General features: G+C 31.1%; 40 protein-coding genes (1 of these 40 only partly in view). 9 read left to right on the top strand and 31 right to left on the bottom strand.

The annotated features are described in order from the left end of the window. Nucleotides 1-7: 7 nt before the first annotated feature. Nucleotides 8-871, top strand: a complete 864-nt coding sequence (locus SHK09_RS14320) for an RNA polymerase sigma factor RpoD/SigA (RefSeq protein ID WP_319811472.1) — start codon at nucleotides 8-10, stop codon at nucleotides 869-871. A 74-nt stretch (nucleotides 872-945) separates the two neighbouring features. Here the strand turns inward: SHK09_RS14320 and SHK09_RS14315 are convergent, their stop codons facing one another. The 13 genes from SHK09_RS14315 to SHK09_RS14255 form a co-directional block, all read right to left on the bottom strand. Continuing rightward, nucleotides 946-1212, bottom strand: a complete 267-nt coding sequence (locus SHK09_RS14315; RefSeq protein ID WP_319811471.1) for a heavy-metal-associated domain-containing protein — start codon at nucleotides 1210-1212, stop codon at nucleotides 946-948. A gap of 5 nt (nucleotides 1213-1217) precedes the next feature. Further along, nucleotides 1218-1583, bottom strand: coding sequence for a rhodanese-like domain-containing protein (locus SHK09_RS14310; RefSeq protein WP_319811470.1), 366 nt, complete (start codon nucleotides 1581-1583; stop codon nucleotides 1218-1220). A gap of 5 nt (nucleotides 1584-1588) precedes the next feature. Further along, on the bottom strand, nucleotides 1589-2995 hold the full coding sequence (locus SHK09_RS14305) for an MBL fold metallo-hydrolase (protein WP_319811469.1): 1407 nt from the start codon (nucleotides 2993-2995) through the stop codon (nucleotides 1589-1591). 142 nt (nucleotides 2996-3137) lie between these two features. Continuing rightward, nucleotides 3138-4865, bottom strand: coding sequence for a solute carrier family 26 protein (locus SHK09_RS14300; protein ID WP_319811468.1), 1728 nt, complete (start codon nucleotides 4863-4865; stop codon nucleotides 3138-3140). 32 nt (nucleotides 4866-4897) lie between these two features. After that, nucleotides 4898-5920, bottom strand: a complete 1023-nt coding sequence (gene ruvB, locus SHK09_RS14295) for a Holliday junction branch migration DNA helicase RuvB (RefSeq protein ID WP_319811467.1) — start codon at nucleotides 5918-5920, stop codon at nucleotides 4898-4900. Between the two features lie 100 nt (nucleotides 5921-6020). Beyond that, nucleotides 6021-7802 carry a cbb3-type cytochrome c oxidase subunit I gene (locus SHK09_RS14290; protein ID WP_319811466.1) on the bottom strand — a complete coding sequence of 594 codons (1782 nt, stop codon included), beginning with the start codon at nucleotides 7800-7802 and terminating at the stop codon, nucleotides 6021-6023. Nucleotides 7803-7836: 34 nt separating this feature from the next. Continuing rightward, nucleotides 7837-8844, bottom strand: a complete 1008-nt coding sequence (locus SHK09_RS14285; protein ID WP_319811465.1) for a cytochrome c oxidase subunit II — start codon at nucleotides 8842-8844, stop codon at nucleotides 7837-7839. Between the two features lie 37 nt (nucleotides 8845-8881). Then, nucleotides 8882-10330, bottom strand: a complete 1449-nt coding sequence (locus tag SHK09_RS14280; RefSeq protein ID WP_319811464.1) for a quinol:cytochrome C oxidoreductase — start codon at nucleotides 10328-10330, stop codon at nucleotides 8882-8884. A 27-nt stretch (nucleotides 10331-10357) separates the two neighbouring features. Then, a complete protein-coding gene (locus SHK09_RS14275; protein WP_319811463.1) occupies nucleotides 10358-10906 on the bottom strand; it encodes a cytochrome c in 549 nt (182 codons plus the stop codon). An 11-nt stretch (nucleotides 10907-10917) separates the two neighbouring features. Beyond that, nucleotides 10918-11445 (bottom strand): DUF3341 domain-containing protein, encoded by a 528-nt coding sequence (locus tag SHK09_RS14270; RefSeq protein ID WP_319811462.1) that lies wholly within the window; start codon nucleotides 11443-11445, stop codon nucleotides 10918-10920. Nucleotides 11446-11447: 2 nt separating this feature from the next. After that, nucleotides 11448-12911 (bottom strand): NrfD/PsrC family molybdoenzyme membrane anchor subunit, encoded by a 1464-nt coding sequence (nrfD, locus tag SHK09_RS14265; protein WP_319811461.1) that lies wholly within the window; start codon nucleotides 12909-12911, stop codon nucleotides 11448-11450. A 22-nt stretch (nucleotides 12912-12933) separates the two neighbouring features. Then, nucleotides 12934-15996: a TAT-variant-translocated molybdopterin oxidoreductase gene (locus SHK09_RS14260; protein WP_319811460.1), complete on the bottom strand. Its 3063-nt coding sequence runs from the start codon at nucleotides 15994-15996 to the stop codon at nucleotides 12934-12936. A 90-nt stretch (nucleotides 15997-16086) separates the two neighbouring features. After that, nucleotides 16087-17388, bottom strand: coding sequence for a cytochrome c3 family protein (locus SHK09_RS14255; protein ID WP_319811459.1), 1302 nt, complete (start codon nucleotides 17386-17388; stop codon nucleotides 16087-16089). Between the two features lie 199 nt (nucleotides 17389-17587). Between SHK09_RS14255 and SHK09_RS14250 the strand changes: the two genes are divergently transcribed. Then, entirely contained in the window at nucleotides 17588-17956 is a 369-nt protein-coding gene (locus SHK09_RS14250) for an SPOR domain-containing protein (RefSeq protein ID WP_319811458.1), read from the top strand. Between the two features lie 100 nt (nucleotides 17957-18056). On the opposite strand, the gene infB is transcribed toward SHK09_RS14250, so the two are convergent. The 3 genes from infB to rimP all read right to left on the bottom strand — a co-directional run bounded on the left by infB (nucleotide 18057) and on the right by rimP (nucleotide 22703). Beyond that, nucleotides 18057-20909, bottom strand: a complete 2853-nt coding sequence (infB, locus tag SHK09_RS14245) for a translation initiation factor IF-2 (RefSeq protein ID WP_319811457.1) — start codon at nucleotides 20907-20909, stop codon at nucleotides 18057-18059. Nucleotides 20910-20972: 63 nt separating this feature from the next. Continuing rightward, on the bottom strand, nucleotides 20973-22229 hold the full coding sequence (gene nusA, locus SHK09_RS14240; RefSeq protein ID WP_319811456.1) for a transcription termination factor NusA: 1257 nt from the start codon (nucleotides 22227-22229) through the stop codon (nucleotides 20973-20975). Nucleotides 22230-22241: 12 nt separating this feature from the next. Further along, nucleotides 22242-22703: a ribosome assembly cofactor RimP gene (gene rimP, locus SHK09_RS14235; protein WP_319811455.1), complete on the bottom strand. Its 462-nt coding sequence runs from the start codon at nucleotides 22701-22703 to the stop codon at nucleotides 22242-22244. A gap of 176 nt (nucleotides 22704-22879) precedes the next feature. Here rimP and SHK09_RS14230 point away from each other — a divergent pair, with 176 nt between their 5' ends. Beyond that, nucleotides 22880-23707 (top strand): universal stress protein, encoded by an 828-nt coding sequence (locus SHK09_RS14230; protein ID WP_319811454.1) that lies wholly within the window; start codon nucleotides 22880-22882, stop codon nucleotides 23705-23707. Between the two features lie 75 nt (nucleotides 23708-23782). Here the strand turns inward: SHK09_RS14230 and SHK09_RS14225 are convergent, their stop codons facing one another. The 8 genes from SHK09_RS14225 to SHK09_RS14190 form a co-directional block, all read right to left on the bottom strand. After that, complete coding sequence (locus SHK09_RS14225) at nucleotides 23783-25378, bottom strand: NADP-dependent glyceraldehyde-3-phosphate dehydrogenase (protein ID WP_319811453.1); 1596 nt, start codon at nucleotides 25376-25378, stop codon at nucleotides 23783-23785. Between the two features lie 154 nt (nucleotides 25379-25532). Then, nucleotides 25533-26795: a threonine ammonia-lyase IlvA gene (gene ilvA / locus SHK09_RS14220; protein ID WP_319811452.1), complete on the bottom strand. Its 1263-nt coding sequence runs from the start codon at nucleotides 26793-26795 to the stop codon at nucleotides 25533-25535. A 75-nt stretch (nucleotides 26796-26870) separates the two neighbouring features. Next, nucleotides 26871-28346, bottom strand: coding sequence for a ketol-acid reductoisomerase (ilvC, locus tag SHK09_RS14215; protein ID WP_319811451.1), 1476 nt, complete (start codon nucleotides 28344-28346; stop codon nucleotides 26871-26873). 106 nt (nucleotides 28347-28452) lie between these two features. Next, nucleotides 28453-28983: an acetolactate synthase small subunit gene (ilvN, locus tag SHK09_RS14210; protein ID WP_319811450.1), complete on the bottom strand. Its 531-nt coding sequence runs from the start codon at nucleotides 28981-28983 to the stop codon at nucleotides 28453-28455. 1 nt (nucleotide 28984) lies between these two features. Then, nucleotides 28985-30718, bottom strand: coding sequence for a biosynthetic-type acetolactate synthase large subunit (ilvB, locus tag SHK09_RS14205; RefSeq protein WP_319811449.1), 1734 nt, complete (start codon nucleotides 30716-30718; stop codon nucleotides 28985-28987). A gap of 93 nt (nucleotides 30719-30811) precedes the next feature. After that, entirely contained in the window at nucleotides 30812-32488 is a 1677-nt protein-coding gene (gene ilvD / locus SHK09_RS14200; protein ID WP_319811448.1) for a dihydroxy-acid dehydratase, read from the bottom strand. 461 nt (nucleotides 32489-32949) lie between these two features. Then, the gene (leuB, locus tag SHK09_RS14195) at nucleotides 32950-34068 is read right to left on the bottom strand and encodes a 3-isopropylmalate dehydrogenase (protein WP_319811447.1); all 1119 of its coding nucleotides are present in this window, start codon (nucleotides 34066-34068) and stop codon (nucleotides 32950-32952) included. A 92-nt stretch (nucleotides 34069-34160) separates the two neighbouring features. Then, nucleotides 34161-35336 (bottom strand): 2-isopropylmalate synthase, encoded by a 1176-nt coding sequence (locus tag SHK09_RS14190; protein WP_319811446.1) that lies wholly within the window; start codon nucleotides 35334-35336, stop codon nucleotides 34161-34163. A gap of 132 nt (nucleotides 35337-35468) precedes the next feature. Between SHK09_RS14190 and SHK09_RS14185 the strand changes: the two genes are divergently transcribed. The 6 genes from SHK09_RS14185 (at nucleotide 35469) to SHK09_RS14160 (ending at nucleotide 44585) form a co-directional block, all read left to right on the top strand. Then, on the top strand, nucleotides 35469-37028 hold the full coding sequence (locus SHK09_RS14185; protein WP_319811445.1) for a hypothetical protein: 1560 nt from the start codon (nucleotides 35469-35471) through the stop codon (nucleotides 37026-37028). A 318-nt stretch (nucleotides 37029-37346) separates the two neighbouring features. Next, nucleotides 37347-39785 (top strand): bifunctional aspartate kinase/homoserine dehydrogenase I, encoded by a 2439-nt coding sequence (gene thrA / locus SHK09_RS14180; RefSeq protein WP_319811444.1) that lies wholly within the window; start codon nucleotides 37347-37349, stop codon nucleotides 39783-39785. A gap of 18 nt (nucleotides 39786-39803) precedes the next feature. Further along, nucleotides 39804-40727, top strand: coding sequence for a homoserine kinase (locus SHK09_RS14175; RefSeq protein ID WP_319811443.1), 924 nt, complete (start codon nucleotides 39804-39806; stop codon nucleotides 40725-40727). A 78-nt stretch (nucleotides 40728-40805) separates the two neighbouring features. Next, complete coding sequence (gene thrC, locus SHK09_RS14170) at nucleotides 40806-42089, top strand: threonine synthase (RefSeq protein ID WP_319811442.1); 1284 nt, start codon at nucleotides 40806-40808, stop codon at nucleotides 42087-42089. 133 nt (nucleotides 42090-42222) lie between these two features. After that, nucleotides 42223-43527 (top strand): sugar MFS transporter, encoded by a 1305-nt coding sequence (locus SHK09_RS14165; protein WP_319811441.1) that lies wholly within the window; start codon nucleotides 42223-42225, stop codon nucleotides 43525-43527. Nucleotides 43528-43769: 242 nt separating this feature from the next. Continuing rightward, complete coding sequence (locus SHK09_RS14160; protein WP_319811440.1) at nucleotides 43770-44585, top strand: T9SS type A sorting domain-containing protein; 816 nt, start codon at nucleotides 43770-43772, stop codon at nucleotides 44583-44585. Between the two features lie 117 nt (nucleotides 44586-44702). Here SHK09_RS14160 and SHK09_RS14155 read toward each other — a convergent pair whose 3' ends face one another. The 7 genes from SHK09_RS14155 to SHK09_RS14125 all read right to left on the bottom strand — a co-directional run. After that, the gene (locus tag SHK09_RS14155) at nucleotides 44703-46163 is read right to left on the bottom strand and encodes an NAD-dependent succinate-semialdehyde dehydrogenase (protein ID WP_319811439.1); all 1461 of its coding nucleotides are present in this window, start codon (nucleotides 46161-46163) and stop codon (nucleotides 44703-44705) included. Between the two features lie 7 nt (nucleotides 46164-46170). Further along, nucleotides 46171-47340 carry a mandelate racemase/muconate lactonizing enzyme family protein gene (locus SHK09_RS14150; protein WP_319811438.1) on the bottom strand — a complete coding sequence of 390 codons (1170 nt, stop codon included), beginning with the start codon at nucleotides 47338-47340 and terminating at the stop codon, nucleotides 46171-46173. 250 nt (nucleotides 47341-47590) lie between these two features. Continuing rightward, complete coding sequence (locus SHK09_RS14145; RefSeq protein WP_319811437.1) at nucleotides 47591-49318, bottom strand: SwmB domain-containing protein; 1728 nt, start codon at nucleotides 49316-49318, stop codon at nucleotides 47591-47593. 11 nt (nucleotides 49319-49329) lie between these two features. Continuing rightward, nucleotides 49330-51147 carry a RagB/SusD family nutrient uptake outer membrane protein gene (locus tag SHK09_RS14140; protein WP_319811436.1) on the bottom strand — a complete coding sequence of 606 codons (1818 nt, stop codon included), beginning with the start codon at nucleotides 51145-51147 and terminating at the stop codon, nucleotides 49330-49332. A gap of 4 nt (nucleotides 51148-51151) precedes the next feature. Beyond that, nucleotides 51152-54277 (bottom strand): TonB-dependent receptor, encoded by a 3126-nt coding sequence (locus tag SHK09_RS14135; RefSeq protein WP_319811435.1) that lies wholly within the window; start codon nucleotides 54275-54277, stop codon nucleotides 51152-51154. Between the two features lie 184 nt (nucleotides 54278-54461). Next, the gene (locus tag SHK09_RS14130; RefSeq protein WP_319811434.1) at nucleotides 54462-55919 is read right to left on the bottom strand and encodes a hypothetical protein; all 1458 of its coding nucleotides are present in this window, start codon (nucleotides 55917-55919) and stop codon (nucleotides 54462-54464) included. Between the two features lie 79 nt (nucleotides 55920-55998). Continuing rightward, nucleotides 55999-57671: the 3' portion of a CRTAC1 family protein gene (locus SHK09_RS14125; protein ID WP_319811433.1), read on the bottom strand. It continues 235 nt past the right edge of the window; the window shows 1673 of its 1908 coding nt (coding positions 236-1908); the start codon falls outside the window, past its right edge; the stop codon is at nucleotides 55999-56001.

Genomic DNA, 57671 nt, shown 5'->3' with positions numbered 1-57671 from the left:
TACACATATGAGACAACTTAAAATTGTAAAACAAGTAACCAATCGTGATGCAAAATCTTTAGAAAAATATTTTCAAGAAATTAGTAAAATTGGGCTTATTACTGCAGATGAAGAAGTAGAATTAGCTTTGAAAATAAAAAAAGGAGATACTAGGGCATTAGATGCACTTGTAAGCGCAAATTTAAGGTTTGTTGTATCTGTTGCAAAACAATACCAAGGACAAGGATTAAAGCTATCAGATTTAATTAATGAAGGGAACTTAGGTTTAGTAAAAGCTGCAAAACGTTTTGATGAAACTAGAGGTTTTAAGTTTATTTCTTACGCGGTTTGGTGGATTCGCCAATCTATAATGTCTGCACTTGCAGAACAGTCTAGAATTGTACGTTTGCCTTTAAATAAAATAGGAAGTATTAATAAAATTAGAAAAATATACGCTCGTTTAGAACAAGATGAGCAACGTATGCCTACAAATAAAGAAATTGCTAAGCAATTAGACATGTCTGAGACTGAAGTAGAACAGTCTTTAAAAAACTCTGGAAGACACGTTTCTATGGATGCTCCTTTGATAGAAGGAGAAAACTCTAGCATGTATCATGTTTTACAAGGAAACGATTCGCCAAAGCCTGATAATGAATTAATGAAGCAATCTTTAAAGTTTGAAATTGATAGAGCCTTAAATACGCTTACTGTTAAAGAGGCAAAGGTTATAAAAATGTTTTATGGTATTGGAGATGAACCAGAATCTAGCTTAACAGAGATTGGAGAAAAATTCGATTTAACACGAGAACGTGTTAGACAAGTAAAACAAAGAGCTATTCTACGTTTACAGTCTAAATCTAAAACACAAATGCTAAGAACTTACTTAGGATAGAGAAATATAATTTATTTATAAAGTTAAAAAAAAATCATAAATAAAAAAGCGAGCTTAAAGCTCGCTTTTTTTATTTATGAATCTATTCTACCAACAGCGCAACTAACAAAAGATTTTGCTTTGTGAACTATTGTATTTTTATCTCCTACTTCTGGATAGCCTAATTTAGATAGTTTTTCTTTTACTAATAATAAGTTATCTACTTCAGATGTTATAGAAACAATAGATTTATCTACATTAACATCAACTTCTTTTATAGAATCTAAGCTTAACAATCCTTTTTTTATTGTTGCAGCACAACCACCACATTTTAAGTTTTCTATTTCAATTTCTATTTTCATAATATTTAATTTTCGTTTTGCCATTGGTTATATCCTCCTATGACATTTACAACATTAAAACCTTTCTCTTTTAAAATTATTGAAGCTTTGCTACTTCTGTTTCCTGTTCTACAGTATAAATAAACAGGTTTTGTTTTATCTAATTGCTTAGATGCTTTGCTATAAAAATCCGCATCAAAATAATTAGCAAAAAAGGCTGTTTTTATTGATCCTTCATTCACTTCTGTAGGACTTCTAACGTCTAATAATTGAATGCTATCTTTTTCTAATAAGACTTTTAAATCTTTTGTAGTTATTGTTCTTATTTCATCTTTTGAACTACAATTTATAAAAAAGAAGCTCATCAATACAAAACATAAAATATTTTTCATAGTTCTTATTTTAATGTTGATGGGCAAACTACTGCTGTTCTTTCTATAGTTGTATTTCTAATTGCAGCATAACCACCAGCTACATCTACTACATTATGAAAACCTCTCGCTTTTAATATAGAAGCTGCTATTACAGATCGGTATCCACCAGCACAATGAACATAAAATTTTCCTTTCTTTGGAAATTCTGAAATATGATTGTTTAAAAAATCTAAAGGAGTACTTTCTGCAACATTAATGTGTTCACTAGAGAATTCACCAGGTTTTCTAACATCAAAAACAGGCATTTTATCTTTTATTTTTTCTTCTAAAACATCAGCAGAAATAGACTCTAAAGTATCAATTTCTTTGCCTGCTTCTTGCCAAGAAGAAAAACTTCCTTTTAAATAACCTAAAACATTATCGAAACCAACTCTAGACAAACGTATAATTGTTGCTTCTTCTTCTCCTTCTGGTGTTACTAATAAAATTGGTTGTTTAATGTCTTTAATTAATGCGCCAACCCAAGGCGCAAAAGTACCTCCTAAGCCTATAAATATAGATTGTGGTATAAAACCTTTTATAAATTCTGATTGATGACGAACATCTAGTATTAATGCATTTGTTTCATTTGCATGAATTTCAAATGCTTCTACAGATAAAGGTTTTGCACTATTTTCTAAAACTTCGTCTATAGATTTATAACCTTCTTTATTTAGCTTTACATTTAAAGGAAAATATGCAGGTGGCGGCAACAGACCGTCTGTTACTTCTTTTACAAATTCTTCTTTTGTCATGTCTGCTCTTAGTGCATAATTGGTCTCTTTTTGATTACCAATTGTACCAATAGTTTCTTTACTTAAATTTTTTCCACAAGCAGAACCTGCACCATGAGCAGGATAAACAATTACGTCGTCTGCAAGTGGCATTACTTTATTTCTTAAGCTATCAAATAAAAAACCTGCTAAATCCTTTTCTGTAACATCGCTTTTTTGTGCTAAATCGGGTCTACCAACATCACCTAAGAAAAGTGTATCTCCACTAAAAAGAGCGTGATTTTTACCGTTTTCATCTTTCAACAAATAACAAGAACTTTCCATTGTATGACCAGGAGTGTGTAAAACAGTTATTGTAATATCACCCACTTTAAAAACCTCATTATCTTTTGCTATAATAGCGTCGAAATCTGTTTTAGCAGTTGGACCATAAATAATTTCTGCTCCGGTTTTTTCTGCTAAAGTTACATGACCACTAACAAAATCTGCATGAAAATGGGTTTCGAAAATATATTTAATTTTCGCATTATTATTAGCAGCTCTATCTATATAATCTTGTACTTCTCTTAATGGATCTATAATAGCAACTTCACCATTACTTTCAATATAATAAGCTCCTTGCGCTAAACAACCAGTATAAATTTGTTCTATTATCATAATCTGTTCTTCATTTTATAAACTTCAAAATAACAAAATACTCCTATTTAAGTAAATGATATTTGTCAGTTTTTTTTAATCTTAAATATTATTAAAAAGTTTAATTAAACTTCTATTAACAAAAAATAAGATTTACTTTTAATTATTGATATGCTTGATGAATATATTTCGCATATTTTTCTTGGTGAGTTTTATCACCTGTTTTATAGAATTTAACAGCTTGATTAGGTCGCATGAAAAAATGATGTAAACCTATAATATCTAAAACACCACTTCTAAATAAATCGTCTCTAACAGGGCCTTTTACTCCTGCAAAATAAAAAAGTATCCCTTTCTTTTGATAATATTTAATACGTTCTTTTAGCATTTCTACACCTGTACTATCAACTCTATTTATACTTTCGGCATCTAACACAATTAGCTTTAAGGCACTTCCTTTTTTACAAACCAAGTAATCTAACTTATCTCTAAAGTAGCTTGAATTTGCATAAAACAACTGTGCATCAAATCTAAAAACTAATACATCTTCATTAATTATAACTTCTTCGAATCTATCTTTATTTCTGTAAAAATTAGAGTTTGGTACTTTACCCAATTCTGCTACATAAGGTCTAGAAGTTCTAAAAATCAATATAATTAAAGACAAACCAACACCTACAATTATTCCATATTCTATTCCTAACAATAATGTTGCTAAAAAAGTAGCAAGCATTAGCCAGAAATCTAACTTATTTGCTTTCCATAGAAAATTAGCTTCTTTAAAATTTACCAAACCAAAAACGGCAACTATAATAATTGCTGCTAATACTGTTTTAGGCAAATGATAAAATAATGGTGTTAAAAATAGTAATGTAATAACAACCATAACAACAGATATTAAAGCTGCCATACCTGTTTTTGCTCCGCTTTCTTGGTTAATTGCAGAACGAGAGAAACTAGAAGTTGTAGGATAAGCTTTAAAAAAAGAACCTACCATGTTACTTAAACCTAATGCAATTAATTCTTGATTAGGTCTTATTCTATATTCATCTTGTTTTGCTTCTAATGATTTACCAATAGAAATAGTTTCTAAATAACCAACCATTACTAATGTTAATGCAATTGGTAACAACTCTTTAATTTGATCTAAATCAAAACTCGGTATTCCAAATTTGGGTAAACCAGAAGGAATGTCTCTAACAATAGAAACGTCTCCAAAGCTACTTCCAAAGTATTTCATAACAAGAATACCTAAAACTACTACAAATAATGCATTAGGAATCTTCTTATTTATCTTTCTAAAAATAATAATTACTATTACAGAAATTAAACCGATAATAGAAGTATGATAATTAAAACCACCTATTTGATGCAAAATATCTAGAATAATAAATTGAATTTGATCGCTTTGAATAAAATCTACTCCTAATAAATTTCTAAATTGATTAACACCAATAATTAAAGCGATTGCAGATGTAAAACCAGTAATAACAGGTTTCGAAAGAAAATTAACTATAAAACCTAAGCTAAAAACTCCCATTATAAATTGGATGGCACCAACCATTAATGCTAATAAAATAGCAATGGAAATATAACTTTCTGAACCCGCTAACGCTAAAGTAGAAACACCTGTAGCAACAATTAAAGAATCCATGGCAACAGGACCAATTGCTACTTGCCTAGAAGAACCAAAAACAGCGTACATAACTTGTGGTACCAATGCACAATATAAGCCATAAATTGGCGGTAGACCCGCAATTAATGCATATGCAATTCCTTGAGGAATTAAAATAATACCAACAGTTAAACCAGCAATTAAATCACCTTTAAAAAGTGATGAATTGTAGTTAGGTAACCATTCTAAAATAGGTATTATCTTTTTAATATTCATTTATTATACACTCAAAATTTAGAGAATAGTGTTTAAAATAATTCCCCTTGATTTTTACCCTTTGTTCTTCCTAGATGTTTATATGCTAATTCTGTTACTTCTCTTCCTCTAGGTGTTCTCATAATAAAACCTTGCTGAATTAAGAAAGGTTCATATACTTCTTCAATTGTTTCGGTATTTTCACTAACAGCAGTTGCAATTGTAGAGATACCAACAGGTCCTCCTTTAAATTTATCTATAATGGTAATAAGTATTTTATTATCCATTTCATCTAAACCATGAGCATCAACATTTAAAGCCTTTAAAGCATACTTAGCAATTTCTATAGTAATAGTTCCATCACCTTTAATTTGTGCAAAGTCTCTTACCCTACGAAGTAAAGCATTGGCTATTCTAGGCGTTCCTCTACTTCTACCTGCAATCTCAATTGCAGATTCCATAGAAATAGGTACTCCTAAGATTTGAGCACTTCTTTGTATAATTGTAGTTAATAAATCTGTTTTATAATAATGCAGTCTACTGCTAATTCCGAATCTAGCTCTCATAGGAGCTGTTAATAATCCTGAACGTGTTGTAGCACCAATTAAAGTAAATGGTTCTAAGTTGATTTGAACTGTTCTGGCATTAGGACCAGATTCAATCATAATATCAATCTTATAATCTTCCATTGCAGAATACAAATATTCTTCTACAATAGGACTTAAACGGTGAATTTCATCTATAAACAAGACGTCACGTTCATCTAAGTTTGTTAATAAACCTGCTAAATCACCAGGTTTATCTAATACAGGACCAGAAGTAACCTTTATACCTACCTGTAATTCATTTGCAAGAATATGGGCAAGTGTTGTTTTTCCTAAACCAGGAGGCCCATGAAATAAGGTATGATCTAATGCTTCATCTCGTTGATTCGCTGCTTCTACAAAAACCTTTAAGTTATCAATTGCTTGATCTTGACCCGTAAAATCATCAAAAGATAATGGACGTAATTTTTTTTCTACGTCTAATTCTTCATTAGATAAATTATCATTTTCAGGATTTAAGTTTTCATTCATAATACAAAGATAAATGAATTTAGATTACCTATTTGTAAGTTTTGTTACATAACAAAAAACCTTTCCAAATTGGAAAGGTTTTTATAAAATATCTTAATCTTTATGATGGTTCTTCACCGTCTAATAAAGGAGTTGTCTGTAGTACGAAATCTTTACCGTGAAGATAATCACTATCATCATCATTAGCATCTACACGTTTACTATAATCGTAAGCCCATCTATGAACTTCTGGTAATTTACCAGGCCAATTACCATGAACATGCTCTACAGGAGTTGTCCATTCTAATGTATTAGATTTCCAAGGATTTTGTGTTGCTTTTTCACCTCTGTACATAGAGATGAAGAAGTTTGCTATAAAGAATATTTGAGCAAAACCACCAACCAAAGCAAATATTGTAATAACAATATTTATGTCTGTTAAATCGTCAAACATAGGAAAGTTTGTGTTCGTATAATATCTACGTGGTAAACCTGCTAAACCTATAAAATGCATTGGCCAGAAAACACCGTAAGCACAAATAATACTTAACCAAAAGTGCCAATAACCTAATGTTTTATTCATCATTCTACCATACATTTTTGGAAACCAGTGATACACACCAGCAAACATACCAAAGATTGCAGATACACCCATAACTAAGTGAAAGTGAGCAACTACAAAATAAGTATCATGAATATTAATATCTAAAGCAGAATCTCCTAAAACCAATCCTGTTAAACCTCCAGTTACAAATGTAGAAACCAAACCAATGGAAAATAACATTGCAGGGTTTAACTGTAAATTACCTTTCCATAGGGTAGTAATATAGTTAAATGCTTTTACTGCAGAAGGAATTGCAATTAGTAAAGTTGTAAATGTAAATACAGATCCTAAGAAAGGATTCATACCTGAAATAAACATATGGTGACCCCAAACAATTGTAGATAGGAATGCAATTGCTATAATAGAACCAATCATTGCTCTATAACCAAAAATTGGTTTTCTAGCATTTGTTGATATAATTTCTGATGTAATACCTAGTGCAGGTAATAATACAATATAAACCTCTGGGTGACCTAAGAACCAAAATAAGTGTTCAAATAAAACAGGTGAACCACCTTGATAATGTAAAACTTCTCCAGATATAAATATATCTGATAAGTAAAATGATGTTCCAAAACTTCTATCAAAAATTAATAATAGAGCTGCAGATAATAATACAGGAAAAGAAACTACACCAATAATTGCTGTAATAAAGAATGCCCAAATTGTTAATGGCAATCTTGTCATTTTCATCCCTTTTGTACGTAAATTTAAAACTGTTACGATATAGTTTAATGCACCTATTAGAGATGACGCAATAAATATTGCCATAGAAACTAACCACAAAGTCATCCCCATACCAGAACCTGGTATCGCTTGTGGTAATGCACTTAAAGGTGGATAAATAGTCCAACCAGCAGATGCTGGTCCCGCTTCTACAAATAAAGAGATAACCATAACAACACTAGATAAAAAGAATAACCAATAAGAAACCATATTAAGGAATCCTGAAGCCATATCTCTTGCCCCAATTTGCAATGGAATTAATAAATTTGAAAAAGTACCACTTAAACCAGCTGTTAATACAAAGAATACCATAATAGTACCGTGTATTGTAACCAATGCTAAGTAGATATCTGGATCCATTATTCCATCAGTTTGATGAGAACCTAAAAAGGCTTCAACAATTGAAAATGATGTATCTGGCCACGCAAGTTGTAAACGGAATAACATTGACATTAAAACGGCAATAATTCCCATAAACATACCAGTTACTAAGAACTGCTTCGAGATCATTTTATGATCTTGACTAAAAATATATTTAGTTACAAAAGTTTCTTTATGATGATGATCTGACATAATCTTACTTATTTGTAGTATTTTTTATAATAATTTATTTAATAACTTCAGCTAATGTTGGTTGTTCTGATAACCATTTATCGTATTCATCTTGCTCTACAACAGTAATTTTCATTTGCATGTTATAGTGAGATGCACCACAAATTTTGTTACATAACAATAAATAATCAAATATATAAGGATCCTCTCCTTTAGATTTTCTTATTTTGTTAATTCCTATAGCCTTTTCAATTACTTCTGGTTGATCTCTCATTTCTAAAGTAGTATACTTAGGAGTAAAACCAAATTCTGTAACCATACCAGGAACACAATTCATTTGTGCTCTAAAGTGAGGCATATAAGCAGAGTGTAATACGTCTTGCGAACGAAATTTAAAGTGAATTTTTCTACCCTTAGGTAAGTAAAGCTCTGTTACTTGTTTGTCATCAACAGCATTCTTATCAGACATATCTACACCCATTGTGTTGATACCTTTAATAAAGTTTACATTACCTAAACCTAATGCATTATCTGCCCCAGCGTAACGTGCTTTCCAGTTAAATTGTTGTGCATAAACTTCGATAACAATCGCTTCATCTTCATCAGATAAATCCATAACATTATTCCATTGCCATAAACCATAACCAATTAGAACAACTAGTACTATTGCTGGTGTTACCGTCCAAATGAACTCTAACTTATGACTATCTGCATAAAATTTTGCTTTTCTATCTTTATTTCCTCTGTACTTAAAAGTGAAATAAAAGATTAAGAATTGCATTATGAATTGTACAATACCTATTAACCAAAATGTAATATCGAATAAGTTATCATCATGTTCTCCTTCAATAGAAGCAGATTCTGGTAACATTACCACATTCATGAAGATTAAACAATAAATCATCATTGCATATAGAAAAGCCATAAAACCAATAGCAAATTTCCCTTGTGCAGCGTTATCTTTATCGTTAGCAATAGAACTTCTAAAATCCATGATTCTAGTAATCTGCCAAACACTTACACCGATTGCAACACCTATAAAAATATAAAATAGAGCTAGCATATTTATCTTGTCTTAATTATTTTAATTGAATTATTTATTAATGATCAGATGATCCTTCTCCTGTATGTTCTATATTGTAATAATGGAAATGTTCACTCTCTTCTAAGAAAGGATTTCCTTTTGGTGTAGGATTCGCTTTAGAAAAGGCATTTAGAGTTGTGTAGATTAATAATCCTACAAAGAAACATAATGCACTAATTTCAGGAATTCCAAAGAACCAATTTCCACCTACTGTAGATGGCATAACCATGATGAAAACATCTATATAATGACCCGCTAAAATTACAAATCCTCCAATAAATACAAACCAAGGCTTACTTTTAAAATCACTATTTATTAATAGTAAAATTGGAAAAGCAAAGTTCATTACTACCATTCCGAGGAAAGGTAATTTGTATTCTGTAAATCTAGCAACAAAATAAGTCGTTTCTTCAGGAATATCAGCATACCAAATTAGCATAAATTGTGCAAACCATAAATAAGTCCAGAATACTGAGAAACCAAACATAAATTTAGCTAAATCATGAATATGACTATCATTTACACCAGGTAAAGCATTTTTAGAACGTAAAAAGATTGTGAAAAAAGCGATAACAGTTAAAGCACTAACTAATAAAGTAGCTAAAACGTACCATGCAAATAGTGTTGAAAACCAATGTGGATCTAATCCCATAATCCAATCCCAAGACATCATAGATTCAGTAATCATAAACAAGAATAAAAATATAACAGAAGCATTATAATTTTTCTTGTATGTTTTATTACCATCGTTAGCCGTATCTTCTTTAATAGAACTTTTTCTGATAAAGAAACGGTAAGCATTCCAAACTAAAAGATAAAAAATACTTCTTATAACAAAACCAGTAGTATTCATCCACCAAGATTTACCATCTACAATAGGGTCATAATTAGCGCTCTCAGGATCTACAGTACCATCTGCCATCCAAGGAAACATATGATTCCAATGCATAACTGATGCTATAACAACAAATATCATTATGATAGAAACAGGTAGTAAGTTAGCAGTAATAGCTTCCATTACTCTTAATAAAACAACAGACCAACCTACTTGTGCAACTCTTTGTATAGCATAAAAAACTAATACAAGCAATGTAATACCTAAAGAGAAGAACAATGCTACATAAAATGCAGACCATGGTCTATTTTGTAATTGATGTAAAACATGTTCTGCATGAGAATCATCATCATGAGCACCATGCCCACTCATTGTTTTATCTACATTTTCATCACCGTGATGCTCACCAGATACTGTATGATCTGCTTTTGGAGCTTCCGTTGAATGAGCTTCTTTTCCTGATTCACCATGAGAACTTCCATGACCATCATTCGTTGACGCTTCAATTAGATGTTTAGCATCTTCTATAGTCGTTTGAGAACCACTATAAAAACTGAATGCTATTCCTACTACACCAATAATAATTAGTGCTAATGAGAATGTCTTTAATTTACCTGAGAATTGATACATATCTTTCGTATTCTTTCTTTTTGTATTTTATTTTAACAAATCTGCTCTTAAAACTTCAACGTACTGAACAATTTGCCAGCGTTCATTGTATGTTAATTGAGATGAGTGAGAACCCATTAAGTTTTTACCATGCATTAGTACATGATAAATACTTCCTTCTGTAATATCTCTATCTTTATAATTAGGTATTCCTGCAAATTTTTCTGCAACTGATAAGTACCCATTACCATCTCCTTTTTTACCATGACAAGAGATACAATAAATATTATACATCTTCTTACCATTATCTAAATTCTTCTCATTCTTAACTAATGGAGATTTTAGTTCTGATTTAGCAATATCATATCCTTCTATAGTGTCAGGAATATCATAAGCAGGAGTTCCTCCTCTTGGTATAGTACCAGCAACTGGTTTACTATTTACAGGATTACCTCCAAGGCCTTCTGAGCTATCAGCATTATAAGGTAAAGATACATACATGTCTGGCATATATTGTACTTGCCTTGTTTTCTTATCATTACAAGAAACTATACTTGTAATGATTACTAGTGCGATAATTAATTTAAAATTCTTCATCATCTAATATATTAGTGCTTATCTACTACATTAATTTCTACAGCTCCTGTTTTTGCTAATAAAGAAGTTAAAGCTTCTTCATTATTATGAACTGGAATTTCCATTAAAAAATGGTCATCTGTAGTTCTAGGATCTGGGTTTTCTGCATCTTTAAATGGCCAGATTCTACTTCTCATATAGAAAGTAATAACCATTAAATGGGCAGCGAAAAATACCGTTAATTCAAACATAATTGGTACAAATGCTGGCATATTTTCCATCCATGAAAAACTTGGTTTACCACCAATATCTTGTGGCCAATCTTCTATCATAATATAATTTGTCATCCAAATAGCGAAAGCCAAACCAGTAATACCATAAAAGAAAGCTGTAATAGCTAATCTTGTAGGTGCTAATCCCATTGCTTTGTCTAGTCCGTGTACTGGAAAAGGACAAAATATCTCTTCGATGTGATGGTGTTCTGCTTTTACAGCTTTTACTGCGTCTAACAAAACTTCATCATCTGTATAAAACGCATGAATAACTTTTGATGCTTCCATAATTATCCGTTTAAATTGTTATCAGAATTATCCTTGTTACCTACTGCACTTGTAACAACAATTGCTGGTTTAGAAGGTATTCCTTGTTCTCTTCTCTTCTTGTAAAATTCACCTGAAGATTTTAAAATTGTTTTAACTTCCGCTTGTGCAATTACAGGAAAAGTTCTTGCATACAATAAGAATAATACAAAGAAAAAACCTATTGTTCCTATAAAGATACCAACATCTACAAAAGTTGGTTCAAAACGCCACCAAGTAGAAGGTAAATGACCTTTACTTAAAACAATAGCAATAATATCGAAACGTTCAAACCACATACCAATATTAATCGCTATCGATATAATAAAAGTAATAGTAAAACTTCTTCTAAATTTCTTAATCCATAATAACTGAGGTGTAATAATATTGAAAGTTATCAATGACCAAAATGCCCAAGCATAAGGTCCTGTTGCAGCACCTACGGATAAATAAGTATAGTTTTCGTAAGGAGAACCAGTATACCAAGCGATAAAGAATTCTGTTGCATAAGCTACAGCTACAATTCCACCAGTTAAGATAATTACAATATTCATGTATTCAACATGCATACGAGTAATGTAGTCTTCTAGATTCGTAACCTTTCTCATAATTCCTAATAACGTCTGTACCATTGCAAATCCTGAAAATATTGCACCTGCTACGAAATAAGGAGGGAAGATTGTTGAGTGCCAACCTGGATTAATTGATGTTGCAAAATCCATTGATACAATTGTATGTACAGAAAGTACTAATGGTGTTGCTAAACCAGCAAGTACCAAAGATACTTCTTCAAAACGTTGCCAATCTTTTGCTCTACCAGACCAACCAAAAGATAACAAAGCATATATTTTCTTTTGAAAAGGTTTTACAGCTCTATCTCTAATCATTGCAAAATCTGGTAATAAACCTGTCCACCAGAAAACTAATGAAACAGATAAATATGTTGAAATTGCAAATACATCCCATAATAGAGGTGAGTTAAAATTCACCCACAATGATCCGAATTGATTTGGTACAGGTAATACCCAATATGCATTCCATGGACGTCCCATGTGAATAATTGGAAACAATCCTGCTTGAAAAACGGCAAAAATTGTCATTGCTTCTGCAGAACGGTTAATAGCCATTCTCCATTTTTGACGGAATAATAAAAGTACCGCCGAAATTAAAGTTCCTGCGTGACCAATACCTACCCACCATACAAAGTTTGTGATATCCCAAGCCCATCCAATGTTCTTGTTTAATCCCCAAACTCCAATACCAGTTCCTACTGTGTAAAATATACACCCAAATCCCCATAGCATTGCTGCTAAAGAAATATAAAATGCGATGTACCAGTTTTTATTTGCTGCGCCTTCTATAGGTTTTGCAATATCTTCGGTAATATCATGGTAACTTTTATCACCTAATACTAAAGGTTCCCTTATGGGTGCTTCGTAATGAGACATATTTTTATATCTTAAAGTTTAATTACGCTTGGTTTGTATTTCTTACTTTTACTTGATATATCACATTAGGCTTCGTTTGAAGGTAATCTAATACATTGTAAGCTCTTTTATCTTCTGCTAACGCAGCTACTTGATCTTCTTTATTATTAACGTCTCCAAAAACCATAGCTCCTGTAGTACAAGCTGATGAACAAGCTGTTTCGAATTCATCTACATTTACTTTACGGCCTTCTTTCTTCGCTTTAAGAATTGTTGCTTGTGACATTTGAATACACATAGAACATTTCTCCATAACTCCTCTAGAACGAACTACAACATCTGGATTTAACACCATTTTACCGTATTCGTTGTTCATATTAAAATCAAACTCGTTATTATTTGAATAATTAAACCAGTTAAATCTACGAACTCTATAAGGACAGTTGTTTGCACAATATCTTGTACCTACACATCTGTTGTATGCCATTTGATTTTGACCTTGACGACCATGTGATGTTGCAGCAACAGGACAAACAGTCTCACAAGGAGCATGATTACAATGTTGACACATCATTGGTTGAAAAGTAACTTCAGGATTTTCAGCTTCAGTTTCTAAAGCTCTATATAAATCTCCTCCGCTTAAGCCCATTTCTTTAGCCTCTTCACGAGTTTCAACTTCCGAAGAGTAATATCTATCAATACGCAACCAGTGCATATCTCTACCAACTCTAACCTCATTCTTACCAACAACAGGCACGTTGTTCTCTGCGTGACATGCAACTACACATGCTCCACAACCTGTACAAGATGTTAAATCTATAGATAAGTTAAAGTGATGTCCTACTTCTCTATTATGCTCATCCCATAAATCAATTGTTTTTGCTTCAACTTCTTTATGATCATAAGACACATATGCAGGCTTATTCCAACCATGATGATGGTCTTTAGGCGCTACAGTGTTATATTCTTTTAAAGTAGCAACTTTTAAAATATCATGACGACCAGCAATTGTTTTTTGTACTTGTGTACAAGCAAACTTATGCGTACCAGATACTTTTTCTATAACTACATTATATTGGATATTATTACCTCCTTTATACAAAGGATAAGCATTAACACCAACTTGCATTTCTTCTTTTAAACCGAACGTTTTACCAAAACCTAATGATAAACCTACAGAACCTTTAGCTTGACCAGGTTGAACCATCACTGGAACAACTACATCAACACCATTTATAGTTACTTTAGCATAATCACCATTAATTGCTCCATTATCTTTTACAGGATTAGAAAAACCTAAGTCTCTAGCATCTGCCATAGACATAGTTAAATAGTTATCCCAAGAAGCTCTTGTAATTGGATCTGGAAATTCTTGTAACCAAGGATTGTTCGCTTGTTTACCATCTCCTAAACCTGTTTTAGTATATAAATTCAACTCCATTGCTGAAGCAGTTGTACTTTTCTTTAATTTAGTTGCAACATCTGTAATTGAAACTTCTTTTAAACCCTCTATGATGTTAGTGGTAGAAATAGTTCTAGTATAAAAACCATTATGCAAAGCTTTATTCCATGAAGCACCATCTAAAACATCTGTAGACCAGAAAGATTTTAAGAAATCGTAATAAGAAGTTGAACTTCCAGACCATTTTAATAACGTATCTTGAATTTGACGCGTTTTAAATAATGGTTGAATTGTTGGTTGAACTAATCCAAAATTTCCTTCTGAAAACTCAGTATCACCCCAAGACTCTAAAAAATGAGGTGCTGGTAATGCATATTCCATTGCGTTAACAGTTTCATTATTTTCAACAGATAAAGCAACCTTTAAATCAACATTTTTTAAAGCTTCTGTAAATTCAGTAGCATTAGGTAATGAATATGAAGGATCTACATTTATAGTTAAAATACCACCAACTTGTCCAGATTTCATATCTGAAACTAAACTTTGAACTTCTTCAAAGTTTCCTTGACGGATGTTTAATGAATTATTACTATCTAAAATAGTACTATTTAAAGCTTTGTTTATAGCTAAAGAAATTAACTGAGCGTTAACATCATTAACACCTGTCATTACAACTCCATTAGAACCAGCTTTTTTAAGCGCTTTTGCAAGCTTCTTAATTTCAGAATCTATAGGTGTTGCATTAGAAGTTACTGAAACACCAGTAATTTCCTTATATAAGTTTAATAAAGCAAAAACAACATCAGATGGTTTTGCAACCAAACGTCTATCTGCATTTGCTCCAGAAAGAGACATATTACTTTCTATCTGAACATGGTAAGACATTTTACCTGTTTCAGGTTTTCTACCATTAATATAAGCCTTTTCGAAACCTCCATGAAAATCTCCTAAGAAATCTGCCCCAAAAGAAACAATTGTTTCTGCGTTTTCTAACTTATAATTAGGTAAAGCTCTTCTACCAAACATAGTTTCAAATGCATCTGCTGCTGCTGCTTCAGAAATTGCGTCATAAATAACGTGTTTTGCATTTGGGTATGTCGCTAAGAATTCACCAACAATTTTATCTGTTGATGGGCTTGCCATTGTACCTGTTAATAAAACAACCTTCTTATCAGCTATTTTAAAATCATTTAATTTTTGTCCTATTTCCTTGTCAGCATCGCTCCAAGAAATAGCATCACCATTTTTAGTTGGTTCCTTTAAACGTAATTTCTCATCATACAAAGAAAGAACAGCTGCTTGAACTCTAGCACTTGTTGTTCCGTTTGCTTCTTTATTAGGCATTATTTGAATAGGACGTCCTTCGCGTGTTTTAACTAACACGTTTGCAAAGTCAAAACCATCTGCCATAGAAGTAGCATACCAATCTGCAACACCTGCAATAATATCGTTTGGTTTTACAACGTAAGGAATCGATTTAATAACCGGTCCTTCACAAGCTGCTAATGAAGCTGCCGCTGTTGTAAAGCCTACATATTTCAAGAAATCTCTACGTGAAGTAGAAGAATTCTCAAGTGTTTCTTTATCACCTAAAAAATCATCTGTAGGAATATTCTCTACAAATTCATTTTTACCCAGCGTTTCAACAACAGAACTACCTTTTAGTTCTTCAACACTTTTCCAGTATTTTTTGTTTGAAGCCATTTATACTTTTTTATTTAATGATTGAAAGACTTTAGAATATCTAAAACAATTCTAACTATCTTTTAATTTTTGAATCTTTTAACTCTTTAATTAGTAATGACATTTACCACATTCTAATCCACCTAACTGAGAAATAGTAACTTTTTCTACTCCGTATTTTTCAGCTAATTGTTCGTGAATCTTAGCATAATATTCATTCCCTTTTAAATCTACATTTGTTTCTCTATGACAATCAATACACCAACCCATTGTTAATGGAGAATATTGATACATTTCATCCATCTCCTCTACTGGTCCATGACATTTCTGACATTTAACACCAGCAACAGTTACGTGTTGTGAGTGGTTATAATATGCAAAGTCTGGTAAATTATGGATGCGAATCCATTTTACAGGCTTTTCATTACCTGTATAAACTAATTCATCAGCATCCCAACCAGCAGCATCATATACCTTAGCTATTTCTTGATCTAACTGTTCCTTACCATAAGTTTGTCCATTCCAGTTAATTTCTGTTCCTTCTGCAACTTCTGAAATCGCTTTATGACAATTCATACAAACATTTACTGAAGGTATTCCAGAATGTTTACTATGTTTTGCAGACGAGTGACAATATTGACAATCTATCTTATTATCACCTGCGTGAATTTTGTGAGAAAAAGCTATTGGCTGAATTGGTTGATAACCTTGATCTACACCAACCGTAAATAATGTTCCAAAAACAAAATAAATACCAACTAGCACTAAAAATATTGTTGCCAACACTTTTAAGAAAGTATTTTTCTTAACACCAACCCATAATTCTTGAAGATCTCTTCTTAGGTTCGATTGAACACCTGGTTTTTTATTTCCTTTTAATTCACTTACTTGTTTCAACAAATTAGCAATCATTAAAAAGGCAACAACTATAGCTGCTGCTAGAAAATAGATTAACCAACCTGGAGCTCCACTTTTTTCTAATACTTGACCACCTACAACAACTTCTCCTGCCGCTGGTGCTTTTTTAATTTCACCCACAGTTGTATAATACAAAACATCATCGATGTTTTTATCTGTTAACTGAGGAAAAGCATTCATAGCTGTTGCACTGTATTGTGCTGCTTCAGCTGCTTCTGCATTTACCTTCTGAAATTCGGCATTATTGTGAATCCATGATTTTAACCAAGAATTCTCTCTACGTTCTTCGACACCACCTAACGCTGGTCCTACTAGTTTCTTGTCTAACTTATGACAAGAAGCACATAAAGATTTAAATAGTTTTTTTCCTTCTTTTTGACGAGCCTCATCTACTTCTTGAGAATAAGAAGATATGCTGAAAGCAAAAAACAAAAGTAATGTAAGACTTTTTAGAAGTACTGAGCTTAGTCTACTATGCGATGCTACACTTTTCATATTTACAAACTATAATTTTAGTATTGTGTATAAATTCGTTCAAAAAACGCTTTCTGAACAGTTCTACAAAAGTACTACATATTGCTAAATTTTGAAAAGCTAATAGAATCTTAAATATCAATTTATAATAATTCTAAATAAGGAAAAGACTCAATTTATTCTTTAGCAAGTCGTTATTTTTGCAGAAACATTTTAGATTATGAAAAACACATTGTTTTTAAGGGGATTTTTGTTCTGTTTACTTGCTAGTTTTGGCACTTTGAGTTCTCAAAACACAACAAATAGCAGCAAAGAAGTAAAAATTTTACTTAAAAAAAAGAGAAGTTATAATAAAACTGTAGGTTATGGATATAGTATTCAGATTTATTACGGAAACGAAAGGTCTGCAAAAAGCAAACATGCAAGGTTTAAAGTATTATACCCTAGAGTTTCTACAAAACTAGTTTACAACAACCCTGAATGGAAGGTACAAGTAGGAAACTATAAAACAAAACTAGAAGCAGATAGGGCTAATTTAATCTTTAAGAAAGAATTCTCTGGCACTATTGTTATTCCAATGGGTAAGTAATTCAATTAGTATTTAAAACACATTACAACTACTTAAATTACATCATAAAAAAAGCCGAAATTCATAAGAATTTCGGCTTTTACTTTATATAATAAAAAGTCTATTTCAACTTCTTTTTTACTGCTACTTCTTTGTAAGCTTCAATTAAATCGCCTTCTGCAATATCATTATAGTTCTTAATTTGAACACCACAATCATATCCTTTAGCTACTTCTTTAACGTCATCTTTAAATCGCTTTAAAGCTGTAAGAGTTCCATCGTGTACAACGATACCGTCTCTAATAATTCTAATTTGAGAATCTCTAAAGATTTTACCAGACATAACCATACAACCTGCAATGTTACCAACTTTAGAAATTTTATAAACCTCTCTAATCTCAACATTACCTGTTACCTCTTCTTTCATTTCAGGAGATAACATTCCTTCCATTGCATCTTTAAGGTCATTAATTGCATCATAAATAATAGAATATGTTCTAATATCTACTTCCTCTCTATCTGCAACTACTCTTGCATTTCCTTGTGGTCTTACATTAAAACCAACAATAATTGCATCTGAAGCTGTTGCTAATAACACATCACTTTCTGTAATAGCTCCAACACCTTTGTGTAAAATATTAACTTGAATTTCTTCTGTAGATAATTTCTGGAAAGAATCTGTTAATGCTTCTACAGAACCATCTACATCTCCTTTTAAGATAATATTTAATTCTTTAAAGTCTCCTAACGCGATTCTACGTCCAATCTCAGCTAATGTTAATGTTTTCTGAGTTCTTACAGATTGCTCACGTTGTAATTGAGATCTCTTAGAAGCAATTTGTTTCGCTTCTCTCTCATCGTCGAATACTACAAATTTATCTCCTGCTTGCGGCGCACCGTCTAAACCTAAAATAGATACTGGTGTTGATGGTTTCGCAACTTTTAAGTTGTTTCCTTTATCATCGAACATTGCTCTTACTTTACCACTGTGTTTACCTGCTAACAAGTAATCTCCAATTTTTAAAGTTCCTGCTTGTACTAATATCGTAGAAACATATCCTCTACCTTTATCTAATAAGGCTTCAACAACTGCTCCAACTGCATTCTTATTAGGATTTGCTTTTAATTCTAAAATTTCAGCTTCTAATAAAACTTTTTCTAATAATTCTGGAATACCTTCTCCTGTTTTCGCTGATATATCTTGAGACTGAATACTTCCACCCCATTCTTCAATCAACAAATTCATTTGAGATAATTGTGTTTTCACATTATCTGGATTCGCATTTGGTTTATCTATCTTATTAATTGCAAAAATAATAGGAACTCCTGCTGCTTGTGCATGCGAAATTGCTTCTTTTGTTTGTGGCATCACATCATCATCTGCTGCTACTACAATAATAACTAAATCTGTTACTTGAGCACCACGTGCACGCATTGCTGTAAAAGCCTCGTGACCAGGTGTATCTAAGAAAGCAATTTTTTGATCACCTACGTTTACAGAATACGCACCAATATGTTGCGTAATTCCTCCACTTTCGCCTTCAATTACATTTGCTTTTCTAATATAATCTAACAAAGATGTTTTACCATGATCTACGTGACCCATTACCGTAATAATTGGTGCACGAGTTTCTAAATCTTCTGGCTTATCTATTACTTCTTCTATAGACTCTTCTACTTCTGCTCCTACAAATTCTACTTTGTGGTTAAATTCTTCTGCAACAATAACTAATGTTTCTGCATCTAAACGCTGATTCATTGTTACCATCATACCTAAAGACATACAAGCAGAAATGATATTTGTTACTGGAACATCCATCATTGTTGCAACTTCACTTACAGTAACAAACTCTGTTACTTTTAAGATTTTGTTGTCTAAAGCTTGTGCTTCTAATTCTGCATCAGAATGTTCTCTACGAGCATCTCTTTTGTTTCTTCTATATTTAGCACCTTTACCTTTAGAAGATTTTCCTTGAAGTTTTTCTAAGGTCTCTCTTACTTGCTTCTGAATATCTGCTTCTGTAGGTTCTTCTTTTTTAACGTTTGCAGCTGGCCTTACGTTTCCTCTAGCTCCTTTATTATAAGGACCTCTTCCGTTTCCTGCTCTACTATTTGGTGCTCTGTTTGCTGTTCTGCTTCCAGGAGCTCCAACTTTAGTTACAATACGTTTACGTTTTTTCCTTGGATCTGACGCTGCATCTTTTTTAGCTTCTGGCTTTTTCTTTTTAGGCTTTTCAAATTGTTTTAAATCAATTTTCTTACCTGTAAAGTTTGGTCCGTCTAACTTCTTGTATTGAGTTTTAATAGTTTCTGCATTTTCAGCAGTAACCTCTTCAACCTTTCCTTCTGGTTTAGATAGATCTTTTTTACCATCAACTTTCTTGTCTACTTTAGAAGCTTCCTTTTCTACTAAAGAAATTGGTTTTTCAACCTTAACTTCTTTAATAACTGGTTTTTCTTCTTTAGCAACAGGAGCATCAGCAACAACCTCTTTTGGTGCTTCAACCTTTGGAGTTTCGACTACAGGAGTCTCTACTTTTGGAGTTTCTATCACAGGAGCTTCAACTTTAGTTTCAACTTCTTTTACCTCTTCTTTTTTAAGAACAGGCTTACCAAGATTGTCAATATCTATTTTACCAATAGTTTTAACTTCTAATTTTTTGGCTTTTGCTTTAAGAACTTCTTCTTTTTTAGCGTCTTCTGCTCTTTTACTCTCTTGCTTAGCTTCTAGTTCTGCACGAATTGCTTCCTTTTCTTTTCGCTTTTCCTCACCAACTTCCTTAGATGCAGCTTTTTTACTAGCATCTGTTTGGAAACCATCTAGCAGGACCTGATAGACATCACCAGAAATTTTAGTAGTTGGTCTAGATTCTATTTCATGACCTTTATCTGCTAAATATTCTACTGCTCTATCTAGAGAAATATTTAATTCTCTTAAAACCTTATTAAGCCTCGTTGTTTTGCCTTCAGACATATATTATTTTTTAGCCTTTAATTTGTAAAAATATACTTTTTTACGATTACTTTAATTATAAAACTACTCTTCGAATTCTTCTTTTAAAATTCTTTGAACATCTAAAATAGTTTCTTCTTCTAAATCGGTTCTTTTAACTAACTCTACAACACTAGCTTCTAATACGCTTCTCGCAGTATCTAAACCAATATTTTTAAATTCTTTAATAACCCATGCTTCGATTTCATCACTAAATTCTGTTAACTCAACGTCTTCTTCTTCAAGACCTTCTCTCTTAACATCTATTTCGTAACCAGTTAATTCACTTGCTAAACGAATATTAACACCACCTCTACCAATTGCTTTAGAAACCTCTTCTGGTTTTAAAAGTACGCTTACACGTCCTTTTTTACCATTTCTTTCCTCTTCATACATTTCAATTTCCATTGAAGTCACTTTTGCAGGACTTAATGCTCTTGAAATAAATAATTGTTCATTTTTAGTGTAATTAATAACATCTATGTTTTCATTACCTAATTCACGAACAATACCATGAATTCTTGATCCTTTTACACCAACACAAGCTCCAACAGGATCTATTCTATCATCATAAGAATCTACAGCCACTTTCGCTTTTTCTCCTGGTATTCTAGCAACTCCTTCTACAGTAATTAAACCATCGAAAACTTCAGGAATTTCTTGCTCAAATAATTTATTTAAGAACTCCGGAGACGTTCTTGATAAAATAATAGCAGGTTTATTACCTCTTAATTCTACTGTTTTTATTACTCCTCTAACAGAATCTCCTTTTCTAAAGAAATCTGAACGAATTTGCTCACTTTTTGGCAACACAATCTCATTACCATCATCATCTAACAAAATAATTGCGTTATGACGAATGTGATGAACTTCTGCACTATATAATTGGCCTTCTAAATCTTTAAAATGCTTAAATATATTTGTGCTATCGTGTTCGTAAATTTTTGAAATTAAGTTTTGACGTAATGCTAAAATAGCTCTTCTTCCTAAATCAATCAACTTAACTTCTTCAGAAACATCTTCACCAATTTCAAAATCTGGCTCAATTAATCTTGCTTCCGCTAGTTCAATTTCTTCATTATCATCTTCAGAAAATCCATCTGCAACAACAATTCTATTTCTCCAAATTTCTAAATCTCCTTTATCTGGGTTAATAATAATATCAAAATTATCATCTGAACCAAACTTACGTTTTAAAGTAGCTCTAAATACCTCTTCTAAAATAGACATTAATGTTACTCTGTCTATACTCTTGTTATCTTTAAATTCCGAAAACGAATCAATTAATGCTATATTCTCCATTACATTTTTTGCTTAAAATACAATTTTCACTTTTGCTTCTTTAATCTCACTATACTCTATAGTTGCTGTTTTCTCTACAGTAACTTTTCCTTTACCAATTGGCTTAGGCTCTCTAGCTTTCCATTGTAAAACAATCTTATCTTCATCTGCTTCTATTAAAGTACCTTCATACTCTTCTTCTGCAGTTTTTACCTTAAGAATTCTATTAATATTCTTAATATATTGTCTTTTTACTTTTAATGGATGCGCAATATCTGGCGTAGCTACTTCTAAAGAGAAATCTTCTTCTTCTCTATCAAAAGTATCATTAATACTCCTGCTAATACGAATACATTCACTTAAAGGAACGCCATTATCTCCATCTACAACAACTTGAACTTTGTTGTTTACAGATATAGATAATTCTATGAGATACAAAGACTCATTAAGAGCCAATGCTTCGTCTACTATGTCTTTTACTGCTGTTTGATTCATATTAAACCTTAAAATAAAGTATAAAAAGAGGGGACTTTTAAGTCCCCTTCATCCTCCATTTACTATAAATTTCGGTGCAAATATACGAATTAGTTATGATTTACCAAACCAAGTCGAATTCAAAATTTTTTTGTAACTTTATATACACCCATTTTTTGAACTTAAAATTCTTACTTATGAATAAAATTCTAGTTCCCATCGACTTCTCTAAACCTTCTGAATACGCTGCTAAAATGGCAGCCAAAATCGCTAAAAAAACCAGTGCCACCGTATATCTTGTGCATTTAATCGAACTTCCATCTGGAGTTGTAGACATGGCTTCAAGCAGTAATTTTAGCATTCCAGAAAGCATGTTATATTTAAGAAAAACAAGAGAAAAAGTTTTAAAATTTAAAAAAAGTTTTTTTTCTGAAGATATTAGTGTCGAGTATTTTATAAAGTTAAATACTCCTTTTGAAGGCATAAAAAAGTACGCAGAAAAAATTGATGCAGATTTAATAATTATGGGTTCTAAAGGACATTCTGAATTTGAAGAAATAATGATTGGATCTAATACTGAAAAAATTGTAAGAACCTCTAATACACCTGTAATTGTTGTAAAAAGTGACAGTAAAAAGTTTAAATTAAACAACTTAGTTTTTGCTTCTAACTTTAAAAAAGAAAACAAAGAAGGGTTTCGTAAATTCTTAGATTTTGCAACTGCATTTAACAGTAAAATTCATTTATTAAAGATAAATACACCTTCTCAATTCGAAAGTACTTTTAACGCTAAACAAAAAGTAAAAGATTTTGTAAAAGATTACAAACTACCTAAACACTCTATAAATATATATAGTGATACCTCTGTTGAAAAAGGTATTTTAAATTTTTCTAAAGAGAAAAAAATAGATTTAATAGCATTAAGTACACACGGTAGAAGCGGTATTTCTCATCTATTTACAGGAAGTGTTACTAAAAACTTATCTAAAAAAGCTTTAAAACCTATGTTTACAATAAAGGTTTAAGTAATTAAAAAAAATAAAAAAGCCTCTATTCTAGTTATAAGAATAGAGGCTTTTAAAGTTGAAATTTTTATCAATTTAACTTAAAATATAATCTGTACTAATAAAATTAGAAGCTTTTTTATCTAATAATTCTTGTAAAATAGCATTATTATAGTCCGTGTCTTTAGCTGCTACAAAGGTTCTTATAGAAAAAGAACGCAATGCATCATGTACACTTAAAGTAGCTACTGCAGAATCTTTTCTACCTGTAAAAGGATATACATCTGGCCCACGTTGTGCTGCACTATTTAAGTTAACTCTACAAACTAAGTTTACTAACGTATCTATTAATGGTGCTAAGGTTTTTACCTCACTACCAAAAACACTTACTTGTTGCCCATAGTTTGAAGCCGCCATATCATCTAAAGGTTCTTGAATGTTTTTAAACGATACAATTGGTGTAACTGGACCAAATTGCTCTTCTTCAAAAACTCTAGAGTCTTTAGAAACAGGATATAAAACTGCAGGGAAAATATAGTTTTCTGAAGTTTCTCCTCCTTTTTTATTAATCACTTTTGCACCTTTGTTAGTTGCATCATCAATTAATTCTTGAATATACGCAAGCTTACCTGGTTCTGGTAAAGGCGTTAATTTAACACCATCTTCCCAAGGATTACCAAATTTAAGAGCATCTACTTTTTCTGCAAAACGCTTATTAAATTCATCTACAATATGCTCATGAACATATAATATTTTTAAAGCTGTACAACGTTGTCCATTAAATGACGTTGCTCCAGCAAGACATTCATTAATAGCCAAATCTAAATCTGCATCTGGTAAAACAATTCCTGGGTTTTTAGCTTCTAATCCTAAAACTAAACGTAGTCTGTTTTTAAATGGATGATTTGCTTGAATTGCATTTGCCGATTTACTATTTCCTATTAATGCTAAAACATCTACAAGACCTGTCTTCATAATTGGTGTTGCCAAAGTTCTACCTCTACCGTAAATAATATTTACAACTCCTGCAGGAAAACTAGTTTGAAAAGCCTCTAACAATGGTGATAATAATAAAACGCCATGCTTTGCTGGTTTAAAAACTGTTGTATTCCCCATAATTAAAGCAGGTATTAACAACGCAAAAGTTTCGTTTAAAGGATAATTATAAGGGCCTAAACACAAAACAACGCCTAAAGGTCCTCTTCTAATATGCGCATGAACTCCGCTGTTTTTTTCAAACTTAGCAGAATCTCTGTCCATTTGCTTATAATCTTCAATTGTATCGTAAATGTATTCGATAGTTCTATCAAATTCTTTTTCAGAATCTGGTAAAGCTTTACCAATTTCCCACATTAAAAGTTTTACAATTTCTTCTCTTTTGGTTTTCATTTTCACTACAAACTTTTCCATTGCAGCAATTCTACCTTCTACCTTCATTGTTGGCCATAAACCTTGCCCTCTATCATAAGCTTTAGAAGCAGCATTTAAAGATTCAATAGCTTCATCTTCTGTTAAGTTAGGAACCGTTCCTAACAATGTTGGTTTGTATTCTTTTGTTGATGAAATAGTTGAATAAACATCTGCTGTTTCACCTTTCCACTCCTTTAACTCTCCACCAACTAAATAAGTGTTTTGTTTAACTAGTGATGTAATTTTATATTCGTTCGGAATTTCTTTAAATGTATTCTTCATAAATTAATTTTAATAAGTTCTCTAAAAGAAGAATTAGATTCTTCTTTATTATTCAAAATTAACTAAAAATAACCGTAAAATACCTTATTTCGGATTTTAAACACGAAAAGGATTTCGATTTTATATTTTAGTTTTATCTAATTATAGCTATTGATTATACCAAAAACTGAAACAAATCTGGCTTATCATTTAGGTAGTCGCCAAAGAAGTTACTTTCTTTCATTCTATGAATTAAAGGTGCTAAGTCCTCTGAAGATTTTAACTCTAAACCAACAACAGCAGACCCGTTAGTTCTGTTATTTTTCTTTGTATATTCAAAATGAGTAATATCATCATTCGGCCCTAAAATTTCAGCTACAAATTCTTTTAATGCTCCTGCTCTTTGTGGAAACTTTACAATAAAATAATGTTTTAAATTGGCATATAACAGTGCACGCTCTTTAATTTCAGCTGTTCTTGTAATATCATTATTACTTCCACTTACAACACAAACCACATTTTTACCTTTAATTTCATTTGCAAAAAAATCTAAAGCCGCAATACTTAAAGCACCTGCAGGCTCTACTACAATTGCATCTTTATTATATAAATCTAAAATTGTTTGGCATATTTTCCCTTCAGGAACTGTAATTACTTCGGTTAAATTCTCCTCACAAATAGCAAAATTTAAATCTCCCACTCTTTTAACTGCTGCTCCATCTACAAAAGCATCAATTTTATCTAAAGTTGTATTTTTTTTATTTTTGATTGACGTTCGCATAGAAGGCGCTCCTTCTGGCTCCACACCTATTATTTTAGTTTCTGGTGACAAATATTTAAATACAGATGATAAACCCGCAGATAAACCTCCACCTCCAATAGGCACAAAAACATAATCTATTTTTTCGTTGGTTTGATTTAAAACTTCTAAACCAACTGTTGCCTGACCTTCAATTACTTTTTCATCATTAAAAGGATGAATAAAGGTTTTATTTTTTGAATCACATTCTAGTTTTGCTGCATAAGAAGCATCATCAAAAGTATCTCCTTCAATTACGATTTCAATAAAATCTTCACCAAACATTTTTACTTGGTTAATTTTTTGATTTGGTGTTGGAGATGGCATAAAAATAGTTCCTTTTATCTGTAACAATTTACAAGACAAAGCAACTCCTTGTGCATGATTACCTGCACTTGCACAAACAATTCCTCGTTGTTTTTCATCTGAAGTTAAAGAAGACATTTTATTATATGCTCCTCTAATTTTGTAAGAACGTACAACTTGTAAATCTTCTCTTTTAAACAAAATTGTAGCGTCTAATTCTTTAGAAAGATTAAAATTCTTACTTAATGGAGTTTCAAAAGCAATACCTTTTAAGTTTTCTGCAGCTGCCTTTATGTTCTCTAAACTTGGGTAATAATTTTGTTCTGTTTGCATGGGTCGAATATAAAAAGAAAACCTATCAGATATTGAAATCTGACAGGTTTTTATAAAATTTAAAAAACTACTTTATTATGCAGTTTTTACTACTTTCATTGCTGTCATAGAAGCTCTTAATTTTGCTCCAACAATTTCTACTGGGTGATTTCTAATAATAGCGTTAATTCTAATTAACTCTTGGTTATCAACTCCGTTTTCTGAGCTAAAAGATTTACCAATAATATCAGTTTTTACATCCTTCATAAAATCTGTTAATAAAGGCTTACATGCATGATCAAATAAATAACAACCATATTCTGCTGTATCAGAAATTACACGGTTCATTTCTGCCAATTTCATTCTTGCAATTGTATTTGCAATTAATGGCGTTTCGTGTAAAGATTCGTAATATGCAGAAGCTGCAATAATTCCAGAATCTGTCATTGCTTCAAAAGCTAATTCTACACCAGCTCTTACAAAAGCAACTAATAAAGTTCCGTGGTCAAAATATTCCTGTTCAGAAATCTCTTGTTCTGTAACTTTTTGTTTTTCAAAAGCAGTTTCACCTGTTGCAGCTCTCCAAGTTAATAAGTTTTTATCATCATTAGCCCAGTCTTCCATCATTGTTTTAGAAAAATGACCAGTCATAATATCATCCATATGTTTTTGAAACAACGGACGCATAATATCTTTTAATTCTTCAGAAATTCTAAAAGCTTCTACTTTTGCAGGATTAGACAATCTGTCCATCATGTTCGTAATTCCACCATGTTTTAAAGCCTCTGTTACAGTTTCCCAACCATACTGAATTAATTTAGCCGCATAACCTGCTTCAATTCCTTCTTCAACCATTTTATCAAAAGATAAAATTGCTCCTGTTTGCAACAAACCACATAAAATAGTTTGTTCTCCCATTAAATCTGACTTTACCTCAGCTACAAAAGAAGATTGTAAAACACCTGCTTTATGACCACCTGTTCCTACTGCGTATGCTTTTGCTTCTGCCCAACCTTTTCCTTGTGGGTCATTTTCTGGGTGAACCGCAATTAATGTTGGCACCCCAAATCCTCTTTTATATTCCTCTCTAACTTCAGATCCTGGAGACTTTGGCGCCACCATAATTACAGTTAAATCTTTACGAACTTGCATTCCTTCTTCAACAATATTAAAACCATGAGAATAAGATAATGTAGCCCCTTTTTTCATTAAAGGCATTACTGTATTTACAACATTAGTATGTTGCTTATCTGGTGTTAAATTAATTACCACATCTGCATTTGGTAACATTTCTTCATAAGTACCAACCTCAAAATTATTTGAAGATGCATTAATATAAGATTGTCTCTTTTCTTCTATTGCAGCTGCTCTTAAAGTATAAGAAATATCTAAACCAGATTCTCTCATATTTAAACCTTGGTTTAAACCTTGTGCTCCACAACCTACAATAACAATTTTCTTCCCTTTCAATGCTTCTACTCCGTCTTCAAATTCTGAAGCGTCCATAAATCTACATTTCCCTAATTGCTCTAATTTTTCTCTTAATGTTAATGTGTTAAAATAATTTGACATTTTTTTGTTTTTAATTTTTGATTAGAGAATAGAAAAGAGAGAAAAGAATAAAGACACAGTGTTCTCATTTTTTCTTTTTTCTAGCACCTATACTCTTGTATCTATTTTAGTTGTTGTATGTTTCTAATAATGCTGATATTCTCATCTCGTCTTTAGTTACTGATATAAGACCAGAACGCGTGTACTGCATAATGCCATAAACACTTAATTGTTCATGTAATTCTGCAATTTCTTCTTTTTTTCCTGATTTTTCTAACACAAAAAATTCTGTATTTACAGTTACAATTCTTGCGTGACTATTTTTAATAATATTCTGAATTTGAGGTTCTTCAAATAACAATTCAGACCTTACCTTAAACAAACCAGATATTTGATAAATTACCTCATCAAGCGTATGGTAATAAGCCTTTATTACTTCTACTTGTTTCTCTATTTGTCCAATAATTTTCTTAACATCTACTTCTATCATGTTAACCACAATAGTAAATCTAGATACATTCTCTATTTCTGATGGAGAAATATTTAAACTTTCTATATTAATATGTCTTCTTTGAAAAATTGCTGAAATTCTATTCAACAACCCTATATTATTTTCTGTATAAACTGATATTGTATATAATTGTTTTTCTGTATTCATTTTATTCTAGTCTTATATCTGAAACACTCGCTCCTGTAGGAATCATTGGAAAAACATTTCCTTCTTTTTCTACACATACTTCTAAAAAATACGCTTCTTTACTTTCCATCATTTCTTTAACAGCATCTGCTAAATCTTCACGCTTAGTAACTTTTCTTGCTTTTATGTAATATCCTTCTGCAATAGCAACAAAATTAGGATTTACCATTTCTGTTGACGCATAACGTTTATCGAAAAACAATTGTTGCCACTGGCGAACCATTCCTAAGAAATCGTTATTTAAAACTACTATTTTTACAGCTGCTTTTTGCTGAAAAATAGTTCCTAATTCTTGAATTGTCATTTGGTAACCTCCATCACCAGAAATAGAAACAACCTCTCTTTCTGGAGCAGCCATTTTAGCTCCAATTGCTGCCGGTAAACCAAAGCCCATAGTACCTAAACCACCAGAAGTAATATTACTTTTTGTTTTATTGAATTCGGCATATCTACAAGCAATCATTTGGTGTTGACCAACATCACTTACAATAGCAGCATTTCCTTTACTTTGAATGTTAATTTGATAAACAACTTCTCCCATTGTTAAACCTTCTTTGGTTGGATGAATATCGTCTTTAATTACTTTTTCATACTCAATAGCATATAAATCTGCAAATTTTTGACGCCATTCTGGATGCGTTTTTTCATCTAACATTGGTAATAATAATTCTAAGCTTGCTTTTGCATCACCTAAAACTGCTACGTCTGTTTTTACGTTTTTATCTATTTCTGCAGGATCAATTTCGAAGTGAATAATTTTAGCTTGTTTCGCATATGTATTTAAACTTCCAGTAACACGGTCATCGAAACGCATACCTATTGCAATTAAAACATCGCAATCATTTGTTAAAACGTTTGGTGCATAATTACCATGCATACCAACCATACCAACGTTTAACGGGTGTGAAGTTGGAATTGCAGAAGCACCTAAAATTGTCCAAGCAGCAGGAATTCCGGCTTTTTCTATGACTGCTTTAAAAGCCTCTTCAGCTTCACTTAAAACAACACCTTGTCCCCAAACTACTAAAGGTTTTTTAGCAGCATTAATTAATTTAGCAGCTTCTTCTACAGAAGAAATATCTGTTTTAGGTATTGGATTATAACTTCTTATTTTTGTGCATTTTTCATAAGAAAAATCGAACATTTCTTGTTGAGCATCTTTAGTAATATCTACCAAAACAGGTCCTGGTCTTCCACTTTTTGCAATATAAAATGCTTTTGCAATTGCTGCTGGAATTTGAGATGCTTTTGTTACTTGGCAATTCCACTTTGTAACCGGAGTAGATATACCAACAATATCTGTTTCTTGAAACGCATCTGATCCTAATAATTTAGAAAAAACCTGACCTGTAATACACACCATTGGTGTAGAGTCTATCTGTGCATCTGCAATACCCGTAATTAAATTGGTTGCTCCAGGACCAGATGTTGCAATACAAACACCAACTTTACCAGAAATTCTAGCAAAACCTTGTGCAGAATGCGTAGCACCTTGTTCATGACGTGTTAAAACGTGATGAATTTTATCTTGATACTTATATAACTCATCGTAAACTGGCATAATTGCTCCTCCAGGATATCCATAAATTATCTTTGTATCCTCTGCAATTAAGCATCTTACAACCGCTTCACTACCAGAAATTCTTTCGGTAACTTTTGCTGGTTTTTGTTTATTTGTTATGGTTTCTGTTGCCATATTTTTTATTTTTAGAAAAGAGAATATAGATTAAGAGAACAAGAACTTGTCGTTATGTTTCTTTTCTTACCTCTTTTTTCTTGATTCTTTTTATTATTCGTCTGTTATACATCCTTTAGATGCTGATGCTACCATTTTTGCATATTTATACAAAATTCCTTTTGTATGCTTTAATGCTGGTGCCACCCAATTCGATTTTCTTTTAGCAATCTCTTCATCAGAAATTAATACGTTTATAGAATTGTCTTCTGCGCTAATTCTAATTTTATCTCCGGTTTCTAAAATTCCAATTGTACCTCCAGATTGTGCTTCTGGTGTAATATGTCCAACCACAAAACCATGAGTTCCTCCAGAAAAACGACCATCTGTAATTAAAGCTACAGATTTTCCTAAACCTGCTCCCATTATTAAAGAAGTTGGTTTTAACATTTCTGGCATTCCTGGTCCTCCTTTAGGTCCAACATATCGAATGACGACTACATCTCCTCTTTCTACTTCTCCGTTTGCAATACCTGTATTTGCTGCTTGTTCACCATCGTAAACAACCGCTTTTCCTTCGAAAAGTAGTCCTTCATTTCCAGAAATTTTTGCTACGGCTCCTTCTTCTGCAAGATTTCCATAAATAATTTGAATATTTCCTGAAGATTTTAATGCTTTATCTTTTGGGAAGATTACATCTTGCTCATCAAATTCCATTGCTGCAACACTTTCTAAATTTTCTGCCAATGTTTTACCAGTAACCGTCATACAATCTCCATGTAAATACCCTTCTTGCAATAAGTATTTCATAATTGCAGGTGTACCACCAACTCCATGAACATCTTCCATTAAGTATTTACCAGATGGTTTTAAATCTGCAATTAATGGCGTTCTATCTGAAACTTTTTGAAAATCTGCCAGAGTAAATTCAATATCTGCTGCATGTGCAATTGCTAAAAAGTGCAATACTGCATTTGTAGAGCCACCTAAAGCATTTACAATTGCAATTGCATTTTCTAAAGATTTTTTAGTAATTATATCTAAAGGTTTTAAATCTAATTCTAATAAATTTTTAATTGCTAAAGCTGTTCTTTCTGCTTCAGATAATTTATTAGGATTCTCTGCTGGTATTGATGAATTGTAAGGTAAAGCAAAACCCATACATTCTATTGCAGAAGCCATTGTGTTTGCCGTATACATACCACCACATGCTCCAGCTCCTGGAATTGCTCTTTTTATAATTTCTCTATATTCATCTTCTTCGATTTCTCCTGCCATTTTCTGACCTAAAGCTTCAAAAGCAGAAACAATATTTAATTTTTTCCCTTTGTAGTTTCCAGATGCAATTGTACCACCATACATCATAATCGATGGACGGTTTAAACGCAACATTGCTATTACGGCTCCTGGCATATTTTTATCACAACCAACCACAGAGACCAACGCATCATAACTTTGAGCATTCATTACCGTTTCTATTGAATCTGCAATAATATCTCTTGATGCTAATGAGTAATTCATACCAGAGGTTCCCATAGAAATACCGTCTGAAACACCAATTGTATTGAAACCTAAACCAACTAAACCTGCAATTTTAGATTCTATCTTTACTTCTGCCGCTAAGTTATTTAAGTGCATGTTACATGGGTTACCATCGTAACCTGTACTTGCAATACCAACTTGCGCTTTGCTCATATCTTCATCTGACAAACCTACTGCATACAACATTGCTTGTGATGCTGGTTGAGATTCGTCTTGTGTTAATCTTTTGCTGTGTTTATTTAATTCCATTTATTGTTTTCTTCAATTCGTTGACTAAATTACTAAGTTTCTCTATTTTCTTTGAATAATATTCAATGTTAATGTTTAAATTCAGGTGTTAAAAAAATAATCTAAAATACTGATAAATAGATTTTTAACTACTTTTAATTATGATATTCAACTCCCTTAAAAAACTGCATAAAAAAACCTTCCATTTTAATGGAAGGTTTGTTTATAAAAATATAAATATCACTTCCTTATCATGTCGTAATAATTACGATGACGATGATAATAGAAATAATATTTAATACTTGTTTTTTCATTGATGTAAATATTGTAATTTTTTATTTAAATGCGCAACTAAATTTATTCTTTATTAAATGTTTTTAGCAAGTTTGTCTAGCCCAGATTGAAACGGCATCCTTTTTGCTTTTTTTAAGCAAAAAGATATAGTGAAAAGCTGGAAATAGCTTCTAAAAATAGTTTCCTTCTTATATTATAGTGCTCTGTCCTGCATGAATATTTCTAAAATTAAGATTACTATCTTGTTGATTTAGTATATAATCTGCTATAAAGTCGCCTACTTTAGATGTTGGTGCTGCATATTTATTTTTACCTTTAATATCTACCGTTGTAATATTTAAATCTAAAGATTTTTCTACGGCTCTTTCTATTGCATTTGCTTCTTCATGCAACCCTAAATGGTCTAACATTAATGCTGCTGATAGAATTGATGCTAAAGGGTTTGCGATATCTTTGCCTTTTGCTTCTGGGAAAGTTCCGTGAACTGGCGCAAATAGAGCGTTTTCATTTCCTATTGAAGAAGATGCTAACAAACCTATTGATCCTGAAATTACACTGGCTTCATCTGAAATTATATCTCCTATGAAGTTTTCTGTAAGAATTACATCGAAATTTTTTGGGTTTAGAATTAGTTTCATTGCGGCATTGTCTGCATACAAGTGTTCTAATTCTACATTTTTATATTCTTTGGAAATTTCTGTAACTGTTTTTCTCCACAAACGAGATGTTTCTAAAACGTTAGATTTATCGATAAGTGTTACTTTATTTCGTCTGCCTTGGGCTGCTTTAAATGCTAAATGTGTAATTCTAGAAATTTGAGCTACATTATATGAACAAACATCGAAAGCAGACAAGCCGTCTTTACTTATTTCTTTTTTTCCGTAATAAATTCCGCCAGTTAATTCTCTAAAAATAACAATATCTGTTCCTTTGATAATTTCTCTTCTTAACGGAGAATTTTTTATCAATTGATCATATGCTCTAACAGGGTTTATGTTGCAAAAAAGATCTAATTCTTGTCTTAAATTTAACAAACCTTGTTCTGGTCTAATTCTTAAAGATGGGTCGCTATATTTTGGATCTCCAATTGCACCATATAAAATAGCATCTGCTTTTTTACAAATTTTAATGGTTTCTTCTGGCAAAGGGTTTCCTGTTGCTTCAATTGCACAAGCACCTATTTGAGCTTCTTTATATAAAAAAACATGATCGTAAATTTCTGCAACAGCATCTAATGCTTTTTTTGCTTGATTGGTTACTTCTGGGCCAATACCATCTCCTGGAATTACAGCTATTGTATACTTCATACGAATTTCTTTTTAGGGTCAACAAAGGTACTTATAATTCTAAATTTTTACATTCAAAAAATAATTATCATTAAGGGTAAATTGTGTTATTCTTAAGCCATTACAATTTTAGAAGTTTTATTTACTTCTTCCATTATGTTATGAATATCATCATCTTTTACTTCTTTTTGCTTATCTGCTGTATTTAAAAAAGCGTCGTAAGCAATATCTAATTGTATTTTTGTTAACTCGTAACCAATCTTTTTTGCTCTGTACGCTAACGCTGCTCTACCACTTCTGGCTGTTAATACAATTGCACTTTCTGTAACACCAACGTCTTCAGGATCCATAATTTCATATGTTTCTCTATTTTTTATAACACCGTCTTGATGAATACCAGAACTATGGGCAAAAGCATTTGCACCTACTATGGCTTTGTTTGGCTGCACAGGCATTCCCATACTTTCACGAACCAAAATACTTGTATCATATAATAACTTCGTATTTACGGTTGTTTCTAAATTTAAATATGGGTGTTGTTTTAACACCATTACAACTTCTTCTAAAGCTGTATTTCCTGCTCTTTCTCCAATTCCGTTAATTGTACACTCTATTTGACGCGCACCATTTATAACACCAGCAATTGAATTTGCAGTTGCCATACCTAAATCATTATGACAATGACAAGATAAAATTACATTTTCTATACCTCTTACATTTTCACGTAAATACTTAATTTTTGCACCGTATTCTTCTGGCAAACAATAACCTGTTGTATCTGGAATGTTTAATACCGTTGCACCTGCTTTTATTACAGCTTCACAAACTCTTGCTAAATATTCATTATCTGTTCTACCTGCATCTTCTGCATAAAACTCTACATCTTCTACAAAAGATTTAGAATAAGCAACAGCTTTAACAGCGCGTTCTATTACTTTTTCTCTTGTACTATTAAATTTGAATTTTATATGAGAATCACTAGTACCAATACCAGTATGAATTCTAGGAAATTTTGCATATTTTAAAGCTTCTGCAGCTACTTTTATATCATTTTCTACAGCTCGTGTTAAACCACAAACTGTTGCATTTTTTATAATTTTTGCAATTTCTGAAACAGAATTAAAATCTCCAGGGCTAGAAACAGGAAAACCAGCTTCTATTACATTTACACCCAACAAATCTAATCTTTCAGCAATTACTAATTTCTGATTTGTATCTAATTTACACCCAGGAACTTGCTCTCCATCTCTAAGCGTTGTGTCGAAAATTTGTACTTGATTGTCTTGCATAATTTCTATAAAGATTGTACTTATTATAAATCAAATATATATCTTGCCTATTCAATTCAATAAATAACATTTAGTAATACACGATTTCTAAAGTAAATCAACTACAACTAATAAATTGATTATCAACACACTATGAGTAAAATCATTACATCCGCCAATCAACAAAATGATGCTCTTTTTGTTCTAATTAAGTCTTTAACCAAGTCTGAAAAGAGGCAATTTAATCTATACGTAGGAAGATTAGGTGGTAATATTGATGCCAAATTTTTTTCTCTATTTAAATTTTTAGAAAAGCTAAAACTATATGACGAAAAGGTTATTATTGGAAGTGGAATTGTTTCGAAACAACAGCTATCTAATTTAAAAGCACATTTATACAAACAAATTTTAATTAGTTTAAGATTGAATCCTGCACACAAAAATGTACGTATTCAAATTAGAGAACAATTAGATTTTGCAACTGTCTTATATCAAAAAGGATTGTATAAGCAAAGTTTAAAGTTATTAGAAAAAGCTAAAAACATGGCTTTAGATAATGAAGAAAAAAACGTTGCTTACGAAATTGTAGAATTAGAAAAAATAATAGAAACACAATATATTACTAGAAGTTTAAGCAATAGGGCAAACCAGCTTTCGGTACAAGCAAAAGAGCTAAGTCAAGATAATGTTATAGCCAGTAAACTATCTAATCTATCATTACAACTTTACAGCCATCTAATACAAAATGGCTATGTAAAAAACATAAAAGAACTAGAGTTTGTAGATAAGTATTTTAGCGACAGAATGCCTAAATACAATTACCAAGCCTTAGGTTTTAGAGAGAAATTATGGCTTTACAAAGCCCATTTATGGCATAGTTTTTTAGTGCAAGATTTTTTACTGAGTTATAAATACGCTAAAAAATGTGTAGATTTATTTGATAATCCTAAATTAATTCATTCACATCCTGTTTTTTATCTAAAATCGAAAAATTACTTATTAGAAGCTTCTTTTTTAGTAAAAAAAGTTTCAACATTTAAAACTGAACTAACTAGTTTTGAAACAGAAATTGAGAACAAAGAAATTCCGTTAAACACAAATACAGAACTTCTAATTTTTTTATACCTATATTCTAACAAGCTTCATTTACACTTCTTAGAAGGTACTTTTGAAAAAGGAGAATATTTAGTTGATGTAATTAATGCTAAAATAGATAAGTATAAAAACAGATTAGACAACCATTATGTTGTCTTACTATATTATAAAATAGCTTGTTTGTACTTTGGTATGGGCAAAAACAGATTGTGTATTGTATACCTGCAAAAAATTATTAAATCTAAAAACCTAAGTTCTGCAGAAGATTTACAATGTTTTGCACGTATTTTAAATTTAATTGCCCATTATGAATGTGGTTTAGATTATGATTTAGAAAGACAATTTGTAGATACTTATAAGTTCTTACTAAAGATGGAGAATCTACAAGAAGTACAGAAAGTTTTTCTTACTTCAATTAGAGATCTAAGTGATGTTTTTCCTCATGAAATAAAAAATGAGTTTAAGAAGATTCATACAAAGTTAAAAAAGTTTGAAAATCACCCGTATGAAAAAAGAGCCTTTTTATATTTAGATATTTTATCTTGGTTAGAAAGTAAAATTCAGAATAAACCTATTTCAACAATTATTAAAGAAAAAACAAATCTACTTGCCAAGTAATTTTAATTTCTCATTTTAAATACCATTATTTTATCAAAATCATATTAATTGGGTTATTTGATAAAATATCTTGCATTAAACAAGAGTGAATTAAATATTAACAATACTTTTGCTACGTGAGTAATTCTAAATTAAACATAAAGACCTTTCTAACTATTTCTATAGTTACTATCTCTATGGCTAATATTACCCGCATTTCTTCTACGACAATTACCCTTTAGGGGTTCTATATATTTATATCAATTAGGTCATCTATAATTTCGAATAACATCGAAATAACTCAATAAAAAATTAAATTACACAAACTATTCATTACAAATGAAAGTATTAAAATTTGGCGGTTCATCTGTCGCAAACTCAGAAAACATACAAAAAGTTTTAGCCATTGTTAAGACTGTATCTAAAAAAGAAAAAGTAGCTGTAGTAGTTTCTGCTTTCGGAAAAACTACGGATAAACTATTTGCAGGTGCAAATGAAGCTTTAGAAGACATTACAACTGCTAAAGAAATTTTAGGAACCATTAAAGAAATACATTTTGAAGTAATTGATGATTTAATTGCTAAAAATAAAAAAGAAGTTAACGAAGAGGTTACTTACCTATTTGATAGATTACTATCTATTTATGAAGGAATTTTCTTATTACAAGAATTATCTGATAAAACTCTTGCTAAAGTATATAGTTTTGGAGAAAGACTTTCTTCTTACATTATTGCTAATGCAGCTAAAGAATTGTTTGATGCAGAACATAAGGAAAGTAGAGATTTAATTATTACAAACAATCAATATTTAGATGCACAAGTAAACTTTAAAATTACAAACAAAAATATTACTTCATTTTTTGAAGAAAACAAACATCAAGTTACACTTTTAGGTGGTTTTATTTCTTCTAATATTAATGGAGAAACAACTACTTTAGGTAGAGGTGGTTCAGATTTTACTGCATCAATTTATGCAGCAGCTTTAAATGCAAACGAATTACAAATATGGACAGACGTTTCTGGTATGTATACTGCAAACCCAAGAGTTGTAAAACAAGCATACCCTATTTCAGAAATTTCTTATGAAGAAGCAATGGAGTTGTCTCATTTTGGAGCAAAAGTGCTATATCCACCAACAATTCAGCCTGCTTTAAGAAAAGAGATTGCAATTCGTATTAAAAACACATTCGACCCAGAAAGTGCAGGAACCCTAATCTGTAAGAATCCTGAAAACGGAAATGAAGTAAAAGGAATTTCTCATATAGAAGATGTTAGTTTAATTACTTTAGAAGGTGGTGGAATGGTTGGTATTCCTGGTTTTTCTAAACGTTTGTTTGAAACACTTTCTCAACAAAAAATAAATGTAGTCTTTATAACGCAAGCTTCTTCAGAGCATTCTATTTGTGTAGGTGTTTATGAAAATGATGCTGCAAAAGCAAAAGAGCTTTTAGACGAAACTTTTAGCATAGAAATAGACAAGAAAAAAATAAAACCAATTATTGTTGAAAATAATTTAGCAATTATTGCAGTTGTTGGTGAAAGCATGAAGAATTACCAAGGTTTAAGCGGACAAATGTTTAGCGCCTTAGGTAGAAACAATGTAAATGTAAGAGCAATTGCACAAGGTTCATCAGAAAAAAACATCTCTGCAGTTATTAATAAATACGACGCAAAGAAAGCATTAAATACGTTGCACGAACAGTTTTTTGAAGAAAGAACAAAGCAGTTAAACCTTTTTGTTACTGGTGTTGGTAATGTTGGCGAACGCTTTTTATCACAACTACATCAACAAAATAAATTCTTAAAAGAAAACTTAAAATTAAGTATTAAGGTAATTGGAATTGCCAATTCTAGAAAAATGGCTTTTGACGATAATGGTATCGATCTAGATAATTGGAAAGAGGCATTAGAAAACGGTGAACCAACTACTTTAGAAAGCTTTCATAAAAAAGTAAAAGAATCTAATCATATAAATAGTGTTTTTATAGACAACACAGCCAACCAACAAGTTTCGGAAGTCTATGAAAAATATTTACGCGACAGTATTTCTGTAGTAACTTGTAACAAAATTGCATGTGCTTCTAGCTTTGATAATTATAAGAAATTAAAACAAGTTTCTAGAAAATACAACGCTTCTTTCTTGTTCGAAACAAATGTTGGTGCAGGTTTACCAATTATAGATACTTTAAAGAATTTAATAAACTCTGGCGATAGAGTTCATAAAATTCAGGCTGTATTATCTGGAAGCTTAAATTTTGTATTCAATAACTTTAATGCAGATTCAACTTTTCATGATGTTGTTGCTGCTGCTCAAAAAGAAGGATATACAGAGCCAGATCCAAAAATTGATTTAAGTGGTGTTGATGTTGCTCGTAAAATTTTAATTTTGGCTAGGGAAAGTGGCTATCAATTAGAATTGTCAGACATAGAAAACAATGCTTTTTTACCTGAAAACAGTTTAAAAACAACTAATAATAATGATTTTTACACATCATTAACTAAAAACGAAGCGCATTTTCAAAATATATTTAAAGAAGCAAATGACAAAGATTGTCGTTTAAAGTATGTTGCAGAATTTGTAGACGGTAAAGCAAATGTTGGTTTACAACACATTCCGTCAGATCATCCTTTTTATAATTTAGAAGGAAGTGATAATATTGTGTTATTCTTTACAGATAGATACCCAGAAAATCCTTTAATTATAAAAGGTGCTGGTGCCGGTGCAGATGTTACTGCTTCTGGTATTTTTGCTGATGTTATTAGAATTGCGAATAAATAAATTATTAAATAAAACAAAATGGATTATTTAAAAATATTTGCTCCCGCTACTGTTGCTAATGTTTCTTGCGGATTTGATTCTCTAGGTTTTGCTGTTGATGCAATTGGAGATGAAATGACTTTTACAAAAACAACAGAAAAAGTCGTTAAAATAACCAATATTACAGGTGCAAACTTAACATACAATGTTGATGAAAATGCCGCAAGTGCTGTTGTTAAAAAAATACTGATTGAAGCAAATGCAGATTTTGGAATTGAATTAACAATTCACAAAGGTTTTTCTCCTGGAAGTGGATTAGGTAGTTCTGCCGCTAGTGCTGCTGGTGCTGCTTTTGGTGCAAACCAGTTATTAGGTAATATCTATTCTGATTTAGAGCTGACAAAATTTGCCATGTTTGGCGAAGAAGTTGCTTGCGGATCTGCAATTGCAGATAACGTTTCTGCAGCAATTTATGGTGGTTTTGTTTTAGTAAGAAGTTACGAACCTTTAGAAATTATAAAATTACCTGTACCAAATGAATTAAGAGTTGTTGCAATTCATCCGCAGGTAGAAGTAAAAACAAAAGATGCTAGAGAAGTTTTACCTACAGAAATTGCATTGAAAGATGCGGTTACACAATGGGCAAATGTTGGTGGTTTAATTAGCGGTTTATATTCAGATAATTACGAGCTAATTAGTAATTCTTTGGTAGACATTATTGTAGAACCTCATCGTAAAAAATTAATTCCACATTTTGATGATGTTAAAAACGCAGCTATAAAAGCAGGCGCTTTAGGTGCTGGAATTAGTGGTTCTGGACCAACAATTTTCGCACTTTGTAAAGGTGATAAAATTGCCAAAGAAGTTTACAAAAGCATCGAAGAAAGTTATAAAAATACAGGAATTGACTTTGAAATGTTTATTTCTAAAGTGAATCATGAAGGAATGAAAATAATAAAATAGTTTTTAGTTGTTGGTTTTTAGTTGTTAGTTCACTCTGCTTCCAAAAACTATAAACTATAAACCAAAAACCAAAAAAGAATGAACTATTACAGTTTACACCATAAATCGCCAATATCAACTTTTAAAAATGCCGTTGTACAAGGCCTTGCAAAAGACAGAGGAATTTATTTTCCAGATAACATTCAACAACTTTCAAAAGATTTTATCGAAAATATTTCTGATTATACAAATCACGAAATTGCATACGAAGTAATTAAACAGTTTGTAGGTGATGAAATTCCGACAGAAAAATTAAAAGAAATTATTAAAGAAACAGTTTCATTTGACTTCCCTTTAGTAAAAGTGGATGATAATATTGCTGCTTTAGAATTGTTTCATGGTCCAACAATGGCTTTTAAAGATGTTGGCGCAAAGTTTATGGCGCAATGTTTAGAATACTTCAACAAAGATAGTGATGATGAAGTTACTGTTTTAGTTGCAACTTCTGGAGATACTGGTGGTGCAGTTGCCAATGGATTTTTAGGTGCTAAAGGCGTAAATGTCGTTATCTTATACCCTTCAGGAAAAGTAAGTGACATTCAAGAAAAACAATTAACAACTTTAGGTCAGAATATTACAGCACTAGAAGTAGATGGAGTTTTTGATGATTGTCAAGAAATGGTAAAAACGGCTTTTTTAGATGAAGAAATAACTAAAACATTAACCTCAGCAAACTCTATAAACGTTGCACGTTGGTTACCACAAATGTTTTACTTTTTCTTTGCGTATAAAGAATTACATAAAAAACATAAAGACCTCATATTTTCTGTTCCTAGTGGAAATTTTGGAAATATATGTGCTGGAATCATGGCACAAAAATTAGGCTTACCAATTAAACACTTTGTAGCCTCTACAAATGTTAATGATACGGTTCCAAACTTTTTAAAAGACGGAGTTTACAAACCAAAACCATCTAAAGCAACTATTTCTAACGCTATGGACGTTGGTAACCCAAGTAATTTTATTAGAATACAAGAATTATTTAACAATGATTTAGAAACTCTTAAAAGTGCTTTTTCTTCGTATAGTTTTTCTGATGATGAAACGCGTGCTACCATGAAAAATATTTATAATAATTCTGGTTATGTTGCAGACCCACATGGAGCAGTTGGTTACTTAGGTCTAAAAAAACATGGTTTAAAGGAAAACGAATTTGGTGTTTTTCTAGAAACTGCGCATCCTGTAAAATTTTTAGATGTAGTTGAAGAAACTTTACCTGTTAAAGTTGAAATTCCTGAGCAAATTAAGAAAGTAATAAATAATACTAAAGTAGCTTATAAAGCTTCAACTTATCAAGATTTAAAAGATTTCTTAATGAAATAGTATCAAATTAAACAACTTTAAAAAAAGGATTGCTTCATAGCAATCCTTTTTTTGTTAGATTTAAATTTTAAAAATATATTTTGTTTAAAATAAACAATGTAATTTTATCACTATTAATATAAAACACTAATAAATGAAACAAAAAAGTAACACAACTGCAATTATAATTATTGCTAGTTTATTTTTCATATTTGGTTTTGTTACCTGGATTAATGGAGCATTAATTCCGTTTATGAAAACCATAAACGAACTAACAGATGCACAATCTTATTTAGTAGCATCTGCTTCTTACATTTCTTTTGTAGTAATGGCATTACCTGCTTCTTATATATTGAATAAAATTGGATACAAAAAAGGGATGTCTTTAGGTTTAATAATTATGGCTATTGGAGCATTAGTATTTATTCCTGCTGCAGAAGCCAGAACGTATTGGGTTTTCTTAACAGGAATTTTTATACAGGGAGTTGGAATGACCATTTTACAAACAGCAGCAAATCCATATATTACTATTCTAGGTCCTATAGAAAGCGGTGCAAAGCGTATTGCAATTATGGGAATTGCAAATAAAACAGCAGGCGCTTTAGGTTCTATAATTTTTGGTGCATTACTATTATCTGGTATTGATGAAACAAAGGAAAAACTAAGTAACGCAAATTTTTCAGAAAAAAACATACTATTAGATACGATGGCAGACAGTGTTTTTATGCCTTATATTATTATGGCTGCTGTACTATTTTTATTAGGAATTTTAATTAGAAAAGCACCTTTACCAAATGTTGAAACTGCTGAAATTGAAGAAACAATAGCAGGAGAAACTGCCAAAACAAGTATTTTTCAATTCCCAAATTTATGGTTAGGAGTTTTAGCTTTGTTTGTTTATGTTGGTGCAGAAGTCATTGCCGGAGACACTATAATTGCATACGGAATTTCACTTGGTTTTTCTGGTGAAGAAGCAAAATACTTTACAACTTATACTCTAATGGCAATGGTAGCAACTTATGCTTTAGGTGTCTTTCTAATACCTAAATATGTAAAACAAAAAACAGCTTTAATTGTGAGTGCAATTTTAGGAATTGTTTTTAGCTTTTGCATTCTTAACACAACTGGTTATATTTCTGTATTATTTGTAGCCGCACTAGGTATTGCAAATGCTTTAGTATGGCCTGCAATTTGGCCTTTAACTCTAGAAGGTTTAGGTAAATTTACAAAAACAGGATCTGCATTGTTAATAATGGCTATTTCTGGTGGTGCAATAATTCCTCCTTTATATGGTAGACTTGTAGATGCTAGTAAAAATGAATTAATTACATACGGAATTGAAGAAGTAGATGCTATTGCTACCGCATCAACAGATAGTTATTGGATTTTAATTCCTTGTTATCTACTTATTCTCTTTTTTGCAGTTTGGGGTCATAAAATAAAAAGGTGGCGTTCATAAAGTAAAAAGTATAGAAATAAACACTTCAACGTTTTATAATAAAATTGATTAATAGTAAAAAGTTCTAACAAATTTAATTTGTTAGAACTTTTTTTGTTGATTTATAAGTATTCATGTACGGATATTGCTATCTTTTTTAAAACGGATAAATTAGTGAAAATGAAGGGTAATTTATGGTAATAAACTATTATACTTTATATCTAAATTTAAAGAATTAAATTAATCTAAAAAAACTTTAAATCATGAAAAAAAATTACTTTACATTATTATTAATGCTAATAATTAGTATTAACACTAACGCTCAGACTTTTAGTGGAATTATACAAAATCCAGATTTTGAAGACACAAACACTCTTCTCCCTTTTAATAGTGGTAATAGTGGTGCAGCAATCGAATTATACACAGCTACAGATGCAAGTGATCTTAATGTTCATCAAGGAACTCAAAGTTTAAAATTCACCTCTCAAAGTTCAAACGGAAATCATTTTATTTCTTCTAGCTACGCTAAAGATATTGCTACAGGAACAGCAGGATTTAAGGTTAATTCTGAAGTTTGGATTAAGACAACTACAGATGCAACATTTTTTATTAGATCTAGAGTTAGATATAGAAAAGGTACAGTTAATGAATTTTCGGACGACAGAAGAGAATTTACTTTTGTTGCAAATACATGGCAAAAATTAAGTTTTAGCCATACAGCAGCTAATGATTTTGATAGCGCAGCTTATTTTATTCAACCTCAAACAGCAGCTACTCCTGGTTTAGTTCTTTATATTGATAATCTATCTAGTGAAGAAATTCCTGCTGCGACAGCTTCTGTAGAAGAAAATAATTCATTTAAATTTGAAATATTTCCAAATCCTGCCAACAATCTTTTAAATATAGAAACACAAGAGGTTCTTAAAAAAGTAGAGATTTTTAATTTATTAGGAAAGAAAGTTTTAAGTGCAAACAACGTTTCTAAATCAATAGATATTTCTTCTTTAAGTAAGTCTATGTATTTAGTAAAACTAACCTCAGAAAAAGGTATTTCTACTAAAAAATTAGTAAAAAATTAAACTTTTAATATTAGTTTAAAGAGTTAGTATGTTATTACTAGCTCTTTAATTAGTTAACAAAAAAAAACTCCAAGATGAAAGTATCATCTTGGAGTTTTAAGGTTTATTATTAATTTATTATTTACAAATAGCAGAAGTAACACGTTTTTTTACTAAATAATCATCTAAAGCTAAGTGAGAGCAATCATGCCCAATCCCACTATTTTTAAATCCACCATGTGGTAAATAGATTGCATATTTTACACCATTAATTTGAATTTCTCCGAATTCTAAATCTTCTGTAAACCTTTCAATTCTCTTATTATTATTTGTAAAGATATAAGAAGCTAAACCAAACTCTGTGTCGTTAGCTAATTCTAAAACCTCATCATCAGTATCAAAAGGCATTACACCTGCAACGGGTCCAAAAGTTTCTTCTCTAAACAGTTTCATGTTTGATGTTGTACCAGAAACAATTGTTGGTTGCATCCAATTTCCTCCTTCAGGTAAACCTTCTGGAATTTCACCTCCGTATTCTAATTTTGCTCCTTTGGTTACAGCATCTTCAATTAACTCGAACATTCTGTCTCTAGAAGATCTTGATGCTAATGGTCCCATAAAAACATCTGAATTTTCTTTTGTTCCAAAACCAATTTTTAACGCTGAAGCTCTTTTTACATATTCCTTTAAGAATTTATCATAGATGTTCCTGTGAACAAAAATTCTGTTTGCAGCGACACATATTTGACCTGTATTACCAAATTTTAATCCAATAGCTAAATCTAAAGCTAGTTCTAAATCTGCATCTTCAAAAACAATAAAAGGTGCATTACCACCTAATTCCATTCCTAATTTTTTAATAGATGTTGTACTATCTGCAATTATTCTTTGACCTGTTTGTGTAGAACCAATCATAGTTATTACAGCAGGTATTTTACTTGTAGTCATTGGTGTTGCAACTTCACTACTAGAACCTGCTAAAATAGTAACAACACCAGCAGGAAAATTAATACTATGTAAAATTTCACCAACCATATATGCAGATAAGGGTGATAAGCTAGATGGTTTAATAATTAAAGAACAACCAGAAGCTAATGCTGGTCCTATTTTATAACCAACATTTAATAATGGAAAATTCCATGCTAAATAAGCAATAGCAACTCCCGCTGGTTTAGAAATCATTTTATGAGTATGAGTTCCCTCATAATCAGGAATTTGTTCTTCTCTTAAATTTTTCATTGCATTAGGATACCATTCTAATGCCTCTGTAAGTCTTTGAATATCTTCTAATGATCCTGCATAGGTTTTTCCCATTTCATGAACCATTGCGTTTCTTAACTCATCCGATTTCTCTAAAATTGCATCACGTAGTTTAAGCATCCAAACGGTTCTTTCTTCTAAAGAAAGTTTAGACCAATATTTAAAACCTTTTTGCGAGGATATTAATGCTTTTTCTGCATCTGCTTTACCAGCTTTTGCAACCTGAGCAATTACTTCTCCTGTAGCAGGACAAATAATATCTTCTCTTTCACCGCTTACAGCATCAACTAATTGACCATCAATGTATAATTTTTTATATCCGAAGTTATGAGTCTTCATTTGTATTTTATTTTTTAAATTTTTCTAATATATCTTGTTTATTATGCGCGCAAACAACATATTTACGCAATACTTCTTCATCTACATCTATACCTAAACCAGGTCTATTTGGAACTTCTAACATACCATTCTTCATTTCTAATTTAGGGAAAGTTAAATGATCTCTTAAACCATTTTCCGTTTGATCAAACTCTATTAAAAAATCTGGTTGATACATTCTCCCAGGAATTGATTCTATATTAGCAATAAAGTGTAAAGCTACATGCAAACCAATTGATGTTCCCCAAGTATGTGGTATTAAATCGATACCATTTGTACTTGCTAACGTAGCTATTCTTTTTGCTTCTGTTAAACCTCCACTTGCACAAATATCTGGCTGTAATATATCTACAGATTTATTTTTAATTAATTCGTTAAAACCAAACCTTAAATATTCACATTCACCTCCAGAAATAGGAATCGTTGTTTTTTCTCTTAACTCACTATATTGCTCGTAAAACTCTGGAGAAATTGGTTCTTCAAACCACGCAATATCATATTTCTCTATTTTTTTAGAAAGTTCAACAGCTTCTCTAAAAGTATAAGCATGGTTAGAGTCTACCATTAATTGAATATCTGGTCCAATAGTTTCTCTAATTAACTTAACATTAGCCACATCTTCTTTAATGCCAAGACCAACCTTCATTTTCATAGCCTTAAAACCTTTAGAAACATACAACTTAGCTTCTTCTACAAAACCATCAGAAAAATTATTATGATTTGTAAAATACAAACCTGTTGCATAAGGTTGTATTTTAGTTCTATGAGCACCACCTAATAGCGTAGAAACTGGTAGACCTAAAATTTTACCTTTTAAATCCCAAATAGCAATATCTATTGCACTTACAGAAGCCATATAGACTCCTCTTCTTGAAAAATCTAAAGTTTTACGGTACATTTTATTCCAAATCACTTCATTTTCTAAAGGATTCTCTCCTAGAACAGTCGATTCTAATAGTTTAACACCAGCTTCTACCATAGTTGCAGGACCATAGGCCTCACCCCAACCATACTCTCCGTTTGAAGTAGTAATTTTCACTAAACAAATACATCTTTCTGAATACTCCCATTGAGAAAAGAAAAAACTTTTAGATAATGTATCTTTAAGGACGAATGTTTCTATCTTTTCAATTGTCATAGCACTGTTCTTTAATATTTTATATTATAATTTTACTATTGCAAGGTGTACAACGTAAAGTTTATAAAAATAATAAATTAGGTTTCTTTTTCAGCTTCAAAATTATCTTCAATCTATCAAATATTACCTTAAAAAACCAATTTTGTAAGATAATTTATATGTACTTATTTAAATTTACACATTTTTACAAAAAAAAAGCAGTACCACAAATAAGATTGTAGTACTGCTGTAAAGTAATTTATTCTTTTACTTACCTTTCTTCTCTTGAAATAATTTGTATATTATCTATATAGAAAACTTGTCTTCCTGTAACCCCAATATTATCGTTATTTCTGAAGTTTAGAATTACGTTTCTAGTTAAATTAGAGTTTAAAGAAAAGTTTCTTTGTACTTGAAACCATTGCTCTGTTCCTGGTGCATTAAAAGGTGTTCCAGCTCCCTGAGGATTTCCACCTTGAACTACTGTAAACAAAGCTTTAAATTCGGTATCTTTTTCTAAATAAACATCAAAAGCTAATTTATAATCTCCAGCAGGAATACCAGAGTTAGACGCAATTGTATTTGAAAGACTTAAAAAACCAGCTGCTAATGGCATTTCTGCATCAAATTTTAAAGAAGCGCTACCTGTACTTGCCATTTCTGTGCTTCTATTTATCATTAAAGAGCCATCTGTATTTCTAGCGTTATCAAGACTATTTCCACCACCAACAAAAAGGTTGTAACCTTGTGAATTTACTTGCCTATCATTTGTAGATGCGTTTTCAAAACCTGGATTTGAAGCATTTGTTAATAAATTTAAATTTAATGCTTCTACATTAATATTAGAAAAAACAACTAAAGCTCTACTATCAACAGATTTTATAATGTTGCCATTATATGAAACTGATACAGTATCTGAGTTTAAAATAGGTTCACTAAGAATTAAGTCTACTTGTGTTGCATTACTACTGTTTACTTTTGCAGATGTTACCGTAAAATTTTGATTGAATACAGAACCATTTACAACATTTACAGTAAAACTACTTTCTGCTCCAGTAAAACTTTCTAATTCTCCGTTTACAGTAAACGAAAAAGTATTTGTACCCTCTGCTGCAGTGTTATCATCTTTACTTTTACCTTCACCTACAATAACAAATGGCTTTGTAGATGGAATTACTTTTACAATAATAGGCATCGTTTTTGTCTGTTCTGCTGCATTTAAAGAGTTTCCTCGTTTAGTTCTTGTAGCTGTTATTGATACCTTATATTCACCTAACCTATTATAAGAAACACTAAGCTCTTCTTCTTCACTTGTTTCAGGAATTCCACCTTCAAAAGCCCAAACTCTACCATCTGGTCTTCCAATAGTAGATAAATCTTTATAAGTTAAACTACTACCTGCCTCTATGGTTATTGTTTTAAAACTACTTGTTTCATCTTTATTAGGGTTCTGATTCGCTTCTAAACTTCCTAAAATTGCTGTATTAGCTTCATTTGAAACAGAAGTAGCCGCTTCTAAATCTCCATAAACATCAAAATTAAAAACAGTTATTATTTCCCAAACACCTTCATTTAACACCGCTTTTTTACCTAAAAAACTAACCTCTTCATTAAAATTATTTTTTAGTGATACAGATGTTTCTCCTGCTTTTTGAAACAATACATGTGCAGTTTCAACAGTACTTTCTTTACCCAAAGTACCATCTATAAAAGGCACTAAATTAACACTATCTTTTCTTTTAAATGTAGGTTTTAAAAACCTTGCTCCATCTTCAATAGTCCAAACTCTAGAAAGCACTCCTTGAGAGACATCAGTTAAAGAACTAAAATCGTTAATAGAAATAGGAATACTATTTGCTATTGTAGTTTCATTTAAATCGAAAATACTTGGTGTAAATAATTCAACTTTAGAAAACTCTGAAAGTGGTTCGAAATCATCTGTTTTACAGTTTACTAAAGCTAGTAAACAAACAATTAATAATATGCTATATTTTTTCATCTTTCTAATTTTTAAATATCTTCGTTACTAATTAATTCTTCTGCTGGTATTGGTAAATACCCATTATTAATAGAATAATTTGTTGACGACTGTGGAAATTCTTGGAAAATTTTCATGTTAGTTTGTGTAGCTTCATCTGGTAAAATTCCTGTAAAAATTACAACATCACTTAATAAATTGTTATTTGTAATTCGTGTAACAGAACCTCTTGCTAATGCTGGCGTAATTGCTCTTCTTCCTGGTCTAGGAAATAAAACACCTTGGTAGTTAATACTATTTAAGTCTTGAAATCTCTGAGATGCAATACCCCATCTTCTTAAATCTATAACTCTAGTTGCATGTCCTTCTGTAGAAAGTTCTAATGGTTTTTCTATAAACATTAAACGATTCATTAAACTACTGTTATCATAAGCAACACCCGGATTGTCTATTTGAGAAGCAATATCTAAAGGCTCTAATGCCCATCTATTTCTAATTTTATTAATTTCTGATATAGCTTCTGAAACTCTACCTTGCTTTATGTAACATTCTGCTAAGTTTAGTAACACCTCAGATAAACGGTTTATAGTAACATTTTTACCAGATTTTAAACGGTTTCCTTTATTGGCTGCGTTTTCATCTTCTGTCCCTAAATCATGGTTTGTATATTTCTTAAAAGCTGAAAATATTAAAGCTCTACTACCTAACCCTCCAGATTGTAATGCATTTGGTAAATTATAAACAGGCGTATCTAAATCGTCATTTAAAAATAACATTGCAGATGCTCGTAAAGAAACCCTTCTTGTATCCATTGTACCAGCTCCTGTTTGAATAGTATTAACAGGATTACTTGCATCTAAAGGATCATTTTCGTAAGCCATAACTAACCAAGTTGCTGGTTGAATAAAATCGTTTCCTTTAAATCTAAAATGTGCACTTCTAGCAGCTAACCTGTTATGAGGACTTTTCTCATCGAACTCATCTAATTCTGCACCAAAATCATTAGTATATGCAATTTCAAAAATAGATTCTTCATTAAATTCACCTGCAGTAGTAAACATTTTAGACATATCTGTTTCTAAATTATACCCAAAATCGTCTCTTAAAGACTCATACAAAGTAGTCGCTTTTGTTATTGCATCTGAAGTACCTTCATATAAATATGAATTGGCTAAAATCATAGTAGCTGCACCCTTTGTAATTCTACCTTTTTCTGAAACATCTGCTGGCATAGGTAAATAAAGAAGTGCTTCTTCTAAATCTTTTCTAAAAAATGTAATTACTTCTTCTGATGTAGCTAATTTTTTACTTCTCTTAGTTACGTCTGCCTCATAGGCATCTCTAATAATAATTTTTCCTTCGTTAAATATTGAATGTGCATAAAAATGATACAAACCTCTAAAAAATAAAGCTTGAGCTCTTTGTTCATTCCATTTCTGAGTTTCTGAAGCTGAATTTAAATCTCCTTTTATTTTATCTAAAGCAAATAATGTTTGGTTAGCAAAAAAGATTCCTCTGTATAATGCACCCCATCTTTGGTCTATTCTTCTTGTACTAGAATTATAGGTCTTGTAATAAAATTCTACCTGTTCTGCAAGACCTGTATTAGGTATTAATCTATTCTTAGCAGAGCCTATATCTGTTCTAAAATTATCTTCTTCGATACTTAATACAAAGTGATTAAACAAAGAATTATATGTACCATTTAATACTTTTTCTGTATCATTTAAATTTGTTATTGCATCTAACAAATCTGGAGCATTTGGATTAGGTTCTGTTAAAAAATCTTCACAAGAAGAAAACAAGAATAGAACCGAAACTGTTAAAATTATATATTTTATTTTTCTCATCTTATTAAAAATTTACTCTAAAACCAAAATTAAAACTAGCTGTTACAGGAATTAGACCTCTATCTACTCCTTTTTGTTGAATATTATTACCACCTACTTCTGGGTCTAAACCAGTATAGTTAGTTATAGTTAATACATTTTGTGCATTCGCAAACATATTAAATCTCGTAAGTCCTAATTTTTCTGAAACTTCACTTGGTAATGTATAACCAAATACTACATTTCTTAATCTTATAAAAGAACCGTCTTCTATAAAGAAATCTGAGCTTCCATTAAAATTTGCATCACCTCTATTTCTTGATCTAAATGAAGGTATATTTGTATTTTCATTTACACCAGGTATAAATTGATATACTAAATCTTTTGCACGTCCTGCTCTAAAAGCGTTTGCTCTAGTTGCATTGTAAACTTCGTTACCTACAGATGCATACCAATTTGTAGCAAAATAGAAATTTTTATAAGTAGCTTGTATATTTAAACCAACTTCATAGTCTGGTAAACCACTTCCTTTATAAACTCTATCTGTAAAATCTCTAACAGAACCGTTGTTATCTGAATCTATATATTTTAAATCTCCTATTTGAGCTTGTTCTCCATATGTTGCATTATAAACATCTACCTCTTCTTGGCTTCTTAATAAACCATCTGTTTCGTATAGTAAGAAAGAACCTGCTTCTCTACCAACTTGCAAACCAATTGGCAATCCAAAGATATCTCCTAGAATAGATTGTGTTGGAAATAATTGAGTACCTACACTTCCATTAATACTAGTAACTTCATTTTTATTTTTTGTGAAAGTTCCTAAAATATTCCATCTAACATTGCCTGTTTTAGGTCTGTACCTTAAAGCAGCTTCAAAACCTTTGTTGGTCATGTTACCAATATTAAATACCGCAAAATTTGTTCCTACAAATCTTTCTACAGTAGCAGGTGCACCAAAACTAGGATTAATACGTATGTTAGATAATAAATCTTTTTTGTCTGTAACATAATAGTCTGCAGTTAGAGTTAATTTGTTTCTAAAGAAACTCATGTCTAGACCAATATTTCTTTGTGTAGTTACCTCCCATTTTAAAGAAGGATTACCAAATGATTGTTGTACAAAACCTGGTTTTTCTGTAGTTGTACCTGCTTCACTATCAAAATAAGCATTATAACCTGTAAATACCGGACTAAAAACACTGTTAGCTGCAAAACGGTCATTACCAGTTGTACCTATAGAAGCTCTTAATTTAAAATTATTAATTGTTCCTTTATAGTTACTCCAGAATTTCTCATCTGAAATATTCCACCCTGCAGAAACAGACGGAAAAAAAGCATATAAATTATCTTTAGAGAATTGATTTGACGCATCTAACCTTGCACTAGCGCTAAACAAATATTTACCATCATAATCATAAAGTACTCTACCTACAGTACCTACTCTTTTTGTAATATAATCTGGTTCAATAAAGTTAGGCCCATTAATACCTACATTACCAGAAGAAACTGCTTCTGCGCCTAAAGTACCTAAAGATAAATTTGTTGGGTTTGAAAAACTTAAACCTTTATTAACTGCCGCAATAGAAGTATAGTTTTCTTGTTCTATATTTACTAAAGCTAATGCACTTACGTTATGTTTTCCAAATTTTTGATTATAATTTAGACCTGCATTAAAATTCAATAAAATTGTTTTCTCTCTCTCTTCAAAAACGAAACTATCTTCTTCTGCTCTTAAGTTTATTCCATTTGAATCAAATAACTCAAATTTAGGTTGAATTTGTTTTTCTTCTTCATGAGTAATTACACCACTTATTAATGTTGTAAAATCAAAATGTTTATTAATTTTATATTTAATATTTGTATTTGCTTCGAAACGATATCTTTTAACCTGTCTTTCTCTTGTTAAAGCTTCTAAAATTTGCTCGTAAGGTCCTGCAGCTTCATCATTATCATTTACTACAGATAAAGATTCTGGCGAAACTTCATCTAAATAAGGAAGCGCTCTTTGACCTTGAATTAATAAATTAAAGTTAGGTCTCTCTCTATCATCTATAGTAAAACCAAAACCGTTATTAAATGTCCATTTATTTTTAGTAACATTAACATTAGATCTTAAGTTATACCTTCTTAGCCCAGAATTTATTACAGTTCCTTCTTGATCGAAAACTCCCAAAACCACACTATAAGTAGCTCCTTCGTCTCCACCAGAAATATTGAAATTATATCTAGAAATTTGAGCATAATTATTTTCCGTTAAATCTCTTAAATCATTATCATTTAACAAACTAAACCTATCAGATCTTGCAGAACTACCACTTCTTGTTGGGTCATTTAAATCGAAAAACACCTGTTCTGTGGTGTTCATTAAAGGCGTTTGTCTTGTAATTATTTGAATACCATTTGAAACTTCTAAACTAATCTTAGCATTCCCAACCTTTCCTCTTTTAGTTGTAATTAAAATTACACCTCCAGCTGCTCTTGTTCCATAAATAGAAGCAGAAGCTGCATCTTTTAAAACATCTATTGTTTCAATTTCATTAGGGTTTAACCTTGGATCTCCCGATTGAGGAACACCATCTACCACAAATAATGGATCATTTGAACCTGATAAAGAAGAAACACCACGTATTAAAATACTAGATCCTTCTCCTGGCTCACCACTACTTGCAACAACACTTACACCTGCAATTTGCCCTTGTAAAGCTGTACTTAAATCACTAGTAATTACATTTTCTATCTCATCTGCTTTTACACGTGCTACAGAACCTGTTAGTTCTTTCTTTTTACGTGTTCCATAACCAATAACTACAATTTCGTCTAAACTTTGCACATCTGCATCCATTGCAACACTTAATGTAGTTTTTTTCACCTTAAGTTTTTGCTGTTTCATTCCTAAGTAACTAAAAACTAGAATGTCTCCTAATTTTGCTTTAATGGTATAATTCCCATCAAAATCTGTCGATGTTCCTACAGTTGTTCCTTGTACTAAAATACTTACACCTGGTATTGGAGAATTATCTGCAGCATCTGTAACCGTTCCTCTTACAACATCTTTTTGAGCAAATGCAGTAAAGCTAAACATTAAGAAAAACAATAGCATAAGGCTACTTTGTTTTTTCTTTTTTAACAATAAGTTTAAAATTTTCATTTAATTACTTTTAATTTTTTAATTAATACTCGAACTAATAGATTCTTAAATTTCACTATTACTAGAACTAAACGTAAAATAACAATATGTTTCACTTTAAAATTTCGTGAAAATTATCTCATAATTGCAGTATTTTATCTTTATTCTTTACTTTATTGATATTTTAAATTAAAAACCGATCTTATTATAATCTTTTAATATCTAAATAATCTAAAACATATTCTTTTGAGTTTTCTTTTCTAATAATTAGTTTTATTGTAGAAATATTTGATAATTCTAACATTTCTCTCTTAAGCATTAAAGGTTTAAATGGATTTACTTTTGATATAAAAATCTCTTTTATTTTCTTCCCCTTCTTATCTAGAAAGAATAATAGTGCTTCTCCTTCAGTAAAAATACCATAAGAACCGTTTATAAAATTATCATTATTTAAATGTAATCTCTTGGTAATAATACCTCCCAGATTAACATCTAAAATAGGTGAACTTTCAATTTTTGCTGCTCCTTGTATTTCTTTATAACTAAAACTTTCTTTTGGCTGAAGTGTATATAAAGGTGTTTTTACTTCGGTTTCTAAATATCCTGTCTCTAAACCACTACAAAAAATAGCCATATTTATTCCATGATCATATTCTTTAGAAGCATCATAAGGTTCCATTATTTTTACAAAAGCTGTGTTTGTAATTTTATTTACATAACAAATCCAAGATTTAGATGAAATAATTTGTAAACCAGCCATTGCATTATAATCGTATTCTACCTCATAAATTCCGGGTGCAACTTCACCTTTCCAATTTATTCCTTGATTAAAGTATTTTTTTACGTGTTCTGGATTGTTTTTATCAATTTTAAAACGATTTCTGTTAATAAAATTCCAACGTTGTTTTGGTGTCGCAGAAATTTCAAATTGTTCTCCACTTGGCAATTTCAATTCTTCAGAAAAAGGAATAAAAGCACTAAAATTTTGGCCGTCTTGTAATTTTGAATCACTCCAAGAAACATGCTGACTAGAAATCATCAATCCTTTTTTAATAGCATTATCACCTACATTTTTTAAAGTATGATTAATATATACCAAACTAGAATTAGGTTCTATGTACAAACTTCTATTATATTTAATTTTCTCATCAATTTTATCTGGATATAAAAAAATTTTTTCTTTTCCGAAGAAAAAAGGAACTGGTAATTCTTGCACACCAGATTGTACTTCAATCGTTTTTTTTCCTTCTTCATTTTCTCCGATAGAAACTTTATATGGAGCATCTCCAATAACAACTGGTGGTGGCCAACGTTTAGATTTTTTCCCAAACTTATTTATAGAAGAATTCTCTATTGGCAAAGGCACTAAACGATAACCACCAAAATTTCTCCACTCGTTCATTTTCACTTCATCAGAAGTTCCAAAAGACTTTCCTAATAACTTTGGATTTACCCACAAAGAAGGAACATCACCTAAATTATATTCTAAAATTCTACCAGCAGCTTCTGGTACAACCGCTAAACTGATGTATTTGTTTTTTGCAACATATACATCATTCCAACCCCAATTGTTGTAATTTTTTTCTACTGAAACTGTTTTCTCTTGTTGAGAAAAACTAGAAATACTTACAAGTACCAAAAAGCTTAACGCAATCTTTTTCATATTAATTATTTTAAGTTTAATGATTATAAAGAAAGCCTCAAAAAATGAGGCTTTCTTAATTGAAATTTTGAGAAGAATATTATTTCACAGGACTTTTACTTCCTACTTTATAAATTCTATTTAAATCTTTAATTGATACCGTAACTTTTTCTCCATTACTCCAAACAACTTCTGCAGATTCAATTTTATCACAAACCCCTAAACCTACATGTAAATAGGTATTAAAACTGTGAGAAAAAGAAGAAGACGTTTCACCAACAGTTCTTTTATAAATCTTTCCGCAAGACTTTATATTTAAAGTTGCGCCTGTAGCAGTTGCTTTTCCAGATGGTGAATACCCAACTTTAACAGTTACATATTTGTTTAAATTAGATGCGTAATTGTTTGTAAATAAATGCCATTTACCTCTTTCATTAGAATAAATAAGATCTAAATCTCCATCATTATCATAATCAAAAGCATCTACTCCCATACCTGTAGCTCCTAATTCTTTTGTGATAATTCCGTGGTTTTTATCGCGTTTAAAAGATTTTCCTTCTTTATTTAAATATAAAATTTGTTTTGTTTCTTTGGATGATTCTCCATAACGCAACACAAAAATATCAGACCATCCATCATTATTAAAATCACCAACAGCACTACTACTTGTTTGTTCTGTAATATTAATTCCTAAATTAGTAGTTACTTCTGTAAATTTCCCATCTTTATTTTCAAGTAATTTTGCAGGTAAATCTTTTAGTTTTATAATTTCTGGAGAAGTTAACACATTATGTAATACTGCAGATGTTGGCGAATTTGTATGACCACCAATTCTCCATAAACCATCACCTAAATAACCAATGTACAATGCCTTCTTTTTAGTGTTTTTGGGATATCCTTTAGCTTCTTCTCTAGTTACCGTTAAATCTTGATGACCGTGATTATCTTTTGTACGTTTCCAAAGTTTCTTTTTTGCTCCTAAAAAAACATCAAAATTAGGAAAAGCCATTTGTAGGTTTTCTATTTTTAAATCGCCTTCTACTTTAATATTCGTGTAATCGAATTTTGTTCTTCTAGCAAAAAAGTAAAAACGTTTGTTTACAGCATCATAATCGCTTTCTGCATCAAAAGGATGCTTAGAACGTGTTAGAAATAAATCGAAATCGCCATCATTATCATAATCAATTTGAGAAACACTGTTTACCAAATCGGTGTTAGACAAATTACCTAAAACCTCTTTTGTTACTTCTTTAAAGCCATCAATTAAACCTTTTACAATCACTAATTTTCTACCTCCATGAAAAAGGATGTCTGTAATACCATCATTATTATAATCTAACAACGTAGTTCGCATACCCATTCTGTCTGCGTTTGCTATATTAGTGTTAAATTTAAAGGTTAACTCATCATCATTTGTATATAAAATATTCCCCTTATCTAATGCTTTTAAGGTTGGAAAAGCAGATGTTATTAAATCTAATTTTCCATCTTTTTTGATGTCTACAAATTTAGCAGCTCTTCCTCTACCTTTTTCAAAATGTTTAAACTCGCCACCTTTATCAATTGTTCTATCTTTATTTACATGATAATACCTTGGTTTCCTTGGGTTTTTACCATCACCTCCACCACGTTGCACAATAATATCTACACGTTCATCAAAATCAAAATCGCTCACAGCAATACCATGTGTATCACCAAAAATAAAAGGTTCTCCTAGTTCGAAAACACCATTATTATTCCAATACAACTCTACTCTTCTTGAGTGTTCAGTTA

This window comes from Polaribacter sp. PL03 (assembly GCF_033875165.1).
In the GTDB taxonomy this organism is placed as follows: domain Bacteria; phylum Bacteroidota; class Bacteroidia; order Flavobacteriales; family Flavobacteriaceae; genus Polaribacter.
This window is presented reverse-complemented; position numbering and strand designations above follow the sequence as displayed.

Excerpts from the sequence above, each read along its gene's own strand:
- SHK09_RS14160 (WP_319811440.1), top strand. The coding sequence starts at position 43,770 with ATGAAAAAAAATTACTTTACATTATTATTAATGCTAATAATTAGTATT.
- thrA (WP_319811444.1), top strand. The coding sequence starts at position 37,347 with ATGAAAGTATTAAAATTTGGCGGTTCATCTGTCGCAAACTCAGAAAAC.
- rimP (WP_319811455.1), bottom strand. The coding sequence starts at position 22,703 with ATGAATCAAACAGCAGTAAAAGACATAGTAGACGAAGCATTGGCTCTT.
- SHK09_RS14310 (WP_319811470.1), bottom strand. The coding sequence starts at position 1,583 with ATGAAAAATATTTTATGTTTTGTATTGATGAGCTTCTTTTTTATAAAT.
- SHK09_RS14290 (WP_319811466.1), bottom strand. The coding sequence starts at position 7,802 with ATGTCAGATCATCATCATAAAGAAACTTTTGTAACTAAATATATTTTT.
- leuB (WP_319811447.1), bottom strand. The coding sequence starts at position 34,068 with ATGAAGTATACAATAGCTGTAATTCCAGGAGATGGTATTGGCCCAGAA.
- ilvA (WP_319811452.1), bottom strand. The coding sequence starts at position 26,795 with ATGCAAACAGAACAAAATTATTACCCAAGTTTAGAGAACATAAAGGCA.
- ilvN (WP_319811450.1), bottom strand. The coding sequence starts at position 28,983 with ATGAATACAGAAAAACAATTATATACAATATCAGTTTATACAGAAAAT.
- nrfD (WP_319811461.1), bottom strand. The coding sequence starts at position 12,911 with ATGTCTCATTACGAAGCACCCATAAGGGAACCTTTAGTATTAGGTGAT.
- nusA (WP_319811456.1), bottom strand. The coding sequence starts at position 22,229 with ATGGAGAATATAGCATTAATTGATTCGTTTTCGGAATTTAAAGATAAC.
- SHK09_RS14270 (WP_319811462.1), bottom strand. The coding sequence starts at position 11,445 with ATGGAAGCATCAAAAGTTATTCATGCGTTTTATACAGATGATGAAGTT.
- SHK09_RS14285 (WP_319811465.1), bottom strand. The coding sequence starts at position 8,844 with ATGCTAGCTCTATTTTATATTTTTATAGGTGTTGCAATCGGTGTAAGT.
- thrC (WP_319811442.1), top strand. The coding sequence starts at position 40,806 with ATGAACTATTACAGTTTACACCATAAATCGCCAATATCAACTTTTAAA.
- SHK09_RS14185 (WP_319811445.1), top strand. The coding sequence starts at position 35,469 with ATGAGTAAAATCATTACATCCGCCAATCAACAAAATGATGCTCTTTTT.
- infB (WP_319811457.1), bottom strand. The coding sequence starts at position 20,909 with ATGTCTGAAGGCAAAACAACGAGGCTTAATAAGGTTTTAAGAGAATTA.
- SHK09_RS14175 (WP_319811443.1), top strand. The coding sequence starts at position 39,804 with ATGGATTATTTAAAAATATTTGCTCCCGCTACTGTTGCTAATGTTTCT.
- ilvB (WP_319811449.1), bottom strand. The coding sequence starts at position 30,718 with ATGGCAACAGAAACCATAACAAATAAACAAAAACCAGCAAAAGTTACC.
- SHK09_RS14305 (WP_319811469.1), bottom strand. The coding sequence starts at position 2,995 with ATGATAATAGAACAAATTTATACTGGTTGTTTAGCGCAAGGAGCTTAT.
- SHK09_RS14320 (WP_319811472.1), top strand. The coding sequence starts at position 8 with ATGAGACAACTTAAAATTGTAAAACAAGTAACCAATCGTGATGCAAAA.
- SHK09_RS14315 (WP_319811471.1), bottom strand. The coding sequence starts at position 1,212 with ATGAAAATAGAAATTGAAATAGAAAACTTAAAATGTGGTGGTTGTGCT.
- SHK09_RS14150 (WP_319811438.1), bottom strand. The coding sequence starts at position 47,340 with ATGACAATTGAAAAGATAGAAACATTCGTCCTTAAAGATACATTATCT.
- SHK09_RS14135 (WP_319811435.1), bottom strand. The coding sequence starts at position 54,277 with ATGAAAATTTTAAACTTATTGTTAAAAAAGAAAAAACAAAGTAGCCTT.
- SHK09_RS14130 (WP_319811434.1), bottom strand. The coding sequence starts at position 55,919 with ATGAAAAAGATTGCGTTAAGCTTTTTGGTACTTGTAAGTATTTCTAGT.
- SHK09_RS14230 (WP_319811454.1), top strand. The coding sequence starts at position 22,880 with ATGAATAAAATTCTAGTTCCCATCGACTTCTCTAAACCTTCTGAATAC.
- SHK09_RS14300 (WP_319811468.1), bottom strand. The coding sequence starts at position 4,865 with ATGAATATTAAAAAGATAATACCTATTTTAGAATGGTTACCTAACTAC.
- SHK09_RS14250 (WP_319811458.1), top strand. The coding sequence starts at position 17,588 with ATGAAAAACACATTGTTTTTAAGGGGATTTTTGTTCTGTTTACTTGCT.
- SHK09_RS14255 (WP_319811459.1), bottom strand. The coding sequence starts at position 17,388 with ATGAAAAGTGTAGCATCGCATAGTAGACTAAGCTCAGTACTTCTAAAA.
- SHK09_RS14165 (WP_319811441.1), top strand. The coding sequence starts at position 42,223 with ATGAAACAAAAAAGTAACACAACTGCAATTATAATTATTGCTAGTTTA.
- SHK09_RS14190 (WP_319811446.1), bottom strand. The coding sequence starts at position 35,336 with ATGCAAGACAATCAAGTACAAATTTTCGACACAACGCTTAGAGATGGA.
- ruvB (WP_319811467.1), bottom strand. The coding sequence starts at position 5,920 with ATGAATGAAAACTTAAATCCTGAAAATGATAATTTATCTAATGAAGAA.
- SHK09_RS14155 (WP_319811439.1), bottom strand. The coding sequence starts at position 46,163 with ATGAAGACTCATAACTTCGGATATAAAAAATTATACATTGATGGTCAA.
- ilvC (WP_319811451.1), bottom strand. The coding sequence starts at position 28,346 with ATGTCAAATTATTTTAACACATTAACATTAAGAGAAAAATTAGAGCAA.
- ilvD (WP_319811448.1), bottom strand. The coding sequence starts at position 32,488 with ATGGAATTAAATAAACACAGCAAAAGATTAACACAAGACGAATCTCAA.
- SHK09_RS14145 (WP_319811437.1), bottom strand. The coding sequence starts at position 49,318 with ATGAAAAAATATAGCATATTATTAATTGTTTGTTTACTAGCTTTAGTA.
- SHK09_RS14140 (WP_319811436.1), bottom strand. The coding sequence starts at position 51,147 with ATGAGAAAAATAAAATATATAATTTTAACAGTTTCGGTTCTATTCTTG.
- SHK09_RS14225 (WP_319811453.1), bottom strand. The coding sequence starts at position 25,378 with ATGAAGAATACATTTAAAGAAATTCCGAACGAATATAAAATTACATCA.
- SHK09_RS14280 (WP_319811464.1), bottom strand. The coding sequence starts at position 10,330 with ATGTATCAATTCTCAGGTAAATTAAAGACATTCTCATTAGCACTAATT.
- SHK09_RS14260 (WP_319811460.1), bottom strand. The coding sequence starts at position 15,996 with ATGGCTTCAAACAAAAAATACTGGAAAAGTGTTGAAGAACTAAAAGGT.
- SHK09_RS14275 (WP_319811463.1), bottom strand. The coding sequence starts at position 10,906 with ATGAAGAATTTTAAATTAATTATCGCACTAGTAATCATTACAAGTATA.